We start from the raw sequence: 54394 nt of genomic DNA on the forward strand, positions 1-54394 counted from the left end.
CGAGGCCCGCGGTGGCCTCCGAGGAGTGCCGCGCGGCGCGGCGCTCGACCTCGTGCGCCGGCGTGCTCGTCGCGGGCGAGGTCAGCCCCGCGTGCCACAGCAGCGAGCGGGACGAGGGCGAGGCGTTCACGGCGAGCACCCGGTGGTCCCGCCGGCGGGCGAGCACCGACGCCGCGAGGCCCGCCGCGACCGAGCAGCCGATCCCTCCGGCCACGCCCGTGAAGCCGACCCGCGTGCTCAGCGGCAGGGGCGCCCGCACGGCCGCGTCGAGCCGGCGCAGCTCGTCGACGCGCCCGGGCAGCGCCGAGACCACCGTCGTCCACGCACGGCCCATCAGAAGGTCCCCACGAGGTCCGCGAACACGCCGAGGTGCGCGAGCACGAGCGGCACGAGCGCGACGACGGCGACGAGCTCGACGACGTTGCCGAGCCGCCGCGCCCGGGCGACGACGTGCTCGCGCGGCCGCGCGCCGACGAGCAGCGCGATCCCGAGGAGCACGACCGCCGCGACGGCGAGCGCCCGCGCCGGGTCGGTCCGGCCCAGCTCCGCGAGCAGCGCGACGAGCGGCGTGGCCCCCGCGGCGAGGAGCGCGAGGCGCTGCGGGGCGAGCGGGAAGATGCGCGTGCGCAGCAGCAGGACGCCGGCCACCGCGACGGCGAGCAGCCGGCTCCACGGGTCCTCACCGCCCGCGAGCACCCACGCGCACGCCCCCGTGACGGCGGCGGCGGCGACGGTCGACCACGTGAGCGCGCGGTGCGTCGTGGCGACCGCGCGGTGCGCCTCCGCCCGCGAGACCCGCCGGCCCTCGACGACCCGGTCGTCGAGCCCGTTCAGGCCGCTCACCGACATCGCGACGCCGGGCAGCAGCCCGACGAGCAGGCAGCCCGCCACGGCGACGACCGCGGCCGTGTGCGTCGGCTCGGCGTCGAGCGCGTGCATCGTCGCGACCGCGCCCACGAGCGCCGCCGCGGTCGCCCCGCCGAGCGCGAGCCCTGCGTCACCGAACCCGGCGGCCGCGGCGACGGCGACGAGCAGCCCCACGAGCCCGAACGCGACGAGCGCGGTCTCCCCGGGCGCGCCCGACGTCAGCGCGCGGGCCGCGACCACGGCGACCCCGACCGCGGCCGCCACGGCGACGACCGCCGGCTCGGTGCGGCGCCGACGCGCGAGCAGCGCCGCGACGACGGCGAGCGCGGCGCAGACCCCGAGCAGCGCCGAGGCCGACACCGCGAGGTCGCGGGCCCCGAGCCCGGCGGCGACGAACCCGAGCACGCCCGCGAGCACGGCCCCGGCGACGACGCCCCACACCGGACGCCACGCGTCGGGCCGGGACTGCACCGCGTCGGCGGCGACGTCCGTGACGTCCGCGACCTCGGGCGGCGGCGGCGCCTGGTCGACCCGGACGACGCGCAGGATCGTGCCGTGCGCGACCTCCTGCTCCGCGAGGGTCATCGACGGGTCGAGCTGGTCGCCCACCGTCGTGACGAGCGCGACCGGGCGCGCCGAGCGGGCCTGGCCGTCGTCGAGCAGCGACAGCACGTCGGGCAGCATCGCGGCGACCGGCTCGTCGTCGGGCAGCACGAGGTCGGCCTTGCGGCCCTCGCCCTGCACCGTCACGCGCGTGTACTCGGTCACCGGTCCTCCTCGACGACCTGGAGCGTCTGCGGGTCGATCGTCACGCCCGACGCCGGGTCGGTGTAGTACCCGGTGGCCGGGTCCAGGAACCAGTCGATGCGCGGGTCGATGATGTTCCCCTCGGGGTCGCGGGCCAGCCCGGTCTCGCGGTCGACGACGAACCCGGTCTGCGGGTCGATGAGGTCGCCGGACGCCGGGTCGTCGAGGAAACCCGTGACCGGGTCCGCGGGCATCTGGTCGGTCGGCTTGATCGGGTTGGCGGAGAGCGCGGCGCGGAAGGCGGCGAGCGCCTGGTCCTCGCGCCGGTCGTCGAGCAGGTGGACGACGAACGAGAAGGTGAGGCAGCCGACCCCGGCCACCGCCGCGAGCACCACGGAGCCGACGAAGCGGCGCAGGTTCGTGTTGACCGGGCGGCGCCGGTCGAGCGCCCCGAAGGACAGCGCGGAGGCGAGCCGGTCGCGGTGCGTGCGCGTCGTCTCGATCAGGGTCCGGTCCGGGTCGTTCACCGTGCTCCCTCCGTACCGAGGCCGGCGGTCTGCGCCTCCGCGAGGTGCACCACGCGGTCGCCGAGCGCGATCCGCGCGCCGACGGGGGCCTCGACGCGCACGTTCGGGGCGAGCCGGACGAGCGGCTCGCCCGGCAGCGCGACGGCGGTCCCGTTCGCGGACCCGAGGTCGGTGACCCAGACCGCCGCGCCGTGCGGCTCGATGAGCGCGTGGCTGCGCGAGATGCTCCGGCTCAGGTCCGGGATGCCGAGCAGGCGGTGCGCGCCGGTCGGGTCGACGGGGCTGCGCCCGACGATCGTGGGGCCGGTGACCTGCAGCACCGAGCCGTCGTCGGTCAGGAGCACGACGGTCGCCGGGCGGCGGCTGCCCGCGGCCCACGGGTCGGCGGAGCGCGGCAGGGCAGCGCGGGGGCCGGGGGTCAGCGCGGACGGGATCACGCGCAGGGGATCGCGCCCGCGCACGAGGTCGGCGGTCACGCCGCGCGCGGGCAGCAGCGCGAGCGGGCTCCCGGGCATGCCCGTGCGGGCGTCGACGGTCCGCAGCCGCAGGGCGAGGTGGCCGGGGGTGCGCCCGTGCCGCACCAGCCCGGCGAGGACCGAGAGCACCGCGACGACGGGCAGCACGAGCCCGAGCAGCGGCGTCACCACGAGCCCGGCGACGAGCGCGAGCACCACGACGCCGGCGTCCACGAGCAGCGCCCAGGTCCGCCGCGTCTCGGCGAGCACGACGCCGTGGAACAGGACGGCCGCGGGCACGGGCGAGCGCGGCACGGCGGACGGTGCGTCCGTGCGCGGCGGGTCGACGGCGGTGAAGGCAGTCATCGGAGACGGTCGGGGTGTCCGGCGGCGGGGCGGTGTCGGGGAGCGTCAGGAGGACGCGCGCGACTGCGGCGGGCCCGTGAGCGCCATGATGATCGCGATGTGCTCCCAGAGCCCACCACGGTCGAGACGGGCGGGGTCGGGCACGCCGCCGAGCGCGAGCAGCGGGACGAACCCGAAGCACTCGTCGGGCCCGGGGACGCCGAGCCGCTCGACCCCCGCGGGGTAGGGCTGCCGGGCGAGCACCTCGTCGAGGAACGTCTCGTCCTGCACGTCCGCGAGCAGCTGCGCGGCGTCGAAGCCGATCACGTCGATGATCCCGAACCGGAACCGCAGCACGTGGAACAGGGGGCGGATGTAGAGCACGACGTCCGCGAGCGCGGTCGTCAGGACCGGCACGGCGCCCGCGGGCATGCCGACGACGCCCTCGAGCATCGTCGTCGCGCGGTCCGGGTCCACGACGCGCACGAACCCGTCGCCCACGAGGCCGGCGCCGTCCTCGCGCCACACCTGCGCGATCTCGGGGGGCACGGACGCCTCGAACCGCGCGACCGTCTCCTCGGCGACCGCGGCGGTACGGGTGAAGTTCGTGAACGTCGGCATGGGACCCCCTGTGCTCGCTGACCGGCCTCGACGCTAGCGTGTGCCGCCCACATCTGTCGTGGAGGTTCCGTGCCGGTCGGGAGATCTCCGTAGCGCGTGTCGGACGCCCGCCCTACGATCGTCCCGCTGCCCGGTTCGGGCGGTTTCATGACATGCAGGGGAGGGTTCATGAAGTTCGCCATGGAGGCCGACGCACTGCAGGTGCTCGGCCGGAAGACCGCGACGGAGTCCGACGACCTCGGGCAGCTCGTGCGGAACCTCAAGGAGGCGGCCGAACCGCTCGAGGGCACGTTCAACGGCGTCGCCAAGGCGTCGTTCGTCTCCTTCAAGGAGCGCACCGACGACATCTCGACCGTCCTGAACAACGCGCTCGTGGGCATCACCGAGTCGATCGCCGGGCAGAACCGCGCGTTCGTCACGACCGCCGACGAGGGGGCCGACGTGCACCGCTCGGCCGAGGGCTCCGCCGACTTCGCGGGTGCCGACACGTCCAAGTTCGCACCGAGGGCCTGAGGGGGACCGCCATGTCGACGAACCAGCTGGACCGCAACGACTACGACATCAACGCCTCGCAGTCGGCGCAGGCCAACTTCGAGCGCGCCGCGAGCGCTCTCGAGGCGGCGCTCGCGCGACGCGACGCCGACGTCAAGGCCGCGATGGCGGTGTACCAGGCCGACGGGGTGAGCGACCGCTACGCCGCGATGGAGCAGCAGTGGAACGCGGCGGGCACCGAGGTCCGCGGCATCATCTCGGCGATCCGCAACTCGCTGTCCGACAACGACGAGATCGCGCGTCGTGGCCTGCAGCAGGCCGCGTCCTACATCCCGGACTGACCGTGCACATCGTCCACCCGGTCGCCGACGAGTGGGATGACGAGTACACGGTGTTCGTGGCGTCGGGCCGCTCCGTCCTGCTGTCGGAGCCGCTCGCCGCGTTCCTCGACCACGCGACGACCGAGCACCTGCGCCCGGTCCTCGTCACGTCGGCGGACGCACGCCTGAGCCCGTTCGTCTCGCTCGCGATGCGTCGCGCCGCGGGGCACTGGGCCGTGCGGCACCAGGACGGCCGGGTGTTCGACGGGCTGTCGGGGTACCGGATCGACTCGTTCGCGGACCTGTGGCAGCGCTCGGGCACCGACCGCGACCGGCTCGAGACGTTCGCCGGCTCGGCGCCCGAGCCGCGCGGGGTGCTCATGTTCGACGTGTTCGCGCACCAGCGCGCCGCGGCGGACACGCGCATCGGTGCGCTCGCGGCGTCGGTCGTCGGCTCGCTCGGCGGGCAGCCGCTCGACGTGTGGGGTCTGCACGAGCCGCTCGTCGAGGCGTGGGACACCGCGGCGCTCACCGAGACGGCGCGGCGCGGGATGCCGGCGTCCGAGCTCATGCACGCGCGGGGGCCCGACGGCTCGTTCGTGGACGTCGCGGTCGCGCGGACGCGTCGCGGGGTCCTCGAGCAGGTCAAGGGCGGCGTCCCGGTCGGGGCGTACCCGCGCACCATCGGCGGGGTCGTCGCGCAGGCGTCGGCGACGCTCGCGGCGGTCGCGGACGGGTTCCAGCCCACGATCGGCTTCGTGTCGCTCGCCGAGACCGACGAGGGTGCGACGCAGGGCGCGTCGGCGAAGCGGCTCGAGGTCCCGCTGGCCGTCGTCATCGGTCCGCGCGGCGTGCACGACCTGCGGGTCGACCCGGCACGGCTCGCGGAGCGGCACGACGTGACCGTGCTCGGCCGCAAGCGGCTGCCGAGCGTGCTCGTGCGGTTCAGCAACCCCGACGTGGGCCTGTGGGCGCAGCTCGTCGCGTTCGCGCACGACCTCGGCTACGACAGGATCGCTGCCGCGACCGGACTCGACAGGGAGGTGTGAGGTGCCCACCGAGCTCGTGCTGCTGAGCGACGTCGAGCCGACGTCCGAGGTGATGGTGCGCGCGGCGTCGGTCGACCACCCGCTCGGGTCGTTCCTCGAGTACCGGGACGGGCAGATCCGCCAGTTCGTCGACGCCGACGGCAACGCCCTGCTGCAGATCTACCGCACGCGCCCGGTCTCGGTCCCGCGCGAGGCGGCCGCCGCGGTGCAGGACCCGCCGCAGTCGTTCGCGCTGTGGACCGACCTGGCGGTGCCGTACGGGGCGCCGGAGACGGCGCGTGCGCTCGCCGACTCCATCGCCGAGGCCGTGGGCGGCGTCGTGCGAGAGCGCGCATGACGGGCACGAGCAGCACGAGGGCGAGCACCAGCACGACGGGCCGCGGGCGCGCGGCAGCCATCAGGGGGACAGGGGAGCGGACATGACGCACTGGAAGATCAAGCCGGCCGACGTGCAGGCCGTCCTGAGGGGCGTCAACACCGACGCCGAGGAGCTCGGGAAGGCGCTCGACGAGAAGAAGTTCCAGGGCGTCCTCGACGGACTGCTCTGGGGCGGACCGCTCACGCAGGACGTCCCGGCTGCCGTCAACGCGGTCCTGGGTGACCAGAGCGCCAACCTGCGCAACATCGGCAACCGCATCAACGCGGGCGTCGTCGGAGTCTCGAACGCCGTCATCGCGTACAACAACGGCCAGGAGGACATGGCCGGGTCGTACCAGGCGGAGCTGCTGAAGTCCGCGGAGTCGGGCGACTTCTCGTACTTCGTGGAGCACGGGTACAAGGCCTGAGGGGGCAGACATGACGGTCACACCGACGCAGTGCGTCGCGGACGGCGGGCTGATCAACCCCGCGCTGTTCCCGGCGAAGTCCGCCGATCTGAAGCCGGAGCAGGTCCGGGACTCGGCGACGTCCGTGAAGACGATGGGCACGTCGGTGCAGGACGAGACGAGCTCGATCGCGGCGAGCTGGAGCGGTCTGACGCACAGCTACGAGGCGCCCGAGCAGCAGCGGGTCTACGACCTGATGCGCCCGGCCGTGACGTCGGCGAACGAGCTGAAGACGGCCTTCCACACGATGGCGGGGCACCTGGAGACGTACGCGGCGGCGCTGGACGGGATCAAGCCGCGGCTGGCGTCGTTCGAGCAGCGGGCGGCGGCGTTCCGGGCCGAGGTGATCAACGGGGTGCAGGTCGACGCGTCGTCGTCCACCGAGGCGGGCCTCCTGGACTACGGGAAGGGCATGCTCGAGTGGGCCGGCGTCGACGAGCGTCAGGTCACGGTGCCCTGGTACGAGGACGGCGACACCGTCCAGCGCAACAAGGACCTGCTCGCCGAGTACGCGGAGCTGCTCGAGGACGTCTCGACGGCGAGCGCGCAGTGCGCGAACGACATCAACGGCCTGGTCAAGAACATGTGCGTGACGCCCGTCGAGGTCATCCCGGCGGAGGCGTTCACGAACCCGGCGCAGCCCATGCCGTGGGGTGAGCCGCGCGAGGAGGACCGCAACTGCCCGGAGTCGGTGGGCAGCGGCGCGTACACGTTCGGCAAGGACCTGATCCAGGGGGCGGGCCAGCTCCTGCTCGGCTACAACCCCGAGACCGGCGGCTGGTTCGAGGGCAAGGCGTACGGGCAGGCGTGGGGCGGGCTCGGTGACCTCGTCGGGTCGATCGCGCTGTTCGCGTCGCCGGTCGCGTGGGTCGCGATCGGCATGCAGGCGACCGGGAACACCGACAACGACTTCGTGCGGTTCATGGACGACCGCTACGACACCGCGGTCAGCGGCCTCGGCAGCCTCGTCGGGTACGACCACGGGGCCGAGGACGGCTGGCACAAGTGGAAGGAGGACGGCGTCGCCGCCGGCACCGGTGCCGTGCTGAGCATCGGCACGTTCTTCATCCCCGGCGCCGGGCAGGTCGGGACGCTCGCGAAGGGTGGGTCCATCGCGGCCAGGGTGACGAAGATGGCCGCGGTCGGCGCCGACTTCGCGATCCAGGGCGGCTCGTGGGTCGTCAAGGGCGGCATCAAGCTGGTGGCCGAGCTGCGCTCCGCGCTCGCGTTCGGTGGTGAGCTGCTGGCCGGTGGGCTTCGTGGACCGACGCCGGCGCTCGCGGGAGCGGGAGCGGTGGGCGGCGGGTTCCGGATCAGCATGACGGGGCTGGTGAACGCTCTGATCGAGCCCGTGCCGTCGCGAGCCGTGCCGCACCGACCGGCCGTCAGCAACGACCTCTTCGGTCCGGGGGCCGGCCGCGCGGGTGGGGGGGAGATCCCGCCGGCGGCGCGCGGAGGATCTGCGACACCGTCGACGGGCGGTCGTGCGGCGGGCCTGGTCGACGGCGTGTCGGGCCGCGGGTCGGCTGACGGGCTCGGTTCGCGCGGCGAGCCGGGCACGACCGGTGGGCGAGGCACGGAGACCGCGGTGACCGGGCGTGACGGGACGACGTCGCGTGGTGGTGACGGGACGACGCCTCGTGGTGACGGGACCACGCCTCGTGGTGACGGGACGTCGCCCGAGGGGACGGCGCCTCGTGGTGACGGGACGATGCCCGAGGGGACCACGCCTCGTGGTGACGGGACGACGCCCGAGGGGACCGCGCCTGAGGCGACCACGCCTCATGGCGACGGGACGACGCCCGAGGGGACCGCGCCCGAGGGGACCACGCCTCGTGGCGACGGGACGACGCCCGACGGGACCACGCCCGATGGGAACGCGGCCCCCACGGACGGGACCGCGGCCCCGGCCAACGGCGCTCCCCATGGCAACGCTCCGGACTGGGACGGGAACACGGTCCGGGACCGTAGTCGCTTCGGTCCCCGTCCCGACGTCGCGGACGTGCCGGTCGAGCTCCGGGGCGACCCCCGGTTCGACCCGGCGCATCCGCACTACGACGCCGTCCCGCGTGGAGAGCACGGCAACGTCGGCACGGAGAACCCCGACGTGCCGTCGGACAGCGGCCTGACCAACAGCGGTCGGCTGATCGACCCCGACGTGATCCCCGAGGACCTGCGGCCGTACGTCGAGGACGGCACCGTCGTCGTCGACAACGGGGTGCTCCGGCTCGCCGAGGATGTCGCGGCCACCCCCTTCGAGCGGACGGACGCCGCGCACGATCCCGTCGAGTTCGCGCGGCAGCTCGACCTCCAGCAGCGAGCGATCAACCAGATGTCGCTGCACGACTGGACGTCGAGGTTCGACAGCTTCACCAGGCGGCTCGACAACCAGGGGCAGTACCGCAGCTTCCTGGCGCGCATCATCGCCGATCGGTTGCAGGCCCAGCAGCCAGGGCTGAGCCGGACGCAGGCGATGATCGACGCGCGGGCTCGGCTCGCGGGGCAGGACCCCCTGCACGGACCCGATCAGCGCGCGGGCGGCAACCCCTGGCAGTTCACCGGCATGGGCGACGACGGCGTGAACCGTTCCATCGGTTCCCAGTGGAAGAAGCGCTCCGACGTCCTGCGACGCGGGGTCGGTTCCGCGATCCGACGGTCCGGCCTCCCGCCCGAGCTGTGGGGCGACGTGCGCATGAACGTCCGACTCACGTTGGTCGACCACGTGGGAGTGCGATGAGGGGGAGGGGAACGTGATGGGACAGAACTCCAAGTTCGGCCCGCAGGGGGACCTCGTGGCGTCGTTCCTCGCGGAGGTGCGGACGCGTCAGGTCGACTGGGCCGAGCATGCCGTACGGGCGGAGAACCCGGGGGTGACACCGGCGATGATTGCGATCGCCGACATGCGTTGGCCCCGCGCCGTCCTGAGTGCGGTCGACAACGCTGGCCTCGAGGCGTTCGCCTCGCTGGGGCTGTCACGCTCGGACTTCGCGGACCCGCTGGCCCTCGGTGACGTGAAGGTGAGCGTGTCGTCCGCGACGAAGGCGATCGCTGCGGGCGACAAGCTGGCGATCGAGCACCGGCGGGCGCTGCTGGAGCCGTTCGTGGCGGAGGGGTTCGAGTCGGCCGCAGCCGCGCTGCAGGAGTCGACCGAGCTGCCGTAGAGGCGAGCTCGACGACAGCCACCGGATCAACGGTGAGGCCGTCGAGGCGTTCCTCGACGAGGTCCGAGCGGCCGGCGAGGACCGCTGGCGTGCCTGTGTGGGACACGTGAGGCGCAGCCGTGCGGGTGTGGACGCCCGGTCGAACGCGGGCGGCGAGTGGGTGTTCCGGCCGGGCGACCCGGACGAGGACCGTACGCCGGCCGGCTGGCCGGCCGTGCGTGCGACGCGACGACGAGGACGGCGGGCCCCGGAACTGGCCGCCGCACGTCTCGACGCGTCCGGACGACGTGCGGGGAACCGCCGCCGACCGGTTCGGGCCGGGGTCATGGCCGGTCGTGCCGCGGACGGGACGCACGGAGGAAGGCGGGCGAGGCTCGCGACGCCCGCGCGTCAGCTCCCGATGCGCGGGAACGGGCGCGTCGAGAACACCACCTCGACGGGCACCTCGAAGTACTCGGCGATGCGCAGCGCGAGGAACAGGCTCGGGCTGTACTCGCCGCGCTCGAGGTAGCCGACGGTCTGGTAGTGCACGTCGAGGGCCTCGGCGAGCTGGCGGCGGGAGATCCCGCGCTCGGCGCGCAGCACCGCGATGCGGTTGTGGACGGTCTCGGGCGACCGCTGGCCCGCCGCCTGCGGACCGGCGGCCCGCAGCCCCGGGGCCTGCGGGTCGGCGGCCGGCTGCTCCTCGGCCTGCGGCCCCTCCGCCTCGCGACGCACGGCCTCAGCCAACGCGCTGCATCCGTTCCTGTCGGCGCGCCTCGACGGACGAGCCGGACTCGCGCCGGGCCATGCGGCGCAGGAGCGGGGGCAGCAGGAGCATCGACACGATCGCCCACAGTACGAGCACGACGACCGTCTCGAGGGTCCGCCACGACCCGCCGATCTCGAGCGCGGCGGCGGAGTCGGGCAGGAACGCCGAGCGCATGCCGAGCCCGGCCCAGTACATGGGGAACACCTGCGCGACGCCCTGGAGCCACCCCGGGAGCGCGCTGAGCGGCACGAAGATGCCCGAGACGATCGCGAGCCCGATGACAGGCAGCATGCCCCACGTGCTGACCTTGTTGGGGGTCGTGGCGAGCGAGCCGATGATGAACCCGATCGGCAGGCAGGTCGCCAGGCCGAGCACGAGGTAGCCGGCGACGACGAGCCACCCCCGCGCGCCCTGGTGCATGAGCCCGTCGAAGAGCAGCGCGCTCGGCAGGAGCAGGACGACGAGCATGGGGAGCACGCCGATGCTCTGGAACAGGACCTGCCCGGAGATGTAGCCGGTGATGCCGTGGGGCACCGCCTTGGCGCGCAGGAGCGTGCCGTCCTCGCGCTCGATCGCGAGCGTGAACGCGGGGCCGACGATGCCGCCGAACACCACGAGGCCGCCGAGCATGCTGGGCAGGATGAGGGTCGGCATGAGCAGCCCGGTCCCCTCGACGGGCGTGGCGCGGTTGCCCCACAGGTAGGCGAGCGAGCCGAGCCCGACGACGACGTAGAACATCCAGTCCTGCGAGCTGCGCAGGCTCTGCCGGAACTCGGCGAGCCCGCGCCCGATCCCGACGCGGATCGCGTAGCTGGTGTGGTTCACCGGGTCACCTCCAGGACGCGGCGGCTCTCCGGGGCCGTCTCGTGCCGGTGCACCAGGGTCATGTACGAGTCCTCGAGCGTGGTGCGGCGGACCTCGAGGTCGGTGACGTCGTCGTGCTGCGCGAGCAGCTCCCGGACGAACGCGGTCGCGTCGTGCGCCGGGTGCACGAACCGCTCGCCGCCGCGGGCCCAGCGGACCTCGGACGTGCCGGCGACCTCCCGGGCGAGCGCGTCGGCGCTGCCGTCGGCGACGATCCGGCCGCCCGCGAGGATGAGGATGCGGTCGGCGAGCTTCTCGGCCTCGTCGAGGTCGTGGGTCGTGAGCAGGATGGTGGTGTCCTCGAGGTCGGCGAGCCCGGTGACGATGTCGTGGAACTCGCGCCGGGCCTCGGGGTCGAACCCGGCGGTGGGCTCGTCGAGGAACAGCAGCTCCGGGCGCCCGACGATGCCGATCGCGACGTCGAGCCGCCGGCGCTGGCCACCCGAGAGCGTCGAGATCTTCTGGTCGGCGTGCGCGGTGAGCCCGACGGTCGCCATGAGCTCGTCGGTGTCGCGCGGCCGCGGACGCCCGGGCACGCCGTAGGGCACGTAGTAGCGGCCGAGGTGCGCGAGCAGCTCGCGGACGCGCCAGCGGCCGTGGTCGCGCCAGGACTGCAGCACGATCCCGATGCCCGCGCGCCACTCCTCGCCCGCGACCGCCGGGTCCTCGCCGAGCACCCGGACGTCGCCGCCGGAGCGGTTCCGGAAGCCTTCGAGGATCTCGATGGTCGTCGTCTTGCCGGCGCCGTTGGGCCCGAGCAGCGCGATGACCTCGCCGCGCCGGACCTGGAGCTCGACGCCGTCGAGCACGTCGGTGCTGCCGTAGCGCATCCGCAGGTCGCGGACGTCGATGATCACCTCGTCGTGACGCATGGGCTCACCCCTGGACTGTCGTCGGCCTGCGTTCGTATGTAGCAGGTCTACTACCGTCCGTCCTGTCCGGTCAACGGGTTTTGTCCCGTCGTGTGCCGGGGACGGGCGGCGCGCGCTACCGTCCGCAGGTGAGCACCCCCGTCCCGCAGCACGGCACGAACCCCACCCCGCACCCCACGCCGCACCCCGTCCCGCAGCCCCCGGCCGGGTCGCGCTCCGCGGCGCCGGCAGCCCCGCGCTCGACGCGCGGCGCGAAGGTCCTCACGTTCAGCGGGGCGTTCGTGCTGCTCCTGACGCTCGCGCTGAGCATCGGCGTCGCGCGCGTGTTCCTCGGCCTGCTGCCGCTCGGCGTCGTCACGTCCGCGGGCGAGCCCGGGCCGGCGGTCGTCGCGAGCCTCGACGCGCCGGGCGCCGCCGAGGTCGAGCTCGCCGCGGACCGCTACGCGGTGTACGTCGCGCAGCCCTCGTCGGGCGGCGACGCGGACGACGCCGTCGGGCTCGCGACCGACCTGCTCGTCAGCGCGTCCGACGGCACGGTCGTCGACACCTCGCGCGGGACGCAGGTGACGATGACGACGGGCGGCGGCGGGGTCACGGCGCACACCGTCGCGTCGTTCACGATCACCGAGCCCGGCACGTACACGGTGATCGCCCCGGCGACGGAGGACGGCTCGCCGGCGACGGTCCTGCTCGCGCCCGACCAGGACTTCGCGCCGTTCTTCGCGGGGATCTTCGGGTCGATCCTCGGGGTCTTCCTCGCGATCGGGCTCGGGCTCCTGGGGGTCCTCATGCTCGCGGGCGGGATCGTGTGGTGGGTGCTCGCGCGGCGCACGCGTCTGCCGTCGGCAGATCTGCCGCAGGCAGACGGGCGGCTCCCGGGGGCTCCCGCGGTGTGACGGTGGGGTGACCAGCCCCGCACCGGAAGGCACCCCGATGACCGTCCCGACCCTGCTCACGGCGCTCGCCACGAGCGTCCCTGCGCCCACCGCGCGCACCGAGACCCCGCTCGCGCCGTTCGACGACCAGCTCGCGACCCGGCTCCTGCACCAGCGCATCGTGGTGCTCGGCCGCGAGGTGGACGACGCGATCGCCAACCGCATCTGCGCGCAGCTCCTCCTGCTGTCCGCCGAGGACCCGCGCCGCGACATCGCGCTCTACATCAACTCCCCGGGCGGCTCGGTCAGCGCCGGCCTCGCGATCTACGACACCATGCGGCTCATCCCGAACGACGTCTCGACCCTCGCGATGGGGCTCGCGGCGAGTGCCGCGCAGTTCCTGCTCGCCGCGGGGACGCCGGGCAAGCGGTTCGCGCTGCGGCACGCGCGCGTGCTCATGCACCAGCCGTCCGGTGGGCTCGGCGGCACCGCCGTCGACATCGCGATCCAGGCGCAGAACATGGCGCACGTGAAGCGCACGATGCAGGCGCTCATCGCCGAGCACACCGGGCAGACGCCCGAGACCATCGAGCGCGACAGCGACCGGGACCGCTGGTTCACGGCCGACGAGGCCCGCGAGTACGGGATCGTCGACCGTGTCGTCACGCAGCTCGACGACGTGCGCCCCGACGGCGGCCGCGCGAAGGTCGGCCTCTGATGGCCGGGCAGTACACCGTCCCGATGGTCGTCGAGCAGCGGCCGACGGGGGAGCGGTTCTCGGACGTCTACAGCCGGCTGCTGTCGGAGCGCATCATCTTCCTCGGGACCGAGATCGACGACGGCGTCGCGAACGTGACGATCGCGCAGCTGCTGCACCTGCAGTCGGAGAGCGCGGACCTCGACATCAGCCTCTACATCAACTCGCCGGGCGGCTCGCTCACCGCGCTCATGGCGATCTACGACACGATGCAGTTCGTCAAGCCGCAGGTCCAGACGTTCTGCATGGGCCAGGCGGCCTCGGCGGCGGCGGTCCTGCTCGCGGCCGGTGCGCCCGGGAAGCGGTTCGCGCTCGAGCACGCGCGGGTGCTGCTGCACCAGCCGTCGGGCGGGGGAGAGGGCACCGCGGCGGACCTCGAGATCCAGGCCCGCGAGGTCCTGCGGCTGCGCGCCCAGGTCGAGCAGGTGCTCGCGCGGCACACGGGCCACACCGTCGAGAAGCTGCGCGCCGACACCGACCGGGACCGCATCCTCACCGCCGACGAGGCTGTCGCGTACGGGCTGGTCGACGGCGTCGTGCGGACGCTCAAGGCGGGTGCGGTGCAGGCCGCGTAGCCCGTGCGGGCGGCCGGGCGACGGCCGGGCCGGCGACGCGCTGCGGCTCCGTGCGGCTCGACGCGGCGGGTCAGGCCGCGCGGAGCAGGACCTGGGCGGGCGCGGCCGTCGTCGGCCCGGGGGCGTGCGCGGGCTGCAGCACGTGGAGCGTGCCGCCGCTCGTGCGCCCCGGGACCGCGGTCAGGTCGAGGACCGGCGCGTGCCCGACGAGGGTCCGGTGCGCCTCCGCGAGCAGGTCGGCCAGGCCCATGCCCAGCGCGCCGCAGACCGCGACGAGCACCTCCGACGACGCCTCCTTGCGGCCGCGCTCGATCTCGGAGAGGTACGCGACCGAGACCCGGGCGTCGGTCGCGACGTCCCGCAGCGTGCGGCCCTGCGCCTCGCGCCGGGCCCGCAGGATCGCGCCGACGAGCCGTCGCAGCAGGGGTTCACGCGCCATGGGGACCTCCCGGGTCGTCTCCTGGCGAACGTAGCAGCGCACGCGGCGCCTGCACCGGCGGCGCGGTCCGCCCGCAGCGAACGATGAGTTCCGGCGCGCGCGCCGGTCCACACCCTCGACCAGCGACCAGCTCCCCGAGGAGAGACCCGTGCGGCTCACCGTGCACACGTTCCTGACCGTCGACGGCGTCATGCAGGGTCCCGGCGCGGCCGACGAGGACCCCTCGGGCGGCTTCACGCGCGGCGGCTGGCTCGTGCCGTACGCCGACGAGGACATGGGCGCGATCGTGGACGACTGGTTCACGCGCGCCGGGGCGATCCTGCTCGGGCGTACGACGTTCGACATGATGCGCGACTACTGGACGCAGGTGACCGACCCCGACGACCTCGTCGGCGTCGCGCTCAACGGGCTGCCCAAGTACCTCGCGTCGCGCACCGTGTCCGAGCCCGGCTGGGCGGCGACCACGGTGCTGCAGGGCGACGTCGTGGAGGCGATCGCCGCGCTCAAGGAGAAGCCCGGCGAGGAGCTCCAGGTGCACGGCAGCGGCGCGCTCGTCCGCACGCTGCACGCCGCGGGGCTCGTCGACGAGTTCCGGCTCCTCGTGTTCCCCGTCGCCGTCGGGCACGGCAAGCGCCTGTTCGCCGAGGACGCGCCGCCGACCGGCTTCGACCTCGTCGAGCAGCGGCGCACCCGGTCCGGGGCGGTGTACTCGGCGCTGCGGCCGACGCCCTTCGAGGCCGCCGACCACCCGATGCCCGAGGACGGCCGCGCGACGTTCTGACCAGCGCGGGCGCGCCGCCCGGGGCACCCTCACAGGATGTCCACGGACGTGAGCACAACCCTCACCGGACCGCCCCCGCCGCAGCCGCCGCGGGCGTCCGGCAGTCCCTAGCGTTGCCGCCATGACCGACGCCGGCCCGCCCGCCACCCCGACCTCACCGGAGCCCGAGCGGCACGAGCCGGACGCCGCCGCCGCACCGACGCCCGGGGCCCCGGGCGCTCCCGCACCGGGGACACCGGCGGCGGACCCGGCCGCTCCGACGCCGGCGATGACGCCCGACGCGCCGGGCCGTCCGACCACGCCCGCCCCTGGCCCGGCCACGGCCCCGGCCGGTCCCGCTGCCCCCGGCACGACGACCGCCCCGCCGCCGCCCGGCGCAACAGTCCCCGGCGCCGTCCGCGCGTACGCCGCCCCCACCGGCGGCGGCGTCGCGACCGCCGCGCCGCCCACGACGTGGCCCGCACCGACGTACCTGCCCCCGCCGCTCCCGCCGACCCGGTTCACCCTCGCGCGGGACGAGTTCTGGGCCGCCCGCGCCCTGCCCGCGCCCGCACCGGTCCTCGCGGCGTGCGCCGGCGTCGGGGCGCTCGGCGGGCTGCTGCTCGTCGGGCACCCGCTCGGCCTCGGCGCGGCGCTCGTCGGGCTCGCCGTGTGGGCCGCGGCGGCGCCGACGCTCGTGCGGCGCCGGGCGTGGGGCTCGCTCGTGACCGCCGCGCTCGCGGTCGCGCTCGTGGCGATGGTCGCGGTGCGCGACGCCGCCTGGGTCGTCGCGCTGTGCCTGACGGTCGCCGCGGTCGCCGGGGCCGTCGCCGCGACGTCCGCACGCAGCGCACCGGCGGTCGCGTCGAGCCTGCTGAGCTGGGGTGCGGGCGCGCTGCGCGCCCTGCCGTGGGTCCGGCACGGCGTGGGGGCGCTCGTCGGCACGCGCCGCGCCGAGCTGCTCGTCGCGCTGCGCAGCGTCGCGGTCACCGTGGTCCTGCTCGTCGTCTTCGGGGCGCTGTTCGCGAGCGCCGACACCGTGTTCGCGAGCTACCTGCCGCGGTTCGGCGTCGGGCTGCTGCCCGCGCAGCTCGCCGTCGGGACGCTCGTCGCGCTCGTCGCCGCGACGCTCGCCCACCTCGCGCTCGCGCCGCCCGCGTGGTCCGACCACCGGCTGCCGGAGGGGAGGCCGGCGCGGCGCGGGGAGTGGCTGCTGCCGGTCGTGGCGCTCGGCACGCTCGTGCTGGCGTTCGTGCTGGTCCAGGTCGGGGCGCTCGTCGACGGCCACCGGCACGTGCTCGAGACGCTCGGCCTGAGCTACGCCGAGTACGCCCGCCAGGGCTTCGCGCAGCTCGTGGCCGTGACGGCGCTGACCCTCGTCGTCGTCGGCCTCGCGGCCCGGCGGGCGCCGCGCGGGACGTCGCAGGACCGGCTGGTCTCACGCGTCGCGCTCGGGTTCCTGTGCGTCGGGTCGCTCGGGGTCGTCGCCTCGGCGCTGCGCCGCATGGACCTGTACGTCGAGACGTTCGGCCTGACCCGGCTGCGGCTGCTCGTGCTCGTCGGCGAGATCGTGCTCGCAGTGCTGCTCGTGCTCGTCATGGCGGCGGGCGTGCGCTGGCGCGGGACCTGGCTCCCGCGCGCCGCGGTCCAGGTGGTGGCCGTCGCGATGCTCGCGCTCGCGCTCGCGAACCCCGACGCGCAGATCGTGCGGCACAACACGACCGAGGAGGCCCGCGAGCAGCTCGACGTGCTGTACCTGCGGGGGCTCTCGGCGGACGCGGTGCCGGCGCTCGACACGCTCGACGAGCCGTTGCGCTCGTGCGTGCTCGACGGCCGCGTCGTCGTCGCACCCGAGGGCCTCGGCGACCTGAACCTGTCGCGGTCGCGTGCCGCGGCGGTGCTCGCGGAGGGGGCGCCCGTGGACTCCGACGGCGGCTCGGCGTGCACGAGCGCCTATCGCGGGAGCCGGTGACCCGCCCCGGCGCCACCGCGCGAGCGGCATCCTGCGACCCGTTTCGTGTTGCGGGCCTGGTGGAGCGCGTTTAGCGTCCGGAAATCGGGTGAGGCCGGAATTCCCCTCACCCTTTCCGTCGCCACGCGCACACAGGAGTCCGCATGGACGCGACAGCCCAGAGCCTCACCGAACCGCGTTCCGTCCGCAGTCTCATCCCCGCCCGCATGGACCGGCTGCCGTGGACGAGGTTCCACTGGATGGTCGTCATCGGACTCGGCATCTCCTGGATCCTCGACGGCCTCGAGATCCAGCTCGTCGCGAACGTCGGGTCGATCCTGACCAAGGACGAGAGCGGCCTCGGGATCTCGAACACCGAGGTGGGGCTGCTCGCGTCGGTGTACCTGATCGGCCAGGTCGTCGGCGCCCTCGTGTTCGGACGGATGACGGACCGGCTGGGGCGGCGCCGGCTGTTCATCATGACGCTCGCGATCTACCTGATCGGCAGCGGCCTCGCGGGCGTCTCGTGGGACCTGTACTCGTTCCTGGTGTTCCGGTTCATCGCGGGCATGGGCATCGGCGGGGAGTACACCGCGATCAACTCGGCGATCGACGAGCTCATCCCGGCGCACTACCGCGGACGCGTCGACATCGCGGTCAACGGCACCTACTGGGGCGGCGCGCTGCTCGGCTCGCTCGGCGCGCTGGTGCTGCTGGACCCGGACCTCGTGCCGATCTTCTGGGGCTGGCGCATCTGCTTCTTCATCGGCCCGATCCTGGGCCTGGTGATCATCTACATCCGGCGGCACATCCCGGAGAGCCCGCGCTGGCAGCTCACGCACGGGTACACCGAGCAGGCCGAGGCGACGGTCGACGGGATCGAGGAGTCGGTCCGCAGCCACGGCGTCGAGCTCCCGCCCGTCGACGAGACCAAGGCCATCGAGGTGGTGGGCGAGAAGTCGATCCCGCTCACGCAGGTCGCGCGGGTCATGTTCCGGCAGTACCCGCGCCGCGCGGTGCTCGGCGCGACCATGATGATCACGCAGTCGTTCCTCTACAACGCGATCTTCTTCAGCTACGCGCTCGTGCTGAACAACTTCTTCGACGTGCCCGACGAGCGTGTCCCGCTCTACTTCATCCCGTTCGCGATCGGGAACCTCGCCGGTCCGCTGCTCCTGGGCCACCTGTTCGACACGTGGGGCCGGCGGCGGATGATCCTGCTGACGTACGGGCTCGCGTCGGTCGTGCTGGCGCTCGCGGCCGTGCTGTTCAGCGCGGGCGTGCTGACCGCGGCCACGCAGACGCTGCTGTGGTGCATCTGCTTCTTCTTCGCGTCGGCCGGCGCGTCGTCCGCGTACCTCACCGTGAGCGAGATCTTCCCGATCGAGCTGCGCGGGCAGGCGATCGCGTTCTTCTTCTGCATCGCGCAGGCCGCGGGTGCGGTCGCGGCGATCGTCTACGCCTCGCTCGTCGGCGACGGCACCGAGCGGGGCCCCCTCACCGCGGGGTACTTCGTCGGTGCGGCGTTCATGCTCACGGGCGGGCTCGTGGCGTGGTTCATCGGCATCAACGCCGAGCGCCAGTCGCTCGAGGACATCGCCGAGCCCGTCACGTCGGTGAAGCGGCGCGGCGCGACCCGCATGGAAGGACCCAACCCGCTCGCGGGCACCTGACCCGCGGATCCGTCACTCCGCACCATCTCGCCCGCGCCGCCGGGCGGGACCTGAGTCCCGGGGCGATGTTGGCCCGGACGCCCCCGAGGTCCCCGCGCGGCACGACGACCGGAGGCCCCGCACCAGCACGGTGCGGGGCCCCCGGCGTCCCCGGGTCAGCCGACGGCGGCGACGTCCCACGCCCCGGCGGCGGCCGCGTCGCGGGCGTACTCGGCGAAGTCGCGCGGCGGGCGGCCGAGCGCGCGCTGCACGCCGTCGGTGACCGCGCTGTTGCGCCCGTCGAGCACGGTCGTGAACAGGTAGGTGAGCAGCCACACCTCGTCGTCGGACGCGCCCGCCTCGGCCATCGCGGCGGCGTAGTCGGCGACGGGCACCTCGACGTAGGTGATCGCGCGTCCGGTCGCGGCGCCGATCTCGGCGACGGCCTGCCCGAACGTGAGCAGGCGCGGACCGGTGACCTCGTACAGCTCGCCCGCGTGGCCGTCCTCGGTCAGCGCGGCGACGGCGACGTCCGCGATGTCGTCGGCGTCCACGAACGGCTCGAGCACGTCGCCCGCCGGGAGCACGACCTCGCCCGCGAGCACGCCGTCGACGAGGTAGTACTCGCTGAAGTTCTGGTCGAACCACGCGGCCCGGACGACCGTCGCGGGGATGCGGCTCGCGAGCACGAGGCGCTCGCACTCCTCGGCGCCCTCCTCGCCGCGGCCGGACAGCAGCACGAGCCGGCGGACGCCGGCCGCCTCGGCGCGGGCGACGAACGCGCGGACGACGTCGGCGGCACCGGGGACTGCGAGGTCGGGCACGAAGCAGACGTAGACGGCGTCGACGCCGTCGAGCGCGGCATCCCACGTCGATGGTGCCTCCCACGCGAACGCGGGGGTCGCCGAGCGGGAGCCGATGCGCACGTCGACGCCGCGGTCGCGCAGGCGGGCGGCGACGCGGCGACCGGTCTTGCCGGTGCCGCCGAGGACGAGGACGGTCCCGGGGTCGGCGAGGGGCGTCCGGGTCGGGGACGACGCCCCCGTCGGCGTGGGCGGTGCGGGGGCGGCTGACGGCGCGGTGCCGGTCGCGGGACCCGGGGAGCCGGCGCCGGGGGTCGTGGTCGGGGCGGTGGTCGTCGGGCTGGGCGTGTGCGTCATGGGACGAGCCAACCGCGTCCCGGCGAGACGGTGAATGGTTCAGGAGCGCGCAGACATGCGCGAGAGTCTACGCTCGGCCCCATGGACCCGATCTCCGGTCTGCTCGACTCGCCCCGCGCGCTCGGCGCCTTCCTGCTGCGCGCCGTCATGGCGCCGCCGTGGTCCATCCGCGTCCAGGACCGCGCGCCGATCACCGTCGTGGCCCTGCTGCGGGGCTCGGCGTGCGTCCTGCCCACGGCCGGCGGGACGGAGCTGCTCGGCCCCGGCGACGTGGCGGTCCTGCGCGGGCCGGACCCGTACACGATCGCCGACCGGCCCGAGACGCCGCCGAGCGTGATCGTCCACCCGGACCAGAGCTGCACGACGGTCGACGGCGACAGCCTCGTGCTCTCGATGCAGCTCGGCGTGCGGACGTGGGGCAACGACCACGACGGCCCCGACCTCATGCTGATCGGCACCTACCCCGAGCACAGCGTCGTGGGCGAGCGCCTGCTGCGTGCGCTGCCGCCGCTCGTCGTGGTGCGCCGGGGGGAGGGCGCGACGGCCGTCGTCGACGCCCTGGCCGCCGAGATCGTGCGCGACGCCCCCGGCCAGGCCGTCGTGCTCGACCGGCTGCTCGACCTCGTCCTCGTCGCCGCCGTGCGGGCGTGGTGCGCGCGACCCGGCGACGACACCCCCGCGTGGTTCCGCGCGCACGGCGACCCCGTGGTCGGGCGGGCTCTGCGGCTCGTGCACGACCGGCCCGCCGAGCCGTGGACGGTCGCCGGGCTCGCCGCCGAGGTCGGCGTGTCCCGCGCCGCGTTCGCGCGCCGGTTCACCGAGCTCGTCGGCGAGCCGCCCATGACCTACCTCGCGGGCTGGCGCATGGCGCTCGCGGCGGACGCCCTGCGCGCCACCGACGCGACGCTCGAGACCGTCGCGCGCCGGGTCGGGTACGGCGGCGCGTTCGCGCTGAGCACCGCGTTCCGGCGCGCCCACGGGGTCAGCCCGCAGGCGTACCGGACGCGGCTGCGTCAGTCACCGATCTCGGTCTGAGGCGCCGAAGCGACGATCTCCGGTGCCACCCCGAACGCGCTGGACCGGCCCGGCTCGCCCTCCACGAGCCGGCGGACCACCCCGGTCACGGGGTCGACGGCGACGAGCGCGTCCACGGTCGGCTCGTCGCCCACCGGCCGTGGACGCTCCGTCGCGACGAGCTCCCCACCCCGCACGCCCGCGACCCGGAGCCCGGGCGCACCCCCGGCGCTCAACGGCGTCGCCCGTCCGTCCGTCACGTCCCACCACCGGGCCTGCGACTCGCGGGGGCCGAACGTGCCGGCGACGAGCCGGTCACCGACGCGCCACATCCCGCCGAGCGACGTGGCCGCCGGCATGTCCGCCAGCCGGCGCGGCTGGTCCCCACCGACCGGGACCAGCCAGAACTCGCTCTCGGCGCCGACCGCGAAGGGCCCCGACCCGTCGACCGAGCACTCGTGCAGGACCTTCGCCGGCCCGACCCACATCCACGCCCGGCACGCGGCCGGCAGGTCGGGGTAGGGAGCCGCCATCGCGATCGCGGTGAGACGGTCGGTGCGCAGGGCCCGCGGGCCGGCGACGTCGTTGAGGACGACGAACGCCGTGTCCGGGCTCGGTAGCAGGGCGGCCGAGCCGTAGTGGCGCTCGAACCCCGGGCTCTCCGCCAGCACGGACCCGTCGGGCGCGACCCGGCGCAGGACGATCCCGCCGGCGGCCTGCGTGTCCAGGACGTCTCCCGAGCTGTCGTGCAGCATCGCGCGCCCCACCGACGGGGTGGCGAGGTCCGGGCCGCGCTCGCCGGTGAGCAGGTCGGCGACCCAGGCCGTGCCCGTGCCCCGCCCCACCAGCGCGCGCGTGCTGCCAGGAGCCCAGTCGAGGACGTAGGTGTCCTCCAGGTCGAGCGGCGTCGGCACGAGGTACGGGCGACCGTCGGGGCTCAGGAGGTACACCTGCGCCGGCGAGCTCGCGGTGCTGGCGTCGGCGAAGGGCTGGTACCGGACGAGCAGCCACCCCGCGCCCGAGGTCTCGAGCATCCCGGGGGCCATCGGCTCCGCGTCGCGGAACGTCGGGGTGGGCGGCGGTGCCGGGGGCGCCGTCGGCGTCGGGCTCGGGCTGGGCGTCGGCGTCGGTGTCGTCGGTGCCGGCGTCGGGGTGGGCGTCGTCGGTGCGGGCACCGGGACGGCCGGGGGCTGCGGCGCGGTGTCCCACGCCTGGACCCCGACGGCGATCCCGCCCACGACGGCGAGGCTCGCGACGGCGGTCGCGCCCGCCCGGACGGCGCGGCGTCGCGTCACCCGGCGTGCGAGGGCGCCCGACTCGAGCGTGGGGTCGGGGGCGGACGCCGCGGCGACGTGGCGCTCCTGGTCAGCGAAGCCGCGCAGCGCGGCGGCGAGGTCGTCGTTCATGCCCCGCTCCTTCCCGTGTCGGTCACGTGCACGATCTCGGTGTCGTCCTCGGCGCCCCCGTCGAGCCGCAGCGCCCCCCGGAGCCTGCGGGTGCCGTCGGCGAGGTAGCGCTTGACCGAGCCCTCGCTGATCTGCAGCGCGGACGCCACCTGCGGCACCGTCAGGTCGTCGAAGTAGCGCAGGACGACGCACGCGCGCTCGCGGGGCGACAGGAGCGCGAGCGCCGCACCGACGTCGGTCGACGCCGTCGCGGCGTCCTCGGCGGCGCGCGCCGGGGGGTCGCCGGCGAACAGGTGCGCCTTCTCGCGCCACGTCCGTCGACGCCGCACCTGGTCGAGGTACACCGTCCGGACCGCCTGGCGCACGTAGCCCTCCGCCGCGTGCACGTCCGTGACGACGCGCGGCCGGGCGAACGTCCGCACGAGCGCCTCGTGCACCAGGTCCTCCGCGTCGCGGCGGTCCACGACGAACAGGCACGCGTAGGCGACGAGCGCCGACCGCCGCTCCTGGACCATCTGGTCCAGGGTCTTCCTCCAGTGCGCCACGCGGCGTCCTTCCCCTCGTCCGGGCTGCTGACACCACAACGCGCACCTGCACCGGATCGTTGGGGGCCGGCGTCGGGTGAGGTTGGCCGGCGACGCACCGCGCCCGCACGCGGCCCGGCGTCGCCCGCGCGCCCGGCCGCCGGGACCGTGGCCGGCGCGGAGGCTCCGGCAGGTGCCCGGCGCGCGCCCGCTGGCCGGTCAGTTCGGAGCCGGGTGCGCCCGCCGGGTCAGTCCGGAGCGGCGTGTGCCCGCCGGTTCAGGCCGGAGCCGCGTGTGCCCGCCGGGTCAGGCCGGAGCCGTTCCCTCGGCGCGGGCCGGCTCGGGCTCCGCCGGGTCGTCGACCTCGTCGTGCGCGTGGTCGAGCAGCCAGTCGAGCGCGACCGGGACCGCGTCGAGCACCGAGACGTGGCCGTCGCGGGGGCGCAGCCAGAGCTCCGCGCGCGGGCAGCCCCGCAGCAGGGTCTGCGCGTGCGCGACCGGGATCATCCGGTCCGCCTTGCCGTGCACCACGAGCACCGGCGCCGCGACCTCGTCGAGCCCGAAGCCCCAGGGCTGCACGAGCGCGACGTCGTCGTCCACGAGCCCGTCGCTCCCGGCCTGCGCGGCCAGCGCGACGTCGTCGTTCATCGCCGACCACGACGCGGCGAGCGCCGCCCAGTCGGCGGCGACGAACACGCCCTCGTCGAACTCGGCCGTGAGCTCGAAGCGCGCGCGTGCGTCGCGGCCGAGGGTCGAGGCCCGCAGCGCCGCGTCGTCGGCCATGCCGGCGAACCAGCGCTCGTCGCCGTCGTAGGGGGCGGGGCTCGCGAACGTCGCGACGCCCGCCACGCGCGGACCCAGCGCCGCCGCGCAGGCCAGCGCGTGCGGCCCGCCGCCCGACGAGCCCATGACGGCGAACCGGCCGAGCCCGAGCGCGTCCGCGAGCTGCTCGACGTCGCGCCCGGCGGAGGCGACGTCCCGGCCGGGCAGCGGGGACGAGCCGCCGTAGCTCGGGCGGCCGTACGAGACGAGCCGGATGCCGCGCGGTGCGGTGGCGCGGACGAGGGGGTCGAGGAGCGCACCGGTCTGCGGCGAGCCGTGGTGCCACACGAGCGCGAGCGCGTCACCCGCCCCTGCGGTGGGTCCGGTGTCGTGCACCACGAGCGTCCGGCCGTCGTCGAGCAGCACCTCGTGCCGGGTGCCGGTGGTCGTCATCCGGGCTCCTCGCTCGTGGGGCTGGTGGGGCTCGTGGCGCGCGTCACGGTCAGTCCTTGCTGAGCAGCACGCCGCTGCGGATCTCCGCGCCGCCCATGATCGTCGTGACGTGCACCAGGAGCTCGGGGGCGTCGGGGTCGAGCGGGGGCGTCGTCTTGTTCTCCCAGCTGCCGAGCACGGGGAGCCCCGTCACGGTCACGCGCCACGTCGTCGGGACCTTGATCTCGACGCCGCCCCACAGCGCGAACACCGCGATCTCCGCGCGGCCCACGATGTCGGCCTGGCGCAGGTCCAGGTCGATCCCGCCCATGATCGCCGTGAGGCTCCCGCCCTGGAACGTGCGCGACGTCGAGCGGCGCTCGGAACCCCACCAGATCACCGCGGAGTTCACGACGGCGTCGTCGGACCCGGGGGTGCCCAGCCGCGTGATCAGCGAGACGCCCACGAGGATGATGGCGATCGGCCAGATCAGCCCCCAGAAGCTCACGTCGAGCAGGCCGAGCCGGCCGAGCTGGAGCAGGACGCCGACCGCGATCAGCCCCGCCGGGCCGACCCACGCGCGCGGCACGGTCGCCAGCGCCGCGACGCCGACCGCGACGACGGCGAGCGGCCACCACGTCGACACGAGCTCGCCGAGGCTCACGTCCACGACGTCGAGCTGGTCGAGCAGCGCGGCCACCCCGATCGCGACGACGAGCACGCCGAGCAGGGACTGGGGCAGCGGGCGACGGTTCACGTCGCCACGCTAGCGCTGCGGGGGTGCGCCCCGGCAGGGGTCGGGGCCCCCTCGCACAGGCCGACGAACGCCCCGAGCTGCGCGAGCGCCTCCGGGGTGCTCGGGAGGTGGTCGGTCAGCCGGTCCGCGCGCACGACGAACGCGCACCACTGCGCACGCGAGACGGCGACGTTGACCCGGTTGCGGTCGAGCAGGAACTCCAGGCCGCGCGGCACGTCGTCGGGGGACGACGCGGCGGTCGTGAGCACGACGACGGGCGCCTCCTGGCCCTGGAACCGGTCGACCGTGCCCACGCGCGTGGCGGTCAGCCCGGCGGCGTCGAGCGCGCGCCGGACCGTCCAGACCTGCGCGTTGAACGGGGCGACGACCAGCACGTCGTGGGCCTCGAGCGGGCGGTCGACCGCGGACGCCGGGGCGTGCGCCGACGGGTCGCGCCACCGCCGCCCGACGAGGTCCCGGACGAGCCGGACGACCGCCGCGGCCTCCTCGACCGACGCCACGGCGTTGCCCTCGTGCTCGACCCGCACCCGGTGCACGCCCGGCGCGACGCCGTCCAGGGACCGTTCCGCGGCCGCGGGCACGCTCGTCAGCCGCCCCTCGTAGGACAGCCGCGAGACGGCCGCGCACAGCGCCGGGTGCAGGCGCCAGGTCTCGGCGAGGAAGTAGCCGAGGTGCGGCGGGAGCGTGTCGTGGCCGTCGGTCAGCCACCCGAGCGCCGAGCGGTCGACGGGCTCGGGGTGCACGCCCTGGCTGACCTGCGGGAGCTGCTGGGGGTCGCCGAGCAGCAGGAGCCGCCGCGCCGCGACCGAGCACGCGACGGTGTCGGCGAGCGAGAGCTGGCCGGCCTCGTCGACCACGAGCAGGTCGAGCGAGCCGCGCGGGACCCGGCCGGTGCTCGTGAGGTCCCACGCGGTGCCGCCGACGACGGCGCCGGTACCGGCCGCGCTGCCCCCGTCCCCGTGGACGCCGCCGCCGCCCGCGGGCGGGAACGCGTCGGGCGTCCCGCCGGCGCCCGCGGCGGGGCCGGCGAGGAGCGCGGCGAACTGCGCGTCGGTCCGCAGGTGCCGCCACGGGACGCCCGGGTCCGTCGCCTCCGACGGCTTCTTGCCGATGCGGTCCGGGCCGACGCCGGCCGCGACGAGCGCGTGCAGCATGTTCTCGACGACCGCGTGCGACTGCGCGACGACGCCGACCCGCCAGCCGCGCGCGACGAGGGCCGCGACCACGCGCGCCCCGGTGTACGTCTTGCCGGTGCCCGGCGGTCCCTGGACGGCGAGGTAGGAGTCGTCGAGGTCGAGCAGCGCCGCGGTGATCGCCTCGACGTACCGGGGTCCGCCGCCCTCGGCCCGGTCCGGGGCGGGCAGCGGGGCGCCGCTGCGGGTGCGCGGTGGGACGCGGCGGAGCAGGTCGAGCGCGGGGCCGGGCGGGACGGCGGGCAGCCGCGCGGCGACGTCCTCGGCGAGCGCCCGGACCGCCGCCGTGATCGACGCGGTCCGCGGCGGCGCGCACGGGCCGAGCGCCATCGGGAGCGCGTCGTGCTCGGCGGCGTCCAGCGGGAGGGCGTCCTCGACCAGCACGACGTCGCGGTCGGGGGCGCGGTCGGGGGCGCGGGCGGGGGCGCGGGCGGGGGCGCGGGCGGGTGCCGGGCGCCGTGTGCCGGCGTCCGTGGCCGCGGACGTCGCCGTGCCGGTCGCGGGCGTCGCCGTGCCGGTCTCGGGCGTCGCGGTGCCGTCCCGTGGTGCCGGAGTCGGGTTGCCGTCCGCGGGTGCGGACGTCACGGTGCCGTTCCCGTTCGCCGACGTCGCGGTGCCGGTCTTGGGCAGCGACGTCTCCGTGCCGACCGCGACCACCGTGACCCGCTCGGTCCAGCCGCGCAGGCCGCCCTCGCTGCGCTTCGCGGCCGAGGGGAGCGGCGGGTCGTAGAGCGCGAACGCCTTGGCCCCGCGGCGCAGGTCGCTGCCCGGCTCGAGCCGGCCGACGAGGCGCAGGACCCGGCGTGCGGTGCGGGCCCGGGGCGGGACCGACCAGCCCTCGACGACCTCGACCTCGTCGGCGACGAAGGTGCTGCGCCGCTCGGTCCACTCGTCGGGCGCGGCGCTGAGCCGGTCGAAGTGCGCCCACCAGAACGGCTTGTCCTCGCGCCAGTGGTACCCGAGCGCGGCGGCGAGCAGCGCGACCGCCTGCTGGTCGGCGGTGCGGGCGTGCCCGGCGCCGGCCGGGGGCCCGGCGTGCGCGAGCAGCGCCGTCACGAGCGGGTCGCGCTCGGGCGCCTCGTCGTCGACCCCGTCGAGCGGCTCGGCGTCGAGGGGCGGACGCGGGTGCACGCCGTGCTCCGCCGCGCGCTCGAGCAGCCAGTCCCGCAGGCCGAGCGTCGAGACGCAGTCGTCCCGGTTGTAGTCCGCGATCTGGTCGAGGCGGCGCTGCGCCTCGTCGAGGGCCCCCACGGCCCGCAGCGTGCACGCCGTCGCGTACTCCGCGATCGAGTCGCCTGCGGTCGTCACGCCCGCCTCGTCGCGCGCCGCGTCCCGGTACAGCGGCTCGAGCTTCTTGATCGAGTACGACGGCGCCCCCGTGCGCAGGCTCGCGCGCACGGTCGCGTAGAGGTCGACGAGCACGCCGTCGCGCAACAGGTCGTCGACGACCTCCTCGCCGACGCCGTGCCGGCCCGCGAGCCGCAGCAGCGCCGACTTCTCGTACGCCGCGTAGTGGTAGACGTGCAGGTGCGGGTGGGTGCGCCGGCGGGCCGTGAGGTAGTCGAGGAAGTCGACGAGCGCCTGCTTCTCCTCGGCGCGGTCGTGCGCCCAGAACGTCCGGAAGACCGGCTCGTCGCCCGGGTGCGCGGGCGCCTCGACGACGCCGAACAGGTACTCCAGGCCCCACTCGCCGGAGTCGTCGTCGACCCACAGCGGGTCGCCCTCGAAGTCGAAGAACAGGTCGCCCGGGTCCGGCGCGGGCAGCAGGCCGACGACCTCGGGGGCGAACAGGTCGAACACCAGCGGCGTGTCGTGCGCGCCGGGCTCCGCGACCGCGTCCGCATGGTCGGGCGTGCCGGGCTCCGCGACCGTGCCCACCGCGTCGGGCGGCGAGGGCACGACCGGGAGCTGCGCCCGCGCACGGCGGTCCTGGTCGACCTGGAGCCGCGCCTGCGCCCGCAGGGCGTCGAGCGTCCCCGCCCCGATCCCCGGGACCGGGCCGGTGCTCCCCGCGAGCTCGTCGATCGTGCGGACCCCGCGCTCCTGCAGCCGCGCCCGCTGCGTCGTGCGCAGGCCCGCGACGAGCAGCACGTCCCGCGTCCGCGCGACCTCGACGGCGCACACGTCGCACCGCCCGCACGCCCGCACCCCGGACACGCCCCACACCACCGGGCCGGGCTGCGCGAGGTGCGTGCCGACGAGCCGCTCGAGGCGGGTGCGGCGCTCGCGGTACACCGGCGCCAGCTCGTCGAGCCGGTGGCTCGTGACGGTGCGGTCGCCGAGGACGAGGTGCACGTGCGGCGACACCGGGACCCCGGCGTGCGCGAGCAGGTCCCCGTACGCGGCGAGCTGGAGCAGCGCGGTCGTGCGGGCGTGCCGCGCGAGCTTGGCGTCCACGACGGAGTACCGGGGGCTGTCACCCGGCGCCTCCTCGCGGACGACGAAGTCCGCCCAGCCGCTCAGCCCGCCGTCGAACAGGCCGGCCTGGTGGACCACGTCCGCGCCGGCGCGCAGCAGCGCGAGTGTCTCGGCGTGCTTGTCCTCGAGCACCCGCCGGTCGCGCGCCCACACGAACGGCGGTCGCTCGACGACCGCGACACCGCGCCCCGTCGCCGGGTCGAGCGCCCCGTGCTGCTCGCGGTACCGGGCCAGCACCTGCTGCTCGTGGGCGTCGCCGAGCTGCGACGTGCGGACGCCGAGCGCGTCGGGCGGGCTCGCGACGGCCTCCGCCCGGCCGAGCTGCACGTCGAGGCGCCGCAGGACCGCGAGCTCGCACGTCGCGGAGACGGCCAGGTCGCTCGGGCTGAGCACGGGTGCGCCGTCGTCGAGCAGGAACATGCCCTGACGCTAACGACTGCCGCCCGCTCCGGGCGCGCCGCACCCCCGCCGCGCTCCGGGGCCCGTGCGCGGTGGCGACCCGCGCGATGGCGACGTGCGCGTGCCGGAGGGCGCCTCGCCGCCGCGCCCTCCCTCGACCGGACCGCCACCCAGGCCTACGCTCGGCGGATGAGCAGCGGGTGGGTGGCCCTCGTGACCGTCGTGGTGCTGGTGGCGGTCGTCGCGGTGCTGCTCGAGCGCCTCAGCGCGCGCGGGTTGCGCGGGGCGCGCGGCAGCATGAGCGACGGGCTCGGTGCCGGGATGCTCGGCGAGCTCGTCGACGTGTTCCAGCCGAGCCGGACCCACCTCACGCAGGAGCGCGAGCGGCAGCGCACCGCGATCGCGCAGCGGCCGTCCGAGGCGCCGCCGTTCGACGTCGACCTCGACGCGGGCGTCGTGCGGATCACGCCGCCGCCCCCGCGCGCGGACTGACCGGGGGGGCGGCGCGGGCCCACCGCGGCCCGAGCGCGCGGACTGGACGCGGGCGTCCGGCGCGAGCCCACCGCGCCCGCGCGTGCGGTGGAGCCGCGAGGTCGACCGCGCGCCGCCGCGCCCGCGGCAGGGGCGTCAGTCCGCGGCGGGGGCGTCCCCGTCGGCGGCGGCCGCCGGGCGGTCCCGGTCGCGGCTCGGCTGCACGCGCTTGGGCTCGCCGGGCATCTTCGGGTACTCCGGCGGGTAGGGCAGGTCGCCGAGCCCGTGGTCGCGCTCGTCCTTGTCCGCGAGGTCGAGCAGCGGACGGATCGAGTACCCGTCGTCGGGCAGGCCGTTGCGGTCGGGGCCGAGCGGTGCGAACAGGTCGCCCACCTCGGCGAACCGCGCGGGCATCGACAGCACGTCGAAGTCGTCGGGGTGCACGTCCGGGACCTCGTCCCAGCGCAGCGGCGCGGACACCGTGGCCCGGGGGTTGGCGCGGATCGAGTACGCCGACGCGATGGTGCGGTCGCGCGCCATCTGGTTGTAGTCGACGAAGATCTTGGACCCGCGCTCCTCCTTCCACCACTTCGTGGTGACGTGGTCGGGGAGCCGCCGCTCGAGCTCGCGCCGACGGCGATCGTCGCGCGGCGGGCCTGCGTGAACGTCCAGTGCGCCTGGATCGGCACGAAGACGTGCAGCCCGCGCCCACCCGACGTCTTCGGGAACCCCTGCAGCCCGTGCTCCTCGAGGATCGCCCGGAGCTCGGGGGCGACGCGCGCGGCGTCCGCGTAGTCGGTGCCCGGCTGCGGGTCGAGGTCGATGCGCAGCTGGTCGGGGGCGTCGACGTCGGCGCGCAGGACCGGCCACGGGTGGAACGTCAGGGTGCCCATGTTGGCGGCCCACGCGACGACGGCGAGCTCGGTCGGGCACACCTCGTCGGCGGTGCGTCCGCTCGGGAACGCGATGGTGCACGTCTCGACGTAGTCGGGGGCGCCCTGGGGCACGCGCTTCTGGAAGAACGCGTCGCCCGTCGAGTCGGTGCGCGTCGAGAGCCGGGCGCCCTCGAAGACGCCCTTGGGCCAGCGCTCGAGCGTCGTCGGACGCTCCTGCAGCGCCCCGAGGATCCCGGCGCCGACCGTCACGAAGTACTGCACGACGTCGAGCTTCGTGAGCCCGCGCTGCGGGAACACGAGACGGTCCGGGCTGGTGACCCGCACGGTCCGGCCCTCGACCTCGAGCTCGACCGCGGGTGTCTTCGACGGCGCCATGCGCCTCACCGTAGACGCGGGCGCCCACGGGCGCACCGGTTCGCGGGGGACCGCACACGCGCGCCGGGACCGCCGTCCGGGCCGCTCGACCTGCGCGGACGCCGGCCCCGGCGCGTGGCGGCCCGCCGCCGGGGCCACATCCTCCCGCACGGGCAGCCCGTCCGTCCCTCGGCGAGGTTCCGCGGGCGACCCGGCACGCGCATGATGGGAGGGCACCCGCTCGTGAGAGGAGACGTGCCATGAGAGCGGCCGTAGGGGACCTGATCGTGAGCCGGCCGGCGGTCGTCGGCGGTCACGTGCGCGAGGGCGTCGTCGTCGAGCTGCGCCACCCGGACGGCCAGCCGCCGTTCGTCGTCGAGTGGTCGGACACGGGGGAGCGCACGCTCGTCTTCCCAGGGCCGGACACGAAGGTCGAGCGGCACGCGGAGGGCTCCGGCGCCTGACCGTGCCCGCGCTTGTCTGTCGCAGGTTTGTACCGCTAGAGTGACACAAACGCGATACAAACTGTCCGGGGTCACCTCCGGACCGCGACGGAGGAGCAGCGCATGCAGTCCACGCTCGTGCTCGCAGCGTTCACCACGGTGTGCGCGCTCGCGCTGCTGGCGCACAGCCTCGTCCGCCGGTTCGTCCGGGACGCCGTGCGCCGCACCGCGCTCCAGGTCGACCTCCCGCTCGACGAGGCGACCGAGCGGCTCGTCGTGGGGCGGTTCCGGCGCCGCGAGCGCTGGGCCGGGACCGGCGCGCTGCTCGGCGGGCTGCTGCCGCTGGCGTTCCTGCTGCCGGGGGACGACGGCGCCGCGCTGCTCGGCGCGACGGGCGGCGACCTGCGCGGGTTCGCGGTGCTCCTCGGCTTCTTCGCCGGCACCGCCGCCGGGCTCGGCCTGCTCGCCTGGCGCGAGACGATCCGCCCCGTCGACGAGCCCGGCCCGCGGGTCGCGCGCGCGAGCGTCCCGGTCGTCGAGGACTACGTCACCCCGCACGAGCGGCGGGGCGCGTGGGTCCTCGCCGGGGCGGGCGTCGCCGTCACCGCGTGGGCCGGGCTGCGGGAGGGCCCCGGTCTGCCGGGGGCGCTCGTCGCGCTCGGCATCGCCGTGCCCGTCGCCGCCGTCGTCGTGACCGAGGTGCTCCTGCGGCGCCTCGTGGCGGCCCGCCAGGCGGCGACGACCCCGCTCGCGCTCGCGTGGGACGACGTGCTGCGCGCCCGCACCGCCCGGGACCTCGTGACCGTGCCGCTCACCGCGGGCGCGTATCTTCCGCTCGTGATCACGTCGCGTGCCGAGGCGGTCGGGAGCCTGCCCGACGGCGTCTCGCTGGTCCTGGTGCTCGCGATGCTCGTCACGGCGGGCGTCAGCGCGCTGCTCGACCCGCGCGGGCACGTGCGCCGCCGCCTGTGGCCGCAGCCGCCCGCCCCGTCCGTCGCCCCACCGTCGGTGACGCCACCGTCCGGCCCCGCGTCGCCGGCCGCCGGTCCCTCGGTCCCCGGCCCGCGGCCCGGGGCCGCCGGGGCGCTGTGATGCTCGTCGTCGACCCCGCGTCGCACGTGCCGCCCTACGAGCAGGTGCGCAGCCAGCTCGCGGCGCAGGCGGAGGAGGGCACGCTCGCGCCCGGGCACCGGCTGCCGACGGTGCGCCGCCTCGCCGACGACTTGGGCCTCGCCGTCAACACCGTCGCGCGCGCCTACCGCGAGCTCGAGCAGGCCGGGGTCGTCGAGACGCGCGGGCGGCTCGGGACGTTCGTGGCCGTGCGCGGCGCGGACCGCGAGCGGGAGGCGTCGATCGCCGCGCGCGAGTACGTGCGCCGCACGCGCGAGCTCGGGCTCTCGGTCGAGGACCTCGTGCGCGTCGTCCGCCGGGAGGCGGAGGCCTGACGTCGGGCGGCGTGCTGCGCCCGAGGGCGGGGCGCGCGTGCGCAGGGTCGACGTCAGGCGGCTGCCGGCGGCCGGGGGACCACGAGGCGTGCCTACGCCCGGGCGTCGCCGGGTGGCCGGGTGGCCGACGACGGCTGGGCGGCCGTCGCGCGCACGCGGCGCTCGCGCTCCCGGGGCGCCGTCAGGCCGTGGCGGCGCCCGCGGTCACGCGGCCGGGGCGAGGTGCGCGACGGCGGCGCGCTCGGGCAGCCGCAGCTCGTGCATCGCGCCGAGCAGCACCCGGTTGAACGCGGCGGGTGCGTGGCTGTTCACGTCGTGCCCCGCGCGCGGCACCACGGTGAGCCGGGTCCCCGGGCGGGCGCTGACGTAGCGGCGCTCGTCGAGGCGCAGCGGGTCGCGACGCCCGTTGACCAGCCACACCGGGACGTGCACGCGGCGCAGGTCCGAGAGCGGGGAGTACCCGCGCACCGCCGCGAGCATGTCCGTCACGACGTGCCACGTGCCGCCGCCGATCCGCAGCGCGCCCGTCACGTGGTGCGCGAGCCGCCGGTACGCGCCGAGCGGCTTGCCGCGCAGCTCCGTCGAGCAGCCCGCGAGCAGCACGCCCGCGAGCTTGTGCGGGTGACGCGCCGCGTACGCGAGCGACATGTAGCCGCCCAGCGAGAGGCCCACGAGCAGCGGCGGGACGTCGCAGGACGCGACGGCGTCGTCGATCGTCGCGAGCGCGCCGGAGAGCGTGAACCGCTCGTGCGCGCGCAGGCCGTGGCCGGGCAGGTCGACGGCGATCGTGCGGTGGCCGTGGCGGCTGAGCGCGCTGACCTGGTGCGTCCAGATCGCGGACGACGTACGGACACCGTGGACGAGGACGACGGGACGCGTGATGGGGGGCTCTTCTCGGAGAGGCGCGCGGCGGTGCGCGGGGGAAACGGGGCCGATCTCCACGGTAACCCCGGGCGTCCGTGAACGGGGGGTGAACTGCCTCACGCCGGGCGGCGGCCGGTCCCTAGGGTGGTGCGCATGTCGGATCCCGCAGGCCCGCCCGTGCGCATCGCGATCCTCGGCTCGGGGGCCGGGACCACGGCCGCCGCCGTCCTGGACGCGACCCGGACCTCGGCCGACGCCGACGTGTGCCTCGTGATCAGCAACAACAGCGGGGCCGGCGTCCTCGAGCACGCCCGGACCCGCGGCGTCGCGACCCTGCACCTCAGCGGCCGCACCCATCCCGACGCGGGCGAGCTCGACGCGGCGATGGCCGAGGCGCTCGCCGCCGGCGGGACCGAGCTCGTCGTGCTCGCGGGGTACATGAAGAAGCTCGGGCCGCGGGTGCTCGCGGAGCACGCCGGCCGGGTCGTCAACACGCACCCGGCGCTGCTGCCCGCGTACGGCGGGACGGGGATGTACGGCGACCGGGTCCATGCGGCGGTGCTCGCCGACGGCGCGACCGTCACGGGGGCCTCCGTGCACGTCGTCACGGCGGAGTACGACGAGGGTCCGGTGCTCGCGCAGCGGCAGGTGCCCGTCGAGCCGGACGACGACGTCGAGAGCCTGCGCACGCGCGTGCAGGCGGCCGAGAAGGAGCTGCTGGTGGCGTGGCTCCTGGGGTACTGCGCGGCCGAGCGGCGCGGCTCGACGGACGACGCGGGCCGCTGACGGCGCCGGCCGCCCGGGACCGCCGGGCCGCGGCCGGAGGGTGCCCCGGGCGGGGCGGCTCCTCCCGTGCGGTCGCGTCAGGTCTCGTCGAGCAGCCCGCGCCGGTGCGCGAGCGTCGCGGCCTCGGTGCGCCCGGACGCCCCGAGCTTGGCGAGCAGGTTCGACACGTGCACGCTCACGGTCTTGGCGCTGATGAAGAGCTCCTCGCCGATCTGCCGGTTCGACAGCCCGCGGGAGACGAGCCGCAGCACCTCCACCTCGCGTGCGGTCAGGACGTCGGACCCGGGCCCGCGCACCCCGGGCAGGTCGAGCCGCCCGCGGCGCGCGAGGTCCCGGACGGCGCGCGCGAGCGGCTCGGCCCCCATCGCCTCGGCCTCGGCGAGCGCGACGCGCAGGCGCTCGGTCGCCGCCGCGCGGTCGCCCGCGTCGAGCAGCGCACCGGCCCAGCGCCACTCGCACCGGGCGACCTCGTAGCGGTACCCGTACGCGTAGGCGTCGCGAGCCGCCTGCCACAGGGTGGGGTCGTCGGCCCCCAGCAACCGCGCGTGCTCGGCGTGCGCGCGCGCGAGCCACGCCCGGCCCTCGGGCCCGAGCCGCCCGCCGCGCGGCCGTCCGCGCTCGGCGACCCGCGTCGCGCGCGCGAGCAGCGCGGTGCCGTGCTCGACGAGGGCCGTGGCGTCGCCCCCGACGAGCCGGCGGCCGTGCGCGTCGTCGGCGAGCGCGGCGATCGTGAGCGCCGCGAGCCAGATGGCGCCGAGGAACGTCTCGCTCCACGTGCGCCCCAGGTGGTCGATGAGCCGCTGGCCGACCGACGCCGCCTCGTCGACGTCCCCCGCCCAGGTCAGCGCGTCGATGAGGCAGCCGCCGCTGAGCAGCGCGATCTGCGCGTCGCGCTCCCAGCCCGGCTCGAACGCGCGGCCGCGGGCGACCGCGTCCGCGTCCCCGCGGGCGACCGCCGCGTACAGCCCGACCGCCGCCATGAGCCCCGGCTGGAGCTCGATGAGCGGCTCGCTGCCGAGGCGCGGGGGCGTGAGGTCGCCGAGCGCGTAGCGGACGAGCTCGCCGAAGAAGCGCAGCGCGACGCCGAACTCCGTCCAGGCGAGCCCCGTCGCCGCGGACTCGTCGAGCCCGCGCGCGAGGACGCGGGACGCCTCCGCGAGCTGGCCGTCGTAGTAGAGGGTCGTCGCGAGGTTGTACGTGCAGCGCTGCGCGGTCACGAGGTCGCCCGCGTCGCGCGCCCGGCGCTCGGCGGTCGCGAGCAGCTCCGCGGCGTGCGCGGGGTCGTCGACGACGAGCACCGCGAGGGTCGCGAGCGCGTCGGACTCTGCGGCGGCCTCGCCGTGCTCCCGCGCGACCTCGACGGCCCGGGTGGCCGAGACGCGGGCGTCGTCGTCGCGGTCGGCGGTGAGCGACGCGCGGGCGTGCGTCGCGAGCACCCACGCGAGCTGACGCGGCTCGGGGTCGTCCTCGAGCGCCTGGGCCGCGTGGCGCAGGGCCTCGAGCTCGTGGTCCGCCGCGAGCAGGTGACGTGCGAGCGCGGTGCGCAGGGCGACGCGGCGGCGCGGGTCGTCCTCGGCTGCCGCGACGGCCTCCCGCGCGAGCGTGATCGCGCGCTCGACCTGCCCGGACCGGCTCGCCGCGTCGGCGGCCCGCTCGAGGACGTCGACCCGCTCGGCGCCCACGAGGGCCTGCGCGTCCGGCACCGACTCCCACAGCCGCAGCACCGTCTCGAGGTGCCGCAGCTCCTCGGCGGGCGCGAGCACGCACGCGGCGTCCTGCGCGGCACGCCACGAGCCCTCGACCGCGACGGGCAGGTCGTGCGACTCGAGCGCGTGCACCACGAGGCGCGAGAGCGGCCCGAGCGACGGGTCGGCGCGCAGCGCCCGGAGGTAGGCACGGTGCAGCGCGACCTGCTCGCCGGGCAGCAGGTCGGTGTACACGGCCTCGGCGAGCAGCGCGTGCCGGAACGCGATCCGCCCCTCCTCGCCCACAAGCACGTGGTGCGCGACCGCCTCCCGGAGCGCGTCGTCGAGCGACAGCGACCCGAACCCCGCCTCCCGGTCCGCCGCGACGGCCCGCAGCAGCGGCTCCGTGACCCGGCGTCCCGCGACGGACGCGATGCGCGCGAGCTGCTGGACCGCCGGGTCGAGGTGCTCGAGGCGTGCGCGCAGCATGTCCGCGAGGGTCCACGGCAGCGTCTCCGGCCCCGACCGCGTGTCGAGCAGCTCCTCCGCGAAGTACGCGTTGCCCTCCGAGCGCTCGGCGACGCGGAGCAGGTCCGCCTCGGGCAGCGGGTGCCCGACGAAGGCCGTCGCGAAGTCGCGCAGCTCGTCGCGCGTGAAGGCGGGCAGGTCGATGCGCTCGACGCGCGGGTGCCGGGACATCTCGGCGAGCATCGGGCGCAGCGGGTGGCGCCGGTGCAGGTCGTCGGTCCGGTAGCTCGCGACCACGAGGAGGTGCTCGTCGCGCAGGCGCGCCACGAGGAAGCGCAGCACGTCCCGGCTCGACGCGTCCGCCCAGTGCAGGTCCTCGATCACGAGCAGCAGCGGCGCCCCGGGCCGGCCGACCGCGCCGAGCACCGCGGCGATGCCGTCGAACAGCTGGAGCCGGCCCGCCTGGTCCTCGCCGGGCGCCGGGTCGCGCGCGTCGTCCGGCGGCGCCCCCTGCTCGCCACCGGCCCGACCGCCGCCCGCGCCGTCCTCCGCTGCGCCGCCCGCAGGCCCCCCGCTCGTACGGCCACCGACCGCGGCGCCCGCGAGCAGCCCCGCGCCGCGCCGCGCCGGCACGAGCCGCGTGAGCACGGGCCGCGCGTCGACCGCCGGCTCGACGACCTCCGGGACCTGGTCCCGCAGCCGGGCGAGCGCCTCCGCGAACGGCAGGTACGGCAGGCCGATCTCGCCGAGGTCGACGCAGTGCACCGTCACGACCGTCGCGCCCGCCTCCTCGGCGAGCTCGGCGGCACGGCGCAGCAGCCGCGTCTTGCCGACCCCGGCGTCCGCGCCCAGCAGCCCGGCGCCGGGCTGCCCCGCACCGGCGCGGTCGAGCGCGTCCGTGAGCCGCCGGACCTCGTCGGCCCGGGCGACGAACGGGGTGGTCATCGCGCTGCGTGCCATGCCCCCGATCCTGGCAGGTGCCACCCACGGCCCGGCCGCGCCCCGGCGGCCGTGCGTGCCCGCGTCCGGGTGCCGCGCTGGTCGGCCACGGCCGGCCCCCGCCGCCCCGCCCCGCCCGAGCGCGACGCCGCGCGCAGCCGCTCGGCCCGGTAGGCCACCTCGGCGTCGAGCGCCGGTCCCCACATCGCGTTCATGACTGCTCCCTCTCCGTCGGCGGGACCCGCTCCCGCACGACCTCCACGCTGGTCCTGAGGGGGGTGCGGCCGGATCGGTCGGTCGACCGGTCGTGCGCACGGGATCGCGGCTGAGGAGCCTCTGAGGTACCTCAGACGGGACCCGCGCACGCCTGAGGCCCCGGCTCCGGCGGTCGCCCGCCACCTGTGCCGGCGCCGCGACCAGCCGGTTCGGCCCCGGCGCGCGGCCCGTGACACCCTCGGGTCATGCCCCTGTCGACCGCCGCCCCGGGTTCCGTGCTGTTCGGAGGTGCGACGTTCGACGCCGTGCTCTTCGACATGGACGGCACCCTCATCTCCTCGCTCGCCTCGGTCATGCGGAGCTGGACGCGGCTCGCGCACGAGTTCGCGATCGACGACGTGCGCGTGCGCGAGTTCCGGTTCCACGGCGTGCCGGCGCGGGACATCGTCGACACCCTGCTCGCCGCCCGCGAGCCCGAGGAGCGCGCCCGGGCGCTGCGCCGCATCGTCGAGCTCGAGGTCACCGACACGGGCGACATCGAGGTGCTGCCCGGCGCCGCGGAGGCGCTCGCCGCGCTCGCGGGCACCGGGCGCAGCGCGATCGTCACGTCGTGCGACCGGACGCTCGCGTCGGCCCGGCTCGCGGCCACCGGGCTCGCGGTCCCGGAGGTCGTGGTGACCGCAGACGACGTGGCGCGAGGCAAGCCCGACCCCGAGCCGTACGTGCTCGGCGCGCAGCGGCTCGGCGTCGACCCCGCGCGCTGCCTCGTCGTCGAGGACGCCGCCGCGGGGCTCGACTCGGGCCGCGACGCGGGTGCGGCGACGCTCGCGCTCGCGACGCAGTCCCACGGCGACGCGCTGACCGCCGACGTCGTCGTCCCCGACCTCGGCGCCGTGCGCTTCGAGGTGTCCGGGGCCGGCGTGCGCGTCCTCGCCGTCTGACCCGCCGCCCGACCGGACCGGCCGCCCCGACGTGCCCTCGTACCGCGTGACGCTCGGCGTCGGGCTCCTGCGCGGGTCGACGGCGCCCGAGGACGTGCTGCCCGCCGCCGCGGGCGCGGCCCGCGCGCTCGCGACCGTCGAGGCGTACGACCTCGGCGTCGTGCGCGGGCGCGCCCGCATCACCGTGCGGTTCACCGCCGACGACGACCCCGCCGCGCTGCACGTCGCCGGGGCCGTGACCCGCACCGTCACGGACCTCGCGACCGTCGACGGGCCCCAGGTCACGCGCCGCTGGGGCAGCCGCTGGTACCCGCTGCGCGCGGACGGCCGGATCCCGAGGCCGCCGGTCGGGTGATCCGCCCCCGCAGGCGGCCGACCTGCGCCAGGATGACCGGATGACCACCGCAGGGGGCGGCGGGGCGACCGGCGGCAGGCCGCCGACGCCCGCGCGCGCCGACGCGCACCCCGACGAGCCGCACCCCGACGAGGCGCATCCCGACGAGGCGCATCCCGACGAGGCGCACCCCGACGAGGCGCACCCCGACGAGGCGCACCCCGATCAGCCGCGGGCGCCCGCCGCGGGCCCCCACGCGCCGGGCTCCGACCGGGCGACCGACGACGTGCCGGGTCCCGACCGCGACGGCTCCCGCGCCGCGCCGCCGGCGACCGGGGTGGCGATCGCCTGGCCGGACGCCGACGGTCCCGAGGCGCGCCTCCGGTGGGCGCGCGAGGGCGGACCCCGCTACGCGTCGTGGGGCTCGCGCGTCGTCGCGCACCTGCTCGACACCGCGGTCCTCGGGGCGGTCACCTACCTCACGCTCCCGGTCCAGCCGGTCGCCGCACCGACCCCCGCACCGTTCTTCGGCCCGGCGGACGGCACGGCGGGTCCCGCGGGCTGGACGGACAGCCCGTGGGTCGTCCTGACCGTCGCCGTCCTCGCGCTGATGCAGGCCTACGTCGGGTCGACGCCCGGCAAGCTCGTCCTCGGGATCGCGGTCGTCCGCGACTCCGACGGGCGCCCCGTCGGCCTCGGCCGCACGGTCGTGCGCTGGTTCGCGCACCTGCTCGACGCCATCGTCTACGTCGGGTACCTGCGGCCCGCGTGGCACCCCGAGCGGCGCACGTTCGCGGACAGCCTGCTCTCGACCGTGGTGGTCCCGCGGGCCGACGCCCGCACGCCGGGGTGGTGGACCGGCGGCCGGGCGCGCGCAGGCGTCGCGGCGGCCGCGGTCGGGTGCGTCGCCGCGGCGGTGTTCCAGCTCGGCCCGGCGACGTTCTCGTCGTCGGGCACCTGGACCTCGGACTGCATGGTCCCGGGCACCGCGGGGTCGGCCGGCCCGGCGGCGGGCGGGAGCGTCGTCGTCGAGCACGGCGCCGGCTCCGTCGTCCGGTGGGGCGTCACGCGCCGCCAGGTCGAGCGCGACGGGTGGGTCGAGGTGCGGTGGGAGCGGACGGGCGCCGTCGCGGCCCCCGGGGCGTACCGGCTCGAGGTCGCCCGGCCCGACGGCACGGGAGCGCGCACCTTCCAGGTCGACGTCCTCGCGGCCGCCGCGGACGGCTCGGCGGAGCTCGAGAACCGCGGTGCACCGATCGAGGACTTCTGGGTCGAGGACGCGAGCGTCGTGGCCCGCTTCTCGCCGACGACGTTCGAGGACCTCGGCGACGCGTGGGAGTGGACCCTGACGAGCGACGCCGGGGGCGTCGTCACGGGGCCGTGCCGGGGGACCGCCGAGCGGTGGCCCGCCTGACGGCTCCGGCGGGAGCGAGGCGCCCGCTGCGCGTACGACGCGGCGCGGCGGTCAGGGCCTGGCCGGGGGAGCGGTCAGGGCGGCGTCAGGGCAGGGTCCGGGTCCGGTCAGGGCAGGTCCCCGATGCGCGCCGGGGGCCCGCGGGCGCACCGTGGAGGTGTCAGAGCGACACCCCACGAACGAAGGAACGTGCACCGTGACCAGCATCCACGAGACCCTCGGCCGCGACGGCCTCATCCGCCCCGTCCAGGGCCGCGTCCTCGGCGGCGTGTGCGCCGGGCTCGGCCGCCGGTTCGGGCTCGACCCCTGGCCCGCGCGTCTGCTCTTCCTGCTCGTCCTCATGGTGATCCCGGGCAGCCAGCTCATCGTCTACCCCGTGCTGTGGATCCTCATGCCGTCCGAGGACAAGCTCGCCCGCGTGCACGCCGGCTACCCCGCGCCGGGCGTCCCGACGCCCCCCGTCGCCTGAGCCCGCGCACCGCACGAGCCGGCGCACCGCACGAGCCGGCGCACGGCCCTGGCCGGCGCACCGCACGGGCCGCCGCGACGCCGAGCCCGCGCACCGCAGGAGCCCGACGCCCGCGCGGACGGCGGTCAGCGCTCGGTGACGTCGAGCTCGAACTCGAACCCGTCGAGCAGCTCCGCCGCGTGGCGCTGCGCGACGCCGGTCGCCGTCTCGAGGTCCGGTGCCTCGCCCGGGACCGTGAACGTCACGGGGCCGGGCAGCGGCGCACCGGGGAGCGCGGCCTCGTCGGCGACGTCGTCGACGGCCCCCAGCGCGTCGGCCATGCCGGCGCGGGTGTCGTCGTCGGGCACGTCCTGGACGGTGATGCGGGCGAGGTAGTCGGGCACCGGACCATCGTGCTGCACGGCGCCGACACGGCTCAGCCCCAAGCCACGCCGTCGGGCCGAGGGCACGCGGACGGGCCGTCAGCCCGACCGCACGCGGTCAGCCCGACCCGCGGCCGAGCAGCAGCTCGATCTCCCCGTGCACCGCCGCGTCGAGCGGCCCGGCCGCGAGCGCGCCCACGTTCTCCTCGACCTGGCGCACGTCGCGGAAGCCGGGCAGCGGGACGGCGCGCTCGTCGTGCGCCCAGATCCACCCGAGCGCCCCCTGCGCGAGCGTGCGGCCGTCCGCGGTGAGCGCCTCACGGACGGCGTCGAGGCGCTCGAGCATCTCGGGGGCCGGCGAGCCGCCCGAGAACCAGCGCATCCACTCGGGCTCGCGCCCCCGCACGTCGTCCGCGGGCAGGCGGCTCGCCGCGGTGTACCGCCCGCCGAGCAGGCCCATCGCGAGCGGGGAGCGCACGAGCACGCCGAGGTCGTGGCGCTCGGCCAGGGCGAGCATCGGCGCGTTGTCGTCGAGCACGTTGAGCTGGATCTGCACCACCGCGAGGTGCGGCGCCTGGGCGAGCACCTCGACCTCGTCGGGGTCGTCCGTGCTGACGCCCCACCAGCGCACGAGCCCGTCGTCCACGAGCGCCTCGAGCGTCGCCGCGAGCTCCTCCGCGACCGCGGCGCCGGCCGACGGGGTGTGCAGCTGGTAGACGTCGACGTGGTCGCGCCCGAGCCGGCGCAGCGAGGCGTGCAGCGCGTCGCGCACGTACCCGGGGGAGACGTCGACGCCCGTGAGCTGCCGCGTCGCGGGGTCGATCGTGTTGCCGAACTTGGTGGCGACGAGCACGTCGGGGTGCGCCGCGAGCACCGGGGCGAGCAGCTCCTCGCTGCGGCCCGCGCCGTAGGCGTCGGCGGTGTCGAGCAGCGTCACGCCGAGCTCGATGCCGCGGTGCAGCGCCCGCGTCGCCTCGTCCTCGTCGACCCCCGCGTAGCCGAGCGGCTGGTCGCCGCTCGCCATCCGGCCGCCGAGCGCCCAGCAGCCCAGGCCGAGCGCGCTGGTGTCGAGACCGGACCGTCCGAGGCGGCGTCGCAGCGTGGTCATGGGTCCAGGCTGCCACGGCCGGGACCCCGGCGGCAGCCCGGCAGCGGCCCGGCAGCGGCCCGGCAGCGGCGCTCGTCGCGCCATCGCGGACGGGCGCCGCTTGACCAGGTGATGGCCGCCGCATGGCGAGGTGATGGCACGTCTGCGGCACCCGGCTCACCGGATCGGGTCGCGCGTTCACCCGGCGAACTCCGGCTCGGTCAGGCACAGTGGACCGGTGGGCGATGTCAGGGAGCTGCGGAGCGCTGCGAGCGCGCGACGTCAGGATGCCCGCGCACACACCGTCGAGCTGGTCCTGACCCCCGAGCGCGCGGCCCCCCGCGCGGCGCGGCACTGGATCATGCGGACCATCGCCGAGGCGGGTGTGCACGGTGTCTCGAACCAGGTCATCGAGCTCCTCGCGGGCGAGGTCGTCGCCAACGCGGTGCTGCACGGGCCGCCCGACGGCGAGATCCGCGTCGAGGTCCGCATCGACGGCGAGGCCGTCAGGGTGTCCGTGACCGACGAGAGCCCGGACCGCCCCCGCGTCCTGCACCCGGCGCCCACCGCCGCGAGCGGCCGTGGCATGGCGCTCGTCGCCGCGCTGTCGACCGCGTGGGGCATCGAGCGACGCGAGCCGGGCGGCAAGACCGTGTGGTTCACGGTCGACCCCGAGGCCGAGCGCTAGGACGGGTCCGCCGGTCGCCCGGCGCGGTCCTGGACGCCCGTCCGAGTGAATCCCGGCGCGCGCCGGGGTGCCGTCGTCGTCCGCTCCTCAGCATCGGGCGCGCCGTGCCGATGCCCTCCTCGTCACCGTGGACGACCGACGAGGAGGGCCCTGATGGCTGCGCACGAGACCGCCGTGCCGGAGTGGAAGCTCAACCGGGAGTCCGAGACCCTCCGGGAGCGCGCCAAGCGCGCCATCCTCGTCTGGGGCCTCGTCGTCGGCGTGGGTGCCGCGGCCGCGGTCGCGTCCTACGCCTCGGCGCTGCAGACCCTCGGGACGGCGCTGTCCATGACCGCGGTCCTCGCGGGCGGGTTCATGCTGCTGCGCGGTGTGCGGGACTGGGCGACGGCGGACCGCCGGGCCGAGGAGAGGCTCAGCCGCGCCGGTTGAGCTGCGCGCGGGCGTGGCGCACGCGCAGGGCGAGCCCGAGCGCGATCCCGGCGAGGACGACCCCCGCGAGCCCGGCCCCGAGGAGCAGCGGCAGGCGCGACGGCCGGTCGGTGAGCACCACGTCGTACGGGCTGTCCTTCTCGTAGCGGACCGCGATCCGGGAGCCGGCCTCGATGCCCGCGGTGGTCGGGACGTCGAGCGCGATCGTCGGTCCCTCCGGGTCGAGGTCTTGCACCGCGGTGACGGAGCCGTCGCCGACGTCCTGCACGACGACCCAGCCGTACTCGGCCTCCGCCTCGAACGCGACGTCGCGCACGCCGACCAGGACGCTGCCGGCGACGAGGGCGAGCGCGAGGACCCCGAGCAGGACGGGCAGCCAGGCCGGCGTCGTGGAGCGGGCGGGGGCGGCGGAGCTGGACGAGACCGGTGCGGGCGTCGGCGTCACGGTCGGGACGCCGCGGGAGGCGGTGGACAGCTCTCGGCGGGTCACCACGGTGCTGGGCTCCTCGGGTCGGCTCGCGTCGGTGCGGCGCCGACGCCTCGCCGCGACGTGCGCGCGGCGAGGCGAAGTTAGCCACCTGCCGGGCCCGGAACAATGGGTACCGATCGGTAACAATCGGGACGAGCCGTCTCGAATCGATTCGTCAGCCGCTCGCGCTCACCCGAAGAGCCGCACGAAGTTCCGCAGGATCGTCGGGGGGTGCGTGACGGCGACCCGGCGCACCCGTTCCTCGACCCGGTACGCGTCCTCCGGCGGGAAGTACCCGGCGTGCCGGTAGACCTCGATCCGCGTGACGATCCCCTCGACGTCGAGCTCCGGGTGGAACTGCGTCGCGTACAGGTGCTCCCGCACGCGGAACATCTGCACGGGGCACGTGGCCGACGACGCGAGCAGCACCGCGTGCGCGGGAAGCGTCCGGCACGCCTCCCGGTGCCCGACGAACGCCTCGAACGTCCGCGGGACGCCCTCGAGCAGCGGGTCCTCCGCGCCGGCGTCGGTCAGCGTGACCTCGACCGAGCCGATCTCCTCGGCGTACGTGCCGTCGATCACCGCCCCCTGGTGCGCGCCGAGCGTCCCGACGCCGTAGCACGCGCCGAGGAACGGGTGGTCGCGCGCGACGATCTCGTCGAGCAGCGGGACGAGCTCGGCCTCGACGCGGTGCTGCACCGCGGACTTCCGCTCGGGCGGGTCCGCGGAGTTGAACGGGCTCCCGCCGACGAGGACCCCGGCGTACCGGTCGAGGTCGATGGGCGGCAGCGGGCCGGCTTCCATCCGGACGCGGTGCAGGCGCTCGGGCGTGAGCCCGCCGTACCGGAGCATCGCGGCGTACTCGCCGTCGGCAGCGGGGTCGTCGGCGCGGGACGCGAGCAGGAGGAACGGCCGCACGCCACGAGCGTAGGGGTGGTCGTCGGGACCGGCGCGGGCAGGCGCGGGCGGGAGCGGCTGTCGCCGTCGGTCGTCCCGGCGCGACGCCGGGTCGTGAAGGACCGTCGGGTGCGACGCGAGGTCGTGCGGACCGTCGGGCGCGACGCCCGGTCGTGCGGACCGTCGGGTGCGACGCCCGGTCGGTGGACGCTCGGCGCGCCCGGGGGGTCAGCAGGCGTGCTCGGCCGGCTCCGTGGTGCCGGTCGCGACCCAGCGCGTCCCGGCGCCGAGCCCGCCCTCGACGAGGCCGAGGCGCGGACCGAGCTGCCGGGGAGCGGCGTACTCGGGCGGCGGCCCGCCCGCGAAGCAGCGGCACGCGCCGTCCACGTGCACGAGCGACGCGTACGGCCGCGCGGCGCACGGCACCGCGGCCGGGCTCCCGGTGCGCATCGCCGACATCGTCATGCCCTCTCTATCGGAACCGCTTCGACACCCGTGAGGAGAGGCGGGGGTGGAGTCCGATACCGGACCATCGGGCACACTTGGGCACGTCAGGGCGATGCGGCGTAGGTTCGTGCCTGGCGTGACCGTCGACGAAAGAGGCCGACCCATGAGCGAGAGCAGTGCGCTGACGGCAGACCCGTCACCCGGTCCGTCCGTCGTGCAGGCAGTGGTCCGGGCGGACGGGACCGCGGAGGTCGTCGTCGACGGCTCCGTGCGCCGCGTGGCCCTCGGCAGCGTCGCCGAGGCGGGCGCCGCCGTGACCGGTCTGGTCGCCGAGATCGCCGCCGGCCTCGGGCGCCCCGTCCCCGCGACGGTCGAGGACCCCGACGGCGTCTGGTCCCTCCTGATCCACCCCGACGGCAGCGTCGAGGAGGCGCCGACCGCGCTCGCCGACGCGTCGTCGGGCGCGACCCCCGCCGTCCCCGCGCCCGCGACCGAGACGCGCGCCCCCGCCGAGGAGCGCACGCGCACCCGCACCGGCGAGCACCGGACCGTCGCCGCGGCCGGTCAGGCGCCGACGCTCGACGACCTGCTCGCGACCCGCCGCCGCACCGCGCAGCAGGGCGCCGCGCACCATGGCTGGCAGGCGGGCCTCCGGCGCGTCACCGGCGGGCTCGTCTCGCCCGCACCGGGCCGTGCCGAGCGCGCCCGTCGCGGCGCGATCGAGTCGGTCCAGCGCAGCCTCGACGGCCCGAAGACGATCGTCGTGATCAACCCCAAGGGCGGCGCGCACAAGACGACCGCGACCCTGCTCATGGCCGCGACGTTCGGCATCCACCGCGGCGGGTACACCCTCGCGTGGGACAACAACGAGACCCGCGGCACCCTGGGCTGGCGCTCGACGCACGCCCGGCACTCGAACACCGCGGTCAACCTGCTCCAGGACATCGGCCGGTTCACCGACCTGGCGTCGGCGCGGGTCGGGGACCTCGACAGCTACGTGCGCTCGCAGGGCCGCTCGCAGTTCGACGTCCTGGCCTCCGACGAGGACGCCGCCTCGGCCGCCTCGGTCGACGCGCAGGGCTTCACGTCGCTGCACACCGCGCTCTCGCGGTTCTACCGGGTCATGGTCATCGACACCGGCAACAACATGCGCGCGTCGAACTGGCAGGCCGCGATCGACGCCGCCGACCAGCTCGTCATCGTCTCGACCGTCCGTGAGGACACCGCGCAGTCCGCGGCGTGGGCGATCGACGCGCTCCGGGCGACCGGGCACGCCGAGATGGTGCGCCACGCGGTCACGGTGCTCTCCGCGCCCGAGCCCAAGGTCGACAAGCACCTGCGCAAGCGGCTGCACGAGCACTTCGGCGCGCTGACCCGCGCGGTGCTCGACGTCCCGCACGACAAGCGGCTCATCCCCGGCGGGCCCATCGAGTACGACGGCCTGCACCGCCGCACCCGGGACGCGTGGCTGCAGGTGACCGCGACGGTGGCCGACGGGCTCTGACCCGCCGGCGTCCGACGGGTCCGCCCGGCTGTGCAAGGCGGCCGGGCGACGCGACACAGTGCGGGTACAGGCACCCGTCCGCCCGTGACGCGCCACCGAGCCCCAGGAGCACCCGTGCAGCCCCGGACCAGCCCGAGCCCGGACGTCCCCGTCGACCCGGACCGCCCCGCGGCGCAGCCGTTCGCGGGCCCGCGGGACGACGCGTGGTTCGAGGAGCTGTTCCGGGCGCACGCCACCGCGGTGCTGCGCTACCTCGTGCGGCGCGGCGCGCGCGGTGACGCCGAGGACCTCGCGGCGGACGTGCTCGCGACCGCGTGGCGGCGGCGGGCCGACGTGCCGCTCGGCGCGGAGCTGCCCTGGCTCTACCGCACCGCGGGCTTCGTCCTCGCGAACCACCGGCGCAAGGGCCGCCCCGTGCCGGTGGGCGACGTGCCGGACGTCGCGGCCGACGACGACCCAGCCGAGCTCGCGGTGACCGACGAGCGCGTGCGCGAGGTGCTGGGCGCCCTGAGCCCGCGCGACCGGCGCGTGCTGCTGCTCAACGCGTGGGAGGGGCTCACGGGCGACGCGCTCGCGGACGTGCTCGGGATCTCGCGCGGGGGAGCCGACGCGGCGCTCTCGCGGGCGCGGGCCCGGCTGCGCGAGGCGTGGGCGGACGCCCCCGAGGCGTAGCGGCTCGTCCTGCGCACGGCGACGCGTCCCGCCGCGCGGCGGTACCGCGGCGGACCGGTCGGGGCGAGCCCGGACGGTGGACGGTGCAAGGCGCGGGGCCCTGGGGACACAGACGGGGTAGCAGCACGCCACCGCCGCGCACCCGAGGAGAGCACCATGACGTCGACCCCGACCGGCCCGACCGGCCCCGACGACGCGACCCGCCCGAGCGGCCGGGGCGACGCAACAGGCGCGACCGCCGACGACTCCGCCGCCCGCCGCACCCCCGACCCGGTCGATGACCCGGGGTCCTCCGCGTCGCGCGAGCCCGTGCCCGACGTCGCGTTCGACCGCGTGCGCGCGGCGGACCCCGCGGCGTCGACCGTCGCGGACCTCCCGGCCCTGCGGCAGGCCGTCACGTCCCGGGCCGCCGGCGACGCGTCCGGCGTGCGCGACCTCGGCGCCGCCCGGGAGGCGCGCGCCGCACGTCGGCCGGCCCGCTGGCTCCAGGTCGCGGCGGCCGTCGCGGGTGCCGCGGTGATCGGCTCGGGCGCCTACGCGCTCGGCCGGGGCGACGCACCGACCCCGGCGGCGGCGCCGATCACGCTGGACCCGGCCGGCCGGGCGGCGGCCCCGGCCTCGGGCGCCGAGTCGATGGCGATGGACGAGAGCGTCGCGGACACGAAGATGATCGCGCCGGGCTTCTGGGGCCGCACGGTGTTCACGGGCTCGGGCCTGTCCGAGGAGGGCGGGTCCGCGCGCGCCTGGACGTTCGACCCGGCGTCGGTGTTCTCGCAGGAGACCGCGGAGCGGGTCGCGGGCGTGCTCGGCGTCGAGGGCGGCGCGACGCGGCAGTGGGGCGCGTGGACGGTCGGCGCGCAGGACGGCACCGGCCCGAACCTCCAGCTCCAGCCCGACGGGCTCGCGAGCCTCAGCTACTCCGACCCGACGCGGGACCCGTGGGCGTGCGTGCGGTCGGCCCCCGAGACCCCGGACGTCGGCCGCGCCGAGCCGGGCACCGACGCCGGCGCCGCGGACCCGGGGACGGGCGTCGCGGAGCAGGGGACGGACGTCGCCGAGCCGGACGGGCCGGCGACGAGCGGGTCCGCCGACGGCGCCCTCGGCCCGGACGGGCCCGCCCCGGCGCCCTGCGCCCCGGAGGGGTCAGCCCCGAGTGGCGACGACGCGAGCGCGCAGACCCGGGACCTGCTCGGGCGGCTCGGCGTCGACGCGGCCGGCTACGAGCTCGAGGTCGCGAGCGACACCGGGCAGCCCGCGGCGACGACGGTCTACGCCCACCAGGTGCTCGACGGGCAGCGCAGCGGCGTGTCGTGGAGCCTGACGTTCGTCGCCGACGGCGTCCAGGCCCTGTACGGCTCGCTCGCCCCGGTCGTCGAGCTCGGCGAGTACGACGTCGTGAGCCCGGCCGCCGCGGTCGAACGGCTCATGGACCCGCGCTTCGGGTCCTCGCCGATGGGGGTCATGCCGCTCGCGGAGCAGGCACGCGCCGCTCTGGAGCAGCCGATGATCGCGACCGAGGACCTCGACGCGGCCGTGTCGCCCGACGGCGCCGGGCAGGAGCCGACGGTCCCGCCGCTGACCCCGGCGGGCTCGCCCGTCTCGTGGCCGGTCCAGGAGGTCACGCTGACGTCGGCGCGGCTCGGGCTGGCGATGGTCGCGCAGGCCGACGGGTCGAGCGTGCTGGTGCCGAGCTACGAGCTCACCGACGACGAGGGCAGCGCGTGGAGCGTCGTCGCGCTCACGGACGACGGGCTCGACTTCGCGGCGCGCTGACCTGGAGCGCGGTGCGGGCGAGGGACGTCCGGGCGGCCCCGGTGTGGCCCCGTGCGGGTGCCCGGGGCCGCACGTACCCTGTCGCGGTGGACGTCCTGACCCGGAACAACGTCGAGGTGCGCGGCCGTGCCGACGGTCCGCTGATGCTCCTGGTGCACGGCTTCGGGTGCGACCAGGGCATGTGGCGGTACGTCGTGCCCGCGTTCGAGGACACCCACCGGGTCGTGCTCATGGACCACGTCGGCGCGGGCGGCTCCGACGCCTCGGCGTACGACCCGGCGCGGCACGGGCGGCTCGACGGGTACGCGCGTGACGTCCTCGAGGTGATCGAGGCGCTGCACGCGGGGCCGGCGGTGCTCGTGGGGCACTCGGTCAGCGCGATGATCGGCGTGCTCGCCGCGGTCGCACGCCCCGACCTGGTGGACCGGCTCGTGCTCGTCGGCCCGAGCCCGCGCTACGTCGACGACGACGGGTACACGGGCGGCTTCACGCAGGACGAGATCGACGAGCTGCTCGACACGATGGACGACAACTACCTGGGCTGGTCGGCGCACATCGCCCCCGTCATCATGGGCCGGCCCGACCGGCCCGAGCTCGGCGAGGAGCTGACGAGCAGCTTCTGCCGCTCGGACCCCGCGATCGCCCGGTCCTTCGCCCGCACGACGTTCCTCTCGGACAACCGCGCCGACCTGCCCCGCTGCACGGTCCCCGCGCTCGTCGTGCAGTGCCGCGACGACGTGATCGCCCCCGCGGCGGTCGGGGAGTACGTGCGCGACCACCTGCCGCGCAGCGACTACGTGCTGCTCGACGCCGTCGGGCACTGCCCGAACCTCAGCGCCCCCGACCAGCTCGTCGCCGCGATGCGGCGCTACCTGGCGGCATGACGGCCGGCCCGGCGGACGCGTGGCGGTCGTCGCCGTCGGGCCTGCTCGTGCTCGACGCGGACGGGACGGTCGCCGGCGCGAACGACACGTTCCTCGACTGGGTCGGGCGCGCGCGCGGCGACGTCGTCGGGCGGGTCCGCCTGAGCGAGCTGCTGTCGGTCGGCGGCCGGATCTACTGGGAGACGCACCTCGCGCCGATGCTGCACGTCGACGGCCGGGCCGACGAGGTCGCGCTCGAGCTGCGCACGCCGTCGGGGCGGATGCCCGTGCTGCTCACCGCGGTCGTCGAGCGGACCGGCGCCGGCGAGGGCGTCCGGGTGCACGCGGCCCTGTCGAGCGCGCGCGAGCGGTCCCGGTACGAGCGCGAGCTGCTCGCGGCGCGGCGGGCCGCGGACCGGGCGGCCGACCAGGTGCGCGTGCTGCAGCGGGCCACGTCCGCGCTCTCCCGGGCGACCGGGATCCGGGGCGTCGCGCACGCGGTGCTGGACGCGGCCGTCGCCGACCTCGGGGCACGCGCGGCGACGCTGTGGCTCGCGGACGGCTCGGGGGCGCTGCGGCTGCACGGGTCGCTCGGGGAGCGGACGAACGAGGTCGGCGGACTGCCGTCCGACCCCGTGCTCCGGCAGCGCCAGGCCGTGCCCGACGGGGACCGCGTCGTCGTCCCGCTGCACGGCCAGGCCGGACTGCAGGGCGTGCTCGCGCTCGTCCCGCGCGACGACCCGGGCGCCGAGCCGCTGCCGCTCGAGGTCGTCACCGCGCTCGGCGAGCAGGCGGGGCTCGCACTGCACCGCGCCGAGCTGTACGAGCACAGCGCCACCGTTGCGCACGAGCTGCAGCACTCGCTGCTCGCGCACGACCCGCCCGTCGACCCGCGGTTCGAGGTGACGACCGCCTACCGGCCGGGCGTCGAGGCGCTCGACGTGGGCGGGGACTGGCACGACGCGTTCCTCGCGGACGACAGCGTGCTCTCGGTGGTCGTCGGGGACGTCGTCGGGCGGGGCCTCGGGGCCGCCAGCGCGATGGGCCAGGTCCGCAGCGCAATCCGCGCGGTCGCTGGCCCGGGCGTCGGCCCCGCGCGCCTCGTGCAGCGGCTCGACCGGTTCGTGGACCAGGTCCCCACCGCGGCGATGGCGACGATGGCGTACGTCGAGGTCGAGCTCGCGACCGGGCACGCGCGGTACGTGTGCGCGGGGCACCTGCCGCCGCTGCTGGTCCGGGCCCGCGGCGGCGCGGAGCTGCTGTGGGGCGGGCGCTCGACGCCGCTGGGCGTGCGGATCCCCGGGCGGGAGCGGCGCGAGGGGACGTTCGAGCTCACGCCCGGCGACCGGCTGCTGCTGTACACCGACGGTCTCGTCGAGCGACGCCACCGGCTGCTCGAGGAGAGCCTCGAGGGGCTCGCGGTCGCGGCGGCGGGCCTGCGCGACGAGCCGCCCGGCGCCGCGGTCCCCGCGCTGGTGCAGCGCCTGCTGCGCGACGAGCGCGGGCGCGACGACGTGTGCGTGCTGCTGCTGGGTTGGCACGGCGGTCCGGCCGCGGGCTGAGCCGTCGCGTGCACGGACGGGCGCCGGGGCGTGCCGCCGGGGTCAGACCGGGAGCAGGTTGAGCACGAGGTAGGCGGTGAGCCCGAGCGCCGTCGCGGGCACGAGGGCCACGGCGGCGTGCGCCCGCTCGCGCGGCGTGCGCCCGACGAGCAGCGGGGCCCCGATGCCCAGCACGACCATCGTCAGGCCCTCGGGCACCTGGTCGGCGAAGACGAACGTCCGCACGAGGCCCTCGTAGCAGAGCACCCCGCCGAGCACCGCCGCCGCGGCGATGCGCTGCCGCGTCGCACCGAAGCGGCACCACGCGCCCGCGGTCCCGAAGACGACGCCGCCGACGACCGCGCTGAGCGACCAGAACACGAGGTAGCCGGTGCTGTGCGGGACGCCCTGGAGCGACGCGGCGGCCGCCCAGCCGCCGGTGAGCGCGAGCAGCGTGATGACGCCGACGAGCCCGGGGGCCACGCGGCCGGTCACGCGCGAGCCGAGGCCCGCCCCGATCAGGCTCCACACGGCGACCGACGTGGCGACGGTGCTCCACGCGCCGGGCAGGACGCCCTGGAGCACCTGCGTCGTGACGCCCAGGAACAGCCCGCCGACGAGCGCGAGCGCGATGCCGACGAGCGGGTCCAGCGGCTCGTCGGCAGGGAGCGGCGCCGGTGCGCGGGTCGGGGTCGTCCGGACGGCGGGGCCGCGGCGCACGGCGGCAGCGCGGGCGTGCGACCGGTCGAGGGGCGAGATCACCGTCATACCCGCCAGTCCACCGGTGCGCGGGGTCGCGGGGCATCCGCCTGTGGTCGCGGCGGAGACGCGAAACATCCTCCCCAGGGTGCACAACCTCTCGGCCGTGCGGTGCGTTGGGGTACGGGCGGGGCCGCGACACCGGGGGAGGGCTGCGCGGCTCGGACCCCGAGGCGCTCCGCGTCCGACGCCGCTCGGAGCGTCGCAGCCGCAGGCGTGCGGAGCTGCACGCACCACACGGCGGCCCCGGGTCAGTGCCCGCGGAACTTCTCGATCTCGCGCCGCTCGCGCTTCGTCGGCCGCCCCGCACCGCGGTCCCGGGTCGGCACGAACGCGATCTCGGTCGGCTTCGGCGGGGGAGGCGTGCGGTCCACGAGGACGTCCGCGACGAGCGCCGCCCCGACGCGCTTCTCGATGACCCGCGCCACCTCGACGATCCGCTCGATCCCGCCCTCGCGCACGCGCACCTCGTCGCCGACCTTGACCTGCGTCGCCGGCTTGGCGCGGTCGCCGTTGACCTTGACGTGCCCCGACCGGATCGCGGCGGCGGCGAGCGCGCGCGTCCGGAACAGCCGCACGGCCCAGGTCCAGCGGTCGACGCGCGTCGCTACCGGCGCGGTCGTCGGCGCGCTCACGGGGTGCCGCCGCGCGCCGTGCCGCCGAGGTGAGCCGTCATGCACCCAGCGTGCCACCTCGGTCGCGGGACGGGCCGCGCGCGCGGCGCCCCAGCACGGGACCGGGACGCGAGGACGCCCGCGGCGTCACCGGTGTCCCGTAGCGTGCCGTGCATGACCGACCGCCGACCGCTCCTGCTGCTCGACACCGCGTCGCTGTACTTCCGGGCGTTCTTCGGGGTGCCCGACTCGGTCAAGGCGCCCGACGGCACCCCGGTCAACGCGGTGCGCGGGCTGCTCGACATGATCGCCCGCCTCGTCACCGACCACCGGCCGTCGCGGCTCGTCGCGTGCTGGGACGACGACTGGCGGCCGGCGTTCCGCGTCGAGGCGATCCCGTCGTACAAGGCGCACCGCGTCGCCGAGGTGCTCCCGGGCGGGGAGGAGGCCGAGGAGGTCCCCGACCTGCTCTCGCCGCAGGTGCCCGTCATCGCCGAGGTCCTGGCCGCGCTCGGGATCGCCCGCGTCGGGGCGCCCGGGTTCGAGGCCGACGACGTGATCGGCACGCTCGTCGCGCGCGAGAGGGCGCGGCCCGCCGCGCAGCGGTCGCCGGTCGACGTCATCACGGGGGACCGGGACCTGTTCCAGCTCGTCGACGACGAGGCCCGGGTGCGCGTGCTCTACACGCAGCGCGGCATCAAGGACCTCGAGGTCGTCGACACCGCGCGGCTGCGCGAGAAGTACTCCGTCGCGTCGGGCCAGGCGTACGCCGACATGGCGGTGCTGCGCGGTGACCCGAGCGACGGCCTCCCGGGCGTGCCCGGGATCGGCGAGAAGACCGCCGCCGCGCTCGTCGCCCGGTACGGCGACCTCGCGGGGATCCTCGCGGCGCGGGACTCGGGGGACGCGGGCCTGACGAAGAGCCAGCGGGCCAAGCTCGTCGAGGCGGCGGACTACCTCGCGGTCGCGCCGACGGTCGTCCGGGTCGCGCCCGACGCCCCGGTCGGCGAGCTCGACGACACGCTGCCCGAGACGCCCGCGGACCCCGAGCGGCTCGTCGAGCTCACGACGCGCTGGGGGCTCACGTCGAGCGTCACGCGCGTCGTCACGGCGCTCACGCGGGACTGACGCGCGCCGGCTCGAACACGCCGGGTCGTCAGGACCCCAGGGCGACGCCGGGGTGCGCCCAGAGATTCGCCCCGACCCGCTGCCACGCCGCGACGCCGTCGGGCTCGGGCACGGTGCCGTCGGGCACGAGGCGGACGGTCACTGCCTCCGAGCGCGCGAACTGGCCCTCGACCAGAACCGCGGCCGCGACCGGATCGGCGCACCCGACGTCCGCCACGTCGCCCACCGGCACGGTCACGAGGCACACGAGCCCCGCCGTGCTCTGCGCGACGAAGTGCCGGCCCGCGGCCGTCTCGCCGAGGAAGCGGGTCGTCGCGGGGTCGACCGCCGCCGTCGCGGGCTCCTCGACCAGGACGTCGGCCGCGCGCTGGGGCTGGCCGAGCACACCGACGAGCGACGCGGGCGCGACGAGCTCGGCCGGTGCGGGGCCGGCCTCGATCGCGGCGCGGGCGGCGACCGCACCGCCG

At 76.3% G+C, this 54394-nt stretch carries 56 protein-coding genes and 1 pseudogene (2 of these 57 running past the window's edge); 31 read left to right on the forward strand and 26 right to left on the reverse strand.

All coding sequences use genetic code 11. The annotated features are described in order from the left end of the window. The 5 genes in view from CCE01nite_RS09850 to CCE01nite_RS09865 are tightly spaced (at most 45 nt apart) and all read right to left on the reverse strand, a layout consistent with a single transcriptional unit that may run on beyond the window. Nucleotides 1–334 carry the 5' portion of a P-loop NTPase family protein gene (locus CCE01nite_RS09850; RefSeq protein ID WP_141372266.1) on the reverse strand. The gene continues 626 nt to the left of window position 1, outside the view, so the window shows 334 of its 960 coding nt (coding positions 1–334); it begins with the start codon at nt 332–334; its stop codon lies beyond the left edge, outside the window. Beyond that, nucleotides 334–1635, reverse strand: a complete 1302-nt coding sequence (eccD, locus tag CCE01nite_RS09855; RefSeq protein ID WP_170223963.1) for a type VII secretion integral membrane protein EccD — start codon at nt 1633–1635, stop codon at nt 334–336. Before eccD ends, CCE01nite_RS09850 begins: the two co-directional genes overlap by 1 nt. Further along, a complete protein-coding gene (locus CCE01nite_RS21320; protein WP_034633399.1) occupies nt 1632–2141 on the reverse strand; it encodes a hypothetical protein in 510 nt (169 codons plus the stop codon). Before CCE01nite_RS21320 ends, eccD begins: the two co-directional genes overlap by 4 nt. Beyond that, the gene (locus CCE01nite_RS09860) at nt 2138–2962 is read right to left on the reverse strand and encodes an FHA domain-containing protein (RefSeq protein ID WP_034633398.1); all 825 of its coding nucleotides are present in this window, start codon (nt 2960–2962) and stop codon (nt 2138–2140) included. The genes CCE01nite_RS21320 and CCE01nite_RS09860 overlap by 4 nt, the downstream gene beginning before the upstream one ends. 45 nt (nt 2963–3007) lie before the next feature. Beyond that, complete coding sequence (locus CCE01nite_RS09865) at nt 3008–3562, reverse strand: T6SS immunity protein Tdi1 domain-containing protein (protein WP_034633397.1); 555 nt, start codon at nt 3560–3562, stop codon at nt 3008–3010. A gap of 168 nt (nt 3563–3730) precedes the next feature. Here CCE01nite_RS09865 and CCE01nite_RS09870 point away from each other — a divergent pair, with 168 nt between their 5' ends. The 7 genes from CCE01nite_RS09870 (at nt 3731) to CCE01nite_RS09900 (ending at nt 9408) form a co-directional block, all read left to right on the forward strand. Beyond that, entirely contained in the window at nt 3731–4075 is a 345-nt protein-coding gene (locus CCE01nite_RS09870; RefSeq protein WP_034633396.1) for a hypothetical protein, read from the forward strand. 11 nt (nt 4076–4086) lie between these two features. Beyond that, nucleotides 4087–4395, forward strand: coding sequence for a hypothetical protein (locus CCE01nite_RS09875; RefSeq protein ID WP_034633395.1), 309 nt, complete (start codon nt 4087–4089; stop codon nt 4393–4395). 2 nt (nt 4396–4397) lie between these two features. Further along, nucleotides 4398–5423 (forward strand): DUF6177 family protein, encoded by a 1026-nt coding sequence (locus tag CCE01nite_RS09880; RefSeq protein ID WP_034633394.1) that lies wholly within the window; start codon nt 4398–4400, stop codon nt 5421–5423. Nucleotide 5424: 1 nt separating this feature from the next. Next, nucleotides 5425–5760: a hypothetical protein gene (locus CCE01nite_RS09885; RefSeq protein WP_034633393.1), complete on the forward strand. Its 336-nt coding sequence runs from the start codon at nt 5425–5427 to the stop codon at nt 5758–5760. An 82-nt stretch (nt 5761–5842) separates the two neighbouring features. Continuing rightward, nucleotides 5843–6208 (forward strand): DUF6507 family protein, encoded by a 366-nt coding sequence (locus CCE01nite_RS09890; RefSeq protein ID WP_034633392.1) that lies wholly within the window; start codon nt 5843–5845, stop codon nt 6206–6208. A 10-nt stretch (nt 6209–6218) separates the two neighbouring features. Further along, a complete protein-coding gene (locus CCE01nite_RS09895; RefSeq protein WP_052104356.1) occupies nt 6219–8984 on the forward strand; it encodes a polymorphic toxin type 15 domain-containing protein in 2766 nt (921 codons plus the stop codon). A gap of 16 nt (nt 8985–9000) precedes the next feature. Then, nucleotides 9001–9408 carry a hypothetical protein gene (locus CCE01nite_RS09900; protein ID WP_034633389.1) on the forward strand — a complete coding sequence of 136 codons (408 nt, stop codon included), beginning with the start codon at nt 9001–9003 and terminating at the stop codon, nt 9406–9408. Between the two features lie 390 nt (nt 9409–9798). On the opposite strand, the gene CCE01nite_RS09905 is transcribed toward CCE01nite_RS09900, so the two are convergent. From CCE01nite_RS09905 to CCE01nite_RS09915, 3 genes are read right to left on the reverse strand one after another with little or no spacing between them, the layout of a single operon-like run. After that, the gene (locus CCE01nite_RS09905; protein WP_246056403.1) at nt 9799–10125 is read right to left on the reverse strand and encodes a helix-turn-helix transcriptional regulator; all 327 of its coding nucleotides are present in this window, start codon (nt 10123–10125) and stop codon (nt 9799–9801) included. Nucleotides 10126–10129: 4 nt separating this feature from the next. Continuing rightward, on the reverse strand, nt 10130–10984 hold the full coding sequence (locus tag CCE01nite_RS09910; protein ID WP_034633386.1) for an ABC transporter permease: 855 nt from the start codon (nt 10982–10984) through the stop codon (nt 10130–10132). Continuing rightward, nucleotides 10981–11895, reverse strand: coding sequence for an ABC transporter ATP-binding protein (locus CCE01nite_RS09915; RefSeq protein WP_034633384.1), 915 nt, complete (start codon nt 11893–11895; stop codon nt 10981–10983). The genes CCE01nite_RS09910 and CCE01nite_RS09915 overlap by 4 nt, the downstream gene beginning before the upstream one ends. Nucleotides 11896–12023: 128 nt before the next feature. On the opposite strand from CCE01nite_RS09915, the gene CCE01nite_RS09920 reads away from it, so the two are divergent. The 3 genes from CCE01nite_RS09920 to CCE01nite_RS09930 are packed head-to-tail and all read left to right on the forward strand — an operon-like array spanning nt 12024 to nt 14102. After that, nucleotides 12024–12791: a hypothetical protein gene (locus CCE01nite_RS09920; RefSeq protein WP_141372268.1), complete on the forward strand. Its 768-nt coding sequence runs from the start codon at nt 12024–12026 to the stop codon at nt 12789–12791. Nucleotides 12792–12828: 37 nt separating this feature from the next. Then, nucleotides 12829–13488 (forward strand): ClpP family protease, encoded by a 660-nt coding sequence (locus CCE01nite_RS09925; RefSeq protein ID WP_034633380.1) that lies wholly within the window; start codon nt 12829–12831, stop codon nt 13486–13488. Next, nucleotides 13488–14102, forward strand: a complete 615-nt coding sequence (locus tag CCE01nite_RS09930) for an ATP-dependent Clp protease proteolytic subunit (RefSeq protein ID WP_034633378.1) — start codon at nt 13488–13490, stop codon at nt 14100–14102. The genes CCE01nite_RS09925 and CCE01nite_RS09930 overlap by 1 nt, the downstream gene beginning before the upstream one ends. Nucleotides 14103–14172: 70 nt before the next feature. Here the strand turns inward: CCE01nite_RS09930 and CCE01nite_RS09935 are convergent, their stop codons facing one another. Next, nucleotides 14173–14541, reverse strand: a complete 369-nt coding sequence (locus CCE01nite_RS09935; RefSeq protein WP_084142875.1) for a helix-turn-helix domain-containing protein — start codon at nt 14539–14541, stop codon at nt 14173–14175. 148 nt (nt 14542–14689) lie between these two features. On the opposite strand from CCE01nite_RS09935, the gene CCE01nite_RS09940 reads away from it, so the two are divergent. From CCE01nite_RS09940 to CCE01nite_RS09950, 3 genes are all read left to right on the forward strand, one after another. Continuing rightward, on the forward strand, nt 14690–15322 hold the full coding sequence (locus CCE01nite_RS09940; protein WP_034633375.1) for a dihydrofolate reductase family protein: 633 nt from the start codon (nt 14690–14692) through the stop codon (nt 15320–15322). 121 nt (nt 15323–15443) lie between these two features. After that, nucleotides 15444–17273 carry a DUF4153 domain-containing protein gene (locus tag CCE01nite_RS09945; RefSeq protein ID WP_141372269.1) on the forward strand — a complete coding sequence of 610 codons (1830 nt, stop codon included), beginning with the start codon at nt 15444–15446 and terminating at the stop codon, nt 17271–17273. A 143-nt stretch (nt 17274–17416) separates the two neighbouring features. Then, nucleotides 17417–18925, forward strand: coding sequence for an MFS transporter (locus tag CCE01nite_RS09950; protein ID WP_246056405.1), 1509 nt, complete (start codon nt 17417–17419; stop codon nt 18923–18925). A 155-nt stretch (nt 18926–19080) separates the two neighbouring features. Here CCE01nite_RS09950 and CCE01nite_RS09955 read toward each other — a convergent pair whose 3' ends face one another. After that, the gene (locus tag CCE01nite_RS09955; RefSeq protein ID WP_084142966.1) at nt 19081–20064 is read right to left on the reverse strand and encodes an NAD(P)H-binding protein; all 984 of its coding nucleotides are present in this window, start codon (nt 20062–20064) and stop codon (nt 19081–19083) included. 81 nt (nt 20065–20145) lie between these two features. On the opposite strand from CCE01nite_RS09955, the gene CCE01nite_RS09960 reads away from it, so the two are divergent. Then, on the forward strand, nt 20146–21099 hold the full coding sequence (locus CCE01nite_RS09960; RefSeq protein WP_034634802.1) for an AraC family transcriptional regulator: 954 nt from the start codon (nt 20146–20148) through the stop codon (nt 21097–21099). Here CCE01nite_RS09960 and CCE01nite_RS21645 read toward each other — a convergent pair. The 5 genes from CCE01nite_RS21645 to CCE01nite_RS09985 all read right to left on the reverse strand — a co-directional run bounded on the left by CCE01nite_RS21645 (nt 21078) and on the right by CCE01nite_RS09985 (nt 28990). After that, nucleotides 21078–22484, reverse strand: coding sequence for a hypothetical protein (locus tag CCE01nite_RS21645; protein ID WP_034634806.1), 1407 nt, complete (start codon nt 22482–22484; stop codon nt 21078–21080). The two genes, CCE01nite_RS09960 and CCE01nite_RS21645, sit on opposite strands and share 22 nt — an antisense overlap. Then, a complete protein-coding gene (locus tag CCE01nite_RS09970) occupies nt 22481–23029 on the reverse strand; it encodes a sigma-70 family RNA polymerase sigma factor (RefSeq protein WP_084142968.1) in 549 nt (182 codons plus the stop codon). The genes CCE01nite_RS21645 and CCE01nite_RS09970 overlap by 4 nt, the downstream gene beginning before the upstream one ends. Before the next feature lie 285 nt (nt 23030–23314). After that, a complete protein-coding gene (locus CCE01nite_RS09975; protein ID WP_084142969.1) occupies nt 23315–24223 on the reverse strand; it encodes an alpha/beta fold hydrolase in 909 nt (302 codons plus the stop codon). Between the two features lie 49 nt (nt 24224–24272). Continuing rightward, complete coding sequence (locus CCE01nite_RS09980) at nt 24273–24959, reverse strand: LiaF transmembrane domain-containing protein (RefSeq protein ID WP_034634811.1); 687 nt, start codon at nt 24957–24959, stop codon at nt 24273–24275. Further along, entirely contained in the window at nt 24956–28990 is a 4035-nt protein-coding gene (locus CCE01nite_RS09985) for a TM0106 family RecB-like putative nuclease (protein WP_141372270.1), read from the reverse strand. Before CCE01nite_RS09985 ends, CCE01nite_RS09980 begins: the two co-directional genes overlap by 4 nt. Before the next feature lie 168 nt (nt 28991–29158). On the opposite strand from CCE01nite_RS09985, the gene CCE01nite_RS09990 reads away from it, so the two are divergent. After that, complete coding sequence (locus CCE01nite_RS09990; RefSeq protein WP_141372271.1) at nt 29159–29461, forward strand: DUF6191 domain-containing protein; 303 nt, start codon at nt 29159–29161, stop codon at nt 29459–29461. A gap of 135 nt (nt 29462–29596) precedes the next feature. Here CCE01nite_RS09990 and ligD read toward each other — a convergent pair. Then, nucleotides 29597–30711: pseudogene (ligD, locus tag CCE01nite_RS09995) on the reverse strand (non-homologous end-joining DNA ligase). Between the two features lie 239 nt (nt 30712–30950). On the opposite strand from ligD, the gene CCE01nite_RS10000 reads away from it, so the two are divergent. The 3 genes from CCE01nite_RS10000 (at nt 30951) to CCE01nite_RS10010 (ending at nt 32578) form a co-directional block, all read left to right on the forward strand. Next, nucleotides 30951–31154, forward strand: coding sequence for a DUF1918 domain-containing protein (locus tag CCE01nite_RS10000; RefSeq protein ID WP_141372272.1), 204 nt, complete (start codon nt 30951–30953; stop codon nt 31152–31154). Between the two features lie 102 nt (nt 31155–31256). Beyond that, nucleotides 31257–32225: a hypothetical protein gene (locus tag CCE01nite_RS10005; protein ID WP_141372273.1), complete on the forward strand. Its 969-nt coding sequence runs from the start codon at nt 31257–31259 to the stop codon at nt 32223–32225. Then, nucleotides 32225–32578 (forward strand): GntR family transcriptional regulator, encoded by a 354-nt coding sequence (locus CCE01nite_RS10010; RefSeq protein ID WP_141372274.1) that lies wholly within the window; start codon nt 32225–32227, stop codon nt 32576–32578. The genes CCE01nite_RS10005 and CCE01nite_RS10010 overlap by 1 nt, the downstream gene beginning before the upstream one ends. Before the next feature lie 204 nt (nt 32579–32782). Here the strand turns inward: CCE01nite_RS10010 and CCE01nite_RS10015 are convergent, their stop codons facing one another. Further along, a complete protein-coding gene (locus tag CCE01nite_RS10015) occupies nt 32783–33520 on the reverse strand; it encodes an alpha/beta fold hydrolase (RefSeq protein ID WP_246056407.1) in 738 nt (245 codons plus the stop codon). 75 nt (nt 33521–33595) lie between these two features. On the opposite strand from CCE01nite_RS10015, the gene purN reads away from it, so the two are divergent. Then, nucleotides 33596–34228: a phosphoribosylglycinamide formyltransferase gene (gene purN, locus CCE01nite_RS10020; RefSeq protein ID WP_141372275.1), complete on the forward strand. Its 633-nt coding sequence runs from the start codon at nt 33596–33598 to the stop codon at nt 34226–34228. Nucleotides 34229–34305: 77 nt separating this feature from the next. Here purN and CCE01nite_RS22385 read toward each other — a convergent pair whose 3' ends face one another. Next, entirely contained in the window at nt 34306–37341 is a 3036-nt protein-coding gene (locus CCE01nite_RS22385; protein ID WP_281282380.1) for a helix-turn-helix transcriptional regulator, read from the reverse strand. A 440-nt stretch (nt 37342–37781) separates the two neighbouring features. Here CCE01nite_RS22385 and CCE01nite_RS10030 point away from each other — a divergent pair, with 440 nt between their 5' ends. The 4 genes from CCE01nite_RS10030 (at nt 37782) to CCE01nite_RS10045 (ending at nt 40694) form a co-directional block, all read left to right on the forward strand. Then, on the forward strand, nt 37782–38477 hold the full coding sequence (locus CCE01nite_RS10030; RefSeq protein ID WP_141372276.1) for an HAD-IA family hydrolase: 696 nt from the start codon (nt 37782–37784) through the stop codon (nt 38475–38477). Nucleotides 38478–38523: 46 nt separating this feature from the next. Then, on the forward strand, nt 38524–38832 hold the full coding sequence (locus tag CCE01nite_RS10035; RefSeq protein ID WP_371861029.1) for a hypothetical protein: 309 nt from the start codon (nt 38524–38526) through the stop codon (nt 38830–38832). Between the two features lie 40 nt (nt 38833–38872). Continuing rightward, nucleotides 38873–40225 carry an RDD family protein gene (locus CCE01nite_RS10040; protein ID WP_141372278.1) on the forward strand — a complete coding sequence of 451 codons (1353 nt, stop codon included), beginning with the start codon at nt 38873–38875 and terminating at the stop codon, nt 40223–40225. Nucleotides 40226–40421: 196 nt separating this feature from the next. Then, nucleotides 40422–40694: a PspC domain-containing protein gene (locus tag CCE01nite_RS10045; RefSeq protein ID WP_034635345.1), complete on the forward strand. Its 273-nt coding sequence runs from the start codon at nt 40422–40424 to the stop codon at nt 40692–40694. A 125-nt stretch (nt 40695–40819) separates the two neighbouring features. Here CCE01nite_RS10045 and CCE01nite_RS10050 read toward each other — a convergent pair whose 3' ends face one another. Continuing rightward, nucleotides 40820–41077 carry a hypothetical protein gene (locus CCE01nite_RS10050; RefSeq protein ID WP_034635342.1) on the reverse strand — a complete coding sequence of 86 codons (258 nt, stop codon included), beginning with the start codon at nt 41075–41077 and terminating at the stop codon, nt 40820–40822. 97 nt (nt 41078–41174) lie between these two features. Next, nucleotides 41175–42164 carry an aldo/keto reductase gene (locus CCE01nite_RS10055; protein WP_034635339.1) on the reverse strand — a complete coding sequence of 330 codons (990 nt, stop codon included), beginning with the start codon at nt 42162–42164 and terminating at the stop codon, nt 41175–41177. Between the two features lie 217 nt (nt 42165–42381). Between CCE01nite_RS10055 and CCE01nite_RS10060 the strand changes: the two genes are divergently transcribed. Both CCE01nite_RS10060 and CCE01nite_RS10065 read left to right on the forward strand, forming a co-directional pair. Then, nucleotides 42382–42831: an ATP-binding protein gene (locus tag CCE01nite_RS10060; protein WP_246056410.1), complete on the forward strand. Its 450-nt coding sequence runs from the start codon at nt 42382–42384 to the stop codon at nt 42829–42831. A 153-nt stretch (nt 42832–42984) separates the two neighbouring features. Continuing rightward, nucleotides 42985–43260, forward strand: a complete 276-nt coding sequence (locus tag CCE01nite_RS10065) for a hypothetical protein (RefSeq protein ID WP_034635336.1) — start codon at nt 42985–42987, stop codon at nt 43258–43260. Here CCE01nite_RS10065 and CCE01nite_RS10070 read toward each other — a convergent pair. The 3 genes from CCE01nite_RS10070 to CCE01nite_RS10080 all read right to left on the reverse strand — a co-directional run bounded on the left by CCE01nite_RS10070 (nt 43244) and on the right by CCE01nite_RS10080 (nt 45091). Then, nucleotides 43244–43753: a hypothetical protein gene (locus tag CCE01nite_RS10070; RefSeq protein WP_141372279.1), complete on the reverse strand. Its 510-nt coding sequence runs from the start codon at nt 43751–43753 to the stop codon at nt 43244–43246. The two genes, CCE01nite_RS10065 and CCE01nite_RS10070, sit on opposite strands and share 17 nt — an antisense overlap. A 165-nt stretch (nt 43754–43918) precedes the next feature. Next, the gene (locus CCE01nite_RS10075) at nt 43919–44647 is read right to left on the reverse strand and encodes a glutamine amidotransferase (RefSeq protein WP_034635330.1); all 729 of its coding nucleotides are present in this window, start codon (nt 44645–44647) and stop codon (nt 43919–43921) included. 207 nt (nt 44648–44854) lie between these two features. Then, nucleotides 44855–45091, reverse strand: a complete 237-nt coding sequence (locus CCE01nite_RS10080) for a hypothetical protein (RefSeq protein WP_034635327.1) — start codon at nt 45089–45091, stop codon at nt 44855–44857. Between the two features lie 145 nt (nt 45092–45236). Here CCE01nite_RS10080 and CCE01nite_RS10085 point away from each other — a divergent pair, with 145 nt between their 5' ends. From CCE01nite_RS10085 to CCE01nite_RS10105, 5 genes are all read left to right on the forward strand, one after another. Further along, nucleotides 45237–46577 carry a MinD/ParA family ATP-binding protein gene (locus CCE01nite_RS10085; protein WP_034635323.1) on the forward strand — a complete coding sequence of 447 codons (1341 nt, stop codon included), beginning with the start codon at nt 45237–45239 and terminating at the stop codon, nt 46575–46577. Between the two features lie 114 nt (nt 46578–46691). Continuing rightward, nucleotides 46692–47249, forward strand: coding sequence for an RNA polymerase sigma factor (locus CCE01nite_RS10090; protein WP_034635320.1), 558 nt, complete (start codon nt 46692–46694; stop codon nt 47247–47249). Between the two features lie 156 nt (nt 47250–47405). Beyond that, nucleotides 47406–49022, forward strand: a complete 1617-nt coding sequence (locus CCE01nite_RS10095; RefSeq protein WP_141372280.1) for a hypothetical protein — start codon at nt 47406–47408, stop codon at nt 49020–49022. Between the two features lie 86 nt (nt 49023–49108). Beyond that, nucleotides 49109–49906, forward strand: coding sequence for an alpha/beta fold hydrolase (locus CCE01nite_RS10100; RefSeq protein WP_034631077.1), 798 nt, complete (start codon nt 49109–49111; stop codon nt 49904–49906). Next, the gene (locus CCE01nite_RS10105) at nt 49903–51447 is read left to right on the forward strand and encodes a SpoIIE family protein phosphatase (RefSeq protein ID WP_034631075.1); all 1545 of its coding nucleotides are present in this window, start codon (nt 49903–49905) and stop codon (nt 51445–51447) included. The genes CCE01nite_RS10100 and CCE01nite_RS10105 overlap by 4 nt, the downstream gene beginning before the upstream one ends. A 42-nt stretch (nt 51448–51489) precedes the next feature. Here the strand turns inward: CCE01nite_RS10105 and CCE01nite_RS10110 are convergent, their stop codons facing one another. Both CCE01nite_RS10110 and CCE01nite_RS10115 read right to left on the reverse strand, forming a co-directional pair. Further along, nucleotides 51490–52194, reverse strand: a complete 705-nt coding sequence (locus CCE01nite_RS10110) for a DUF6518 family protein (RefSeq protein ID WP_034631072.1) — start codon at nt 52192–52194, stop codon at nt 51490–51492. A gap of 242 nt (nt 52195–52436) precedes the next feature. Then, on the reverse strand, nt 52437–52820 hold the full coding sequence (locus CCE01nite_RS10115) for an RNA-binding S4 domain-containing protein (RefSeq protein WP_034631101.1): 384 nt from the start codon (nt 52818–52820) through the stop codon (nt 52437–52439). 153 nt (nt 52821–52973) lie between these two features. Here CCE01nite_RS10115 and CCE01nite_RS10120 point away from each other — a divergent pair, with 153 nt between their 5' ends. Beyond that, a complete protein-coding gene (locus CCE01nite_RS10120; RefSeq protein ID WP_034631098.1) occupies nt 52974–53927 on the forward strand; it encodes a 5'-3' exonuclease in 954 nt (317 codons plus the stop codon). 28 nt (nt 53928–53955) lie between these two features. Here CCE01nite_RS10120 and CCE01nite_RS10125 read toward each other — a convergent pair whose 3' ends face one another. Beyond that, a protein-coding gene (locus CCE01nite_RS10125) for a hypothetical protein (RefSeq protein ID WP_034631067.1) crosses the window boundary here: on the reverse strand, nt 53956–54394 show its 3' portion. The gene runs 131 nt beyond the window's last position; the window shows 439 of its 570 coding nt (coding positions 132–570); the start codon falls outside the window, past its right edge; it ends in the stop codon at nt 53956–53958.

The organism is Cellulomonas cellasea (genome assembly GCF_006538745.1).
Classification (GTDB): domain Bacteria; phylum Actinomycetota; class Actinomycetes; order Actinomycetales; family Cellulomonadaceae; genus Cellulomonas_A; species Cellulomonas_A cellasea.

What these genes read in the sequence shown, in the direction of transcription:
- CCE01nite_RS09860 (WP_034633398.1), bottom strand. Translation starts at nt 2,962, where the DNA reads ATGACTGCCTTCACCGCCGTCGACCCGCCGCGCACGGACGCACCGTCC.
- CCE01nite_RS09865 (WP_034633397.1), bottom strand. Translation starts at nt 3,562, where the DNA reads ATGCCGACGTTCACGAACTTCACCCGTACCGCCGCGGTCGCCGAGGAG.
- CCE01nite_RS09870 (WP_034633396.1), top strand. Translation starts at nt 3,731, where the DNA reads ATGAAGTTCGCCATGGAGGCCGACGCACTGCAGGTGCTCGGCCGGAAG.
- CCE01nite_RS09875 (WP_034633395.1), top strand. Translation starts at nt 4,087, where the DNA reads ATGTCGACGAACCAGCTGGACCGCAACGACTACGACATCAACGCCTCG.
- CCE01nite_RS09890 (WP_034633392.1), top strand. Translation starts at nt 5,843, where the DNA reads ATGACGCACTGGAAGATCAAGCCGGCCGACGTGCAGGCCGTCCTGAGG.
- CCE01nite_RS09895 (WP_052104356.1), top strand. Translation starts at nt 6,219, where the DNA reads ATGACGGTCACACCGACGCAGTGCGTCGCGGACGGCGGGCTGATCAAC.
- CCE01nite_RS09900 (WP_034633389.1), top strand. Translation starts at nt 9,001, where the DNA reads ATGGGACAGAACTCCAAGTTCGGCCCGCAGGGGGACCTCGTGGCGTCG.
- CCE01nite_RS09915 (WP_034633384.1), bottom strand. Translation starts at nt 11,895, where the DNA reads ATGCGTCACGACGAGGTGATCATCGACGTCCGCGACCTGCGGATGCGC.
- CCE01nite_RS09925 (WP_034633380.1), top strand. Translation starts at nt 12,829, where the DNA reads ATGACCGTCCCGACCCTGCTCACGGCGCTCGCCACGAGCGTCCCTGCG.
- CCE01nite_RS09930 (WP_034633378.1), top strand. Translation starts at nt 13,488, where the DNA reads ATGGCCGGGCAGTACACCGTCCCGATGGTCGTCGAGCAGCGGCCGACG.
- CCE01nite_RS09935 (WP_084142875.1), bottom strand. Translation starts at nt 14,541, where the DNA reads ATGGCGCGTGAACCCCTGCTGCGACGGCTCGTCGGCGCGATCCTGCGG.
- CCE01nite_RS09945 (WP_141372269.1), top strand. Translation starts at nt 15,444, where the DNA reads ATGACCGACGCCGGCCCGCCCGCCACCCCGACCTCACCGGAGCCCGAG.
- CCE01nite_RS09950 (WP_246056405.1), top strand. Translation starts at nt 17,417, where the DNA reads ATGGACGCGACAGCCCAGAGCCTCACCGAACCGCGTTCCGTCCGCAGT.
- CCE01nite_RS09955 (WP_084142966.1), bottom strand. Translation starts at nt 20,064, where the DNA reads ATGACGCACACGCCCAGCCCGACGACCACCGCCCCGACCACGACCCCC.
- CCE01nite_RS09960 (WP_034634802.1), top strand. Translation starts at nt 20,146, where the DNA reads ATGGACCCGATCTCCGGTCTGCTCGACTCGCCCCGCGCGCTCGGCGCC.
- CCE01nite_RS21645 (WP_034634806.1), bottom strand. Translation starts at nt 22,484, where the DNA reads ATGAACGACGACCTCGCCGCCGCGCTGCGCGGCTTCGCTGACCAGGAG.
- CCE01nite_RS09975 (WP_084142969.1), bottom strand. Translation starts at nt 24,223, where the DNA reads ATGACGACCACCGGCACCCGGCACGAGGTGCTGCTCGACGACGGCCGG.
- CCE01nite_RS09985 (WP_141372270.1), bottom strand. Translation starts at nt 28,990, where the DNA reads ATGTTCCTGCTCGACGACGGCGCACCCGTGCTCAGCCCGAGCGACCTG.
- CCE01nite_RS09990 (WP_141372271.1), top strand. Translation starts at nt 29,159, where the DNA reads ATGAGCAGCGGGTGGGTGGCCCTCGTGACCGTCGTGGTGCTGGTGGCG.
- CCE01nite_RS10000 (WP_141372272.1), top strand. Translation starts at nt 30,951, where the DNA reads ATGAGAGCGGCCGTAGGGGACCTGATCGTGAGCCGGCCGGCGGTCGTC.
- CCE01nite_RS10005 (WP_141372273.1), top strand. Translation starts at nt 31,257, where the DNA reads ATGCAGTCCACGCTCGTGCTCGCAGCGTTCACCACGGTGTGCGCGCTC.
- CCE01nite_RS10010 (WP_141372274.1), top strand. Translation starts at nt 32,225, where the DNA reads ATGCTCGTCGTCGACCCCGCGTCGCACGTGCCGCCCTACGAGCAGGTG.
- purN (WP_141372275.1), top strand. Translation starts at nt 33,596, where the DNA reads ATGTCGGATCCCGCAGGCCCGCCCGTGCGCATCGCGATCCTCGGCTCG.
- CCE01nite_RS22385 (WP_281282380.1), bottom strand. Translation starts at nt 37,341, where the DNA reads ATGGCACGCAGCGCGATGACCACCCCGTTCGTCGCCCGGGCCGACGAG.
- CCE01nite_RS10030 (WP_141372276.1), top strand. Translation starts at nt 37,782, where the DNA reads ATGCCCCTGTCGACCGCCGCCCCGGGTTCCGTGCTGTTCGGAGGTGCG.
- CCE01nite_RS10040 (WP_141372278.1), top strand. Translation starts at nt 38,873, where the DNA reads ATGACCACCGCAGGGGGCGGCGGGGCGACCGGCGGCAGGCCGCCGACG.
- CCE01nite_RS10055 (WP_034635339.1), bottom strand. Translation starts at nt 42,164, where the DNA reads ATGACCACGCTGCGACGCCGCCTCGGACGGTCCGGTCTCGACACCAGC.
- CCE01nite_RS10065 (WP_034635336.1), top strand. Translation starts at nt 42,985, where the DNA reads ATGGCTGCGCACGAGACCGCCGTGCCGGAGTGGAAGCTCAACCGGGAG.
- CCE01nite_RS10080 (WP_034635327.1), bottom strand. Translation starts at nt 45,091, where the DNA reads ATGACGATGTCGGCGATGCGCACCGGGAGCCCGGCCGCGGTGCCGTGC.
- CCE01nite_RS10085 (WP_034635323.1), top strand. Translation starts at nt 45,237, where the DNA reads ATGAGCGAGAGCAGTGCGCTGACGGCAGACCCGTCACCCGGTCCGTCC.
- CCE01nite_RS10095 (WP_141372280.1), top strand. Translation starts at nt 47,406, where the DNA reads ATGACGTCGACCCCGACCGGCCCGACCGGCCCCGACGACGCGACCCGC.
- CCE01nite_RS10105 (WP_034631075.1), top strand. Translation starts at nt 49,903, where the DNA reads ATGACGGCCGGCCCGGCGGACGCGTGGCGGTCGTCGCCGTCGGGCCTG.
- CCE01nite_RS10110 (WP_034631072.1), bottom strand. Translation starts at nt 52,194, where the DNA reads ATGACGGTGATCTCGCCCCTCGACCGGTCGCACGCCCGCGCTGCCGCC.
- CCE01nite_RS10120 (WP_034631098.1), top strand. Translation starts at nt 52,974, where the DNA reads ATGACCGACCGCCGACCGCTCCTGCTGCTCGACACCGCGTCGCTGTAC.